Annotated in this window: 58 protein-coding genes, 1 tRNA gene and 1 pseudogene (1 of these 60 running past the window's edge); 28 read left to right on the top strand and 32 right to left on the bottom strand. The window is 64.1% G+C overall.

The features are described 5' to 3' along the window. On the top strand, nt 1–840 hold the 3' portion of the coding sequence (locus tag IE158_RS08475; protein WP_189643233.1) for a bifunctional folylpolyglutamate synthase/dihydrofolate synthase. It extends 399 nt beyond the left edge of the window; the window shows 840 of its 1,239 coding nt (coding positions 400–1,239); its start codon lies beyond the left edge, outside the window; it ends in the stop codon at nt 838–840. Nucleotides 841–988: 148 nt separating this feature from the next. Here the strand turns inward: IE158_RS08475 and IE158_RS08470 are convergent, their stop codons facing one another. Beyond that, nucleotides 989–1,234, bottom strand: a complete 246-nt coding sequence (locus IE158_RS08470; RefSeq protein WP_189643222.1) for a hypothetical protein — start codon at nt 1,232–1,234, stop codon at nt 989–991. 355 nt (nt 1,235–1,589) lie between these two features. Here IE158_RS08470 and IE158_RS08465 point away from each other — a divergent pair, with 355 nt between their 5' ends. Further along, nucleotides 1,590–1,979, top strand: a complete 390-nt coding sequence (locus tag IE158_RS08465; RefSeq protein WP_189643221.1) for a helix-turn-helix domain-containing protein — start codon at nt 1,590–1,592, stop codon at nt 1,977–1,979. Between the two features lie 119 nt (nt 1,980–2,098). On the opposite strand, the gene IE158_RS08460 is transcribed toward IE158_RS08465, so the two are convergent. The 11 genes from IE158_RS08460 to IE158_RS08410 all read right to left on the bottom strand — a co-directional run bounded on the left by IE158_RS08460 (nt 2,099) and on the right by IE158_RS08410 (nt 13,872). After that, nucleotides 2,099–3,715 (bottom strand): bactofilin family protein, encoded by a 1,617-nt coding sequence (locus IE158_RS08460; protein ID WP_189643220.1) that lies wholly within the window; start codon nt 3,713–3,715, stop codon nt 2,099–2,101. Between the two features lie 54 nt (nt 3,716–3,769). Beyond that, nucleotides 3,770–3,964 (bottom strand): hypothetical protein, encoded by a 195-nt coding sequence (locus IE158_RS08455; protein WP_189643219.1) that lies wholly within the window; start codon nt 3,962–3,964, stop codon nt 3,770–3,772. Between the two features lie 285 nt (nt 3,965–4,249). Continuing rightward, a complete protein-coding gene (locus IE158_RS08450) occupies nt 4,250–4,864 on the bottom strand; it encodes a cyclodeaminase/cyclohydrolase family protein (RefSeq protein ID WP_189643218.1) in 615 nt (204 codons plus the stop codon). Nucleotides 4,865–5,088: 224 nt separating this feature from the next. Beyond that, nucleotides 5,089–6,075 (bottom strand): malate dehydrogenase, encoded by a 987-nt coding sequence (locus IE158_RS08445; RefSeq protein WP_189643217.1) that lies wholly within the window; start codon nt 6,073–6,075, stop codon nt 5,089–5,091. A gap of 130 nt (nt 6,076–6,205) precedes the next feature. Then, nucleotides 6,206–8,512, bottom strand: coding sequence for a replication restart helicase PriA (gene priA, locus IE158_RS08440; RefSeq protein WP_189643216.1), 2,307 nt, complete (start codon nt 8,510–8,512; stop codon nt 6,206–6,208). A gap of 79 nt (nt 8,513–8,591) precedes the next feature. After that, nucleotides 8,592–9,530 (bottom strand): DUF808 domain-containing protein, encoded by a 939-nt coding sequence (locus IE158_RS08435; RefSeq protein ID WP_189643215.1) that lies wholly within the window; start codon nt 9,528–9,530, stop codon nt 8,592–8,594. A 208-nt stretch (nt 9,531–9,738) separates the two neighbouring features. Continuing rightward, on the bottom strand, nt 9,739–10,203 hold the full coding sequence (locus tag IE158_RS08430) for a DUF6691 family protein (RefSeq protein ID WP_189643214.1): 465 nt from the start codon (nt 10,201–10,203) through the stop codon (nt 9,739–9,741). Next, the gene (locus IE158_RS08425; protein ID WP_189643213.1) at nt 10,200–10,772 is read right to left on the bottom strand and encodes a YeeE/YedE family protein; all 573 of its coding nucleotides are present in this window, start codon (nt 10,770–10,772) and stop codon (nt 10,200–10,202) included. Before IE158_RS08425 ends, IE158_RS08430 begins: the two co-directional genes overlap by 4 nt. A gap of 252 nt (nt 10,773–11,024) precedes the next feature. Beyond that, complete coding sequence (locus IE158_RS08420; protein WP_189643212.1) at nt 11,025–11,786, bottom strand: sulfite exporter TauE/SafE family protein; 762 nt, start codon at nt 11,784–11,786, stop codon at nt 11,025–11,027. Next, nucleotides 11,783–12,460, bottom strand: a complete 678-nt coding sequence (locus IE158_RS08415; protein WP_229839011.1) for a class I SAM-dependent methyltransferase — start codon at nt 12,458–12,460, stop codon at nt 11,783–11,785. The genes IE158_RS08420 and IE158_RS08415 overlap by 4 nt, the downstream gene beginning before the upstream one ends. Continuing rightward, nucleotides 12,457–13,872 (bottom strand): MBL fold metallo-hydrolase, encoded by a 1,416-nt coding sequence (locus tag IE158_RS08410; RefSeq protein WP_189643211.1) that lies wholly within the window; start codon nt 13,870–13,872, stop codon nt 12,457–12,459. Before IE158_RS08410 ends, IE158_RS08415 begins: the two co-directional genes overlap by 4 nt. A 169-nt stretch (nt 13,873–14,041) precedes the next feature. Between IE158_RS08410 and IE158_RS08405 the strand changes: the two genes are divergently transcribed. From IE158_RS08405 to IE158_RS08385, 5 genes are read left to right on the top strand one after another with little or no spacing between them, the layout of a single operon-like run. Further along, nucleotides 14,042–14,443 (top strand): rhodanese-like domain-containing protein, encoded by a 402-nt coding sequence (locus IE158_RS08405; protein ID WP_189643210.1) that lies wholly within the window; start codon nt 14,042–14,044, stop codon nt 14,441–14,443. Between the two features lie 13 nt (nt 14,444–14,456). After that, nucleotides 14,457–14,774, top strand: a complete 318-nt coding sequence (locus IE158_RS08400; protein ID WP_189643209.1) for a metal-sensitive transcriptional regulator — start codon at nt 14,457–14,459, stop codon at nt 14,772–14,774. A 21-nt stretch (nt 14,775–14,795) separates the two neighbouring features. Continuing rightward, nucleotides 14,796–15,557 (top strand): class I SAM-dependent methyltransferase, encoded by a 762-nt coding sequence (locus IE158_RS08395; RefSeq protein WP_189643208.1) that lies wholly within the window; start codon nt 14,796–14,798, stop codon nt 15,555–15,557. Between the two features lie 9 nt (nt 15,558–15,566). Then, nucleotides 15,567–15,731 (top strand): hypothetical protein, encoded by a 165-nt coding sequence (locus IE158_RS08390; protein WP_189643207.1) that lies wholly within the window; start codon nt 15,567–15,569, stop codon nt 15,729–15,731. Between the two features lie 33 nt (nt 15,732–15,764). Next, nucleotides 15,765–15,926, top strand: a complete 162-nt coding sequence (locus tag IE158_RS08385) for a hypothetical protein (RefSeq protein ID WP_189643206.1) — start codon at nt 15,765–15,767, stop codon at nt 15,924–15,926. A gap of 7 nt (nt 15,927–15,933) precedes the next feature. Here IE158_RS08385 and IE158_RS08380 read toward each other — a convergent pair whose 3' ends face one another. After that, complete coding sequence (locus IE158_RS08380) at nt 15,934–16,905, bottom strand: metallophosphoesterase family protein (protein ID WP_189643205.1); 972 nt, start codon at nt 16,903–16,905, stop codon at nt 15,934–15,936. Nucleotides 16,906–17,085: 180 nt separating this feature from the next. Between IE158_RS08380 and IE158_RS08375 the strand changes: the two genes are divergently transcribed. Beyond that, nucleotides 17,086–17,358, top strand: coding sequence for a hypothetical protein (locus IE158_RS08375; protein WP_189643204.1), 273 nt, complete (start codon nt 17,086–17,088; stop codon nt 17,356–17,358). 47 nt (nt 17,359–17,405) lie between these two features. Here the strand turns inward: IE158_RS08375 and IE158_RS08370 are convergent. Together IE158_RS08370 and IE158_RS08365 are read right to left on the bottom strand one after the other, a co-directional pair. Beyond that, nucleotides 17,406–17,481, bottom strand: a tRNA-Lys gene (locus IE158_RS08370). Nucleotides 17,482–17,532: 51 nt separating this feature from the next. Further along, complete coding sequence (locus IE158_RS08365) at nt 17,533–18,780, bottom strand: glucose-1-phosphate adenylyltransferase family protein (protein ID WP_189643203.1); 1,248 nt, start codon at nt 18,778–18,780, stop codon at nt 17,533–17,535. Nucleotides 18,781–18,905: 125 nt separating this feature from the next. On the opposite strand from IE158_RS08365, the gene IE158_RS08360 reads away from it, so the two are divergent. From IE158_RS08360 to IE158_RS08325, 8 genes are all read left to right on the top strand, one after another. Continuing rightward, nucleotides 18,906–19,181 carry a hypothetical protein gene (locus IE158_RS08360; protein WP_229839010.1) on the top strand — a complete coding sequence of 92 codons (276 nt, stop codon included), beginning with the start codon at nt 18,906–18,908 and terminating at the stop codon, nt 19,179–19,181. 105 nt (nt 19,182–19,286) lie between these two features. Further along, complete coding sequence (locus tag IE158_RS08355) at nt 19,287–20,354, top strand: CobW family GTP-binding protein (RefSeq protein ID WP_189643202.1); 1,068 nt, start codon at nt 19,287–19,289, stop codon at nt 20,352–20,354. Nucleotides 20,355–20,403: 49 nt separating this feature from the next. After that, entirely contained in the window at nt 20,404–20,649 is a 246-nt protein-coding gene (rpmB, locus tag IE158_RS08350; RefSeq protein WP_189643201.1) for a 50S ribosomal protein L28, read from the top strand. Nucleotides 20,650–20,787: 138 nt separating this feature from the next. Beyond that, complete coding sequence (locus tag IE158_RS08345; RefSeq protein WP_189643200.1) at nt 20,788–21,828, top strand: metal ABC transporter solute-binding protein, Zn/Mn family; 1,041 nt, start codon at nt 20,788–20,790, stop codon at nt 21,826–21,828. A gap of 8 nt (nt 21,829–21,836) precedes the next feature. After that, entirely contained in the window at nt 21,837–22,601 is a 765-nt protein-coding gene (gene mntA / locus IE158_RS08340; RefSeq protein WP_189643199.1) for a manganese ABC transporter ATP-binding protein MntA, read from the top strand. Nucleotides 22,602–22,604: 3 nt separating this feature from the next. Beyond that, entirely contained in the window at nt 22,605–23,426 is an 822-nt protein-coding gene (mntB, locus tag IE158_RS08335) for a manganese ABC transporter permease MntB (protein ID WP_189643198.1), read from the top strand. Between the two features lie 73 nt (nt 23,427–23,499). Next, the gene (locus IE158_RS08330) at nt 23,500–24,192 is read left to right on the top strand and encodes a metal-dependent hydrolase (protein ID WP_189643197.1); all 693 of its coding nucleotides are present in this window, start codon (nt 23,500–23,502) and stop codon (nt 24,190–24,192) included. A 37-nt stretch (nt 24,193–24,229) separates the two neighbouring features. Next, the gene (locus IE158_RS08325; protein ID WP_189643196.1) at nt 24,230–25,090 is read left to right on the top strand and encodes a hypothetical protein; all 861 of its coding nucleotides are present in this window, start codon (nt 24,230–24,232) and stop codon (nt 25,088–25,090) included. Nucleotides 25,091–25,252: 162 nt separating this feature from the next. Here the strand turns inward: IE158_RS08325 and IE158_RS08320 are convergent, their stop codons facing one another. After that, nucleotides 25,253–25,885 carry a DinB family protein gene (locus tag IE158_RS08320; protein ID WP_189643195.1) on the bottom strand — a complete coding sequence of 211 codons (633 nt, stop codon included), beginning with the start codon at nt 25,883–25,885 and terminating at the stop codon, nt 25,253–25,255. Between the two features lie 111 nt (nt 25,886–25,996). Here IE158_RS08320 and IE158_RS08315 point away from each other — a divergent pair, with 111 nt between their 5' ends. The 5 genes from IE158_RS08315 (at nt 25,997) to IE158_RS08295 (ending at nt 31,750) form a co-directional block, all read left to right on the top strand. After that, complete coding sequence (locus IE158_RS08315; protein ID WP_189643194.1) at nt 25,997–28,198, top strand: hypothetical protein; 2,202 nt, start codon at nt 25,997–25,999, stop codon at nt 28,196–28,198. After that, nucleotides 28,195–28,671 carry a pilus assembly FimT family protein gene (locus IE158_RS08310; protein ID WP_189643193.1) on the top strand — a complete coding sequence of 159 codons (477 nt, stop codon included), beginning with the start codon at nt 28,195–28,197 and terminating at the stop codon, nt 28,669–28,671. Before IE158_RS08315 ends, IE158_RS08310 begins: the two co-directional genes overlap by 4 nt. Then, on the top strand, nt 28,668–29,156 hold the full coding sequence (locus IE158_RS08305; protein ID WP_189643192.1) for a PulJ/GspJ family protein: 489 nt from the start codon (nt 28,668–28,670) through the stop codon (nt 29,154–29,156). The genes IE158_RS08310 and IE158_RS08305 overlap by 4 nt, the downstream gene beginning before the upstream one ends. Before the next feature lie 17 nt (nt 29,157–29,173). Further along, complete coding sequence (locus tag IE158_RS08300; RefSeq protein ID WP_229839009.1) at nt 29,174–29,944, top strand: prepilin-type N-terminal cleavage/methylation domain-containing protein; 771 nt, start codon at nt 29,174–29,176, stop codon at nt 29,942–29,944. A 63-nt stretch (nt 29,945–30,007) separates the two neighbouring features. After that, on the top strand, nt 30,008–31,750 hold the full coding sequence (locus IE158_RS08295; RefSeq protein WP_189643230.1) for a dynamin family protein: 1,743 nt from the start codon (nt 30,008–30,010) through the stop codon (nt 31,748–31,750). A gap of 13 nt (nt 31,751–31,763) precedes the next feature. On the opposite strand, the gene IE158_RS08290 is transcribed toward IE158_RS08295, so the two are convergent. After that, nucleotides 31,764–32,474: an IclR family transcriptional regulator gene (locus tag IE158_RS08290; RefSeq protein WP_189643190.1), complete on the bottom strand. Its 711-nt coding sequence runs from the start codon at nt 32,472–32,474 to the stop codon at nt 31,764–31,766. Between the two features lie 46 nt (nt 32,475–32,520). Then, nucleotides 32,521–33,318: a carbonic anhydrase gene (locus IE158_RS08285; RefSeq protein WP_229839008.1), complete on the bottom strand. Its 798-nt coding sequence runs from the start codon at nt 33,316–33,318 to the stop codon at nt 32,521–32,523. Nucleotides 33,319–33,395: 77 nt separating this feature from the next. On the opposite strand from IE158_RS08285, the gene IE158_RS08280 reads away from it, so the two are divergent. After that, nucleotides 33,396–33,836: a hypothetical protein gene (locus IE158_RS08280; RefSeq protein WP_229839007.1), complete on the top strand. Its 441-nt coding sequence runs from the start codon at nt 33,396–33,398 to the stop codon at nt 33,834–33,836. An 88-nt stretch (nt 33,837–33,924) separates the two neighbouring features. On the opposite strand, the gene IE158_RS08275 is transcribed toward IE158_RS08280, so the two are convergent. From IE158_RS08275 to cdaA, 7 genes and pseudogenes are all read right to left on the bottom strand, one after another. Then, nucleotides 33,925–34,962 carry a sensor histidine kinase gene (locus IE158_RS08275; protein WP_229839006.1) on the bottom strand — a complete coding sequence of 346 codons (1,038 nt, stop codon included), beginning with the start codon at nt 34,960–34,962 and terminating at the stop codon, nt 33,925–33,927. 23 nt (nt 34,963–34,985) lie between these two features. Continuing rightward, nucleotides 34,986–35,675, bottom strand: a complete 690-nt coding sequence (locus IE158_RS08270; RefSeq protein ID WP_189643189.1) for a winged helix-turn-helix domain-containing protein — start codon at nt 35,673–35,675, stop codon at nt 34,986–34,988. Between the two features lie 128 nt (nt 35,676–35,803). Next, nucleotides 35,804–36,172 carry a ribosome silencing factor gene (rsfS, locus tag IE158_RS08265; protein ID WP_189643188.1) on the bottom strand — a complete coding sequence of 123 codons (369 nt, stop codon included), beginning with the start codon at nt 36,170–36,172 and terminating at the stop codon, nt 35,804–35,806. 155 nt (nt 36,173–36,327) lie between these two features. After that, complete coding sequence (locus IE158_RS08260) at nt 36,328–37,806, bottom strand: LCP family protein (protein ID WP_189643187.1); 1,479 nt, start codon at nt 37,804–37,806, stop codon at nt 36,328–36,330. After that, nucleotides 37,803–38,516 (bottom strand): bis(5'-nucleosyl)-tetraphosphatase (symmetrical) YqeK, encoded by a 714-nt coding sequence (gene yqeK, locus IE158_RS08255; protein ID WP_308430680.1) that lies wholly within the window; start codon nt 38,514–38,516, stop codon nt 37,803–37,805. Before yqeK ends, IE158_RS08260 begins: the two co-directional genes overlap by 4 nt. 180 nt (nt 38,517–38,696) lie before the next feature. Further along, nucleotides 38,697–39,698: a CdaR family protein gene (locus IE158_RS08250; RefSeq protein ID WP_189643186.1), complete on the bottom strand. Its 1,002-nt coding sequence runs from the start codon at nt 39,696–39,698 to the stop codon at nt 38,697–38,699. A 233-nt stretch (nt 39,699–39,931) separates the two neighbouring features. Beyond that, nucleotides 39,932–40,675 (bottom strand): annotated as a pseudogene (cdaA, locus tag IE158_RS08245) (diadenylate cyclase CdaA); the annotation flags it as partial. Between the two features lie 302 nt (nt 40,676–40,977). Between cdaA and IE158_RS08240 the strand changes: the two are divergent. Together IE158_RS08240 and IE158_RS08235 are read left to right on the top strand one after the other, a co-directional pair. Further along, complete coding sequence (locus IE158_RS08240; RefSeq protein ID WP_189643185.1) at nt 40,978–42,207, top strand: 2,3-bisphosphoglycerate-independent phosphoglycerate mutase; 1,230 nt, start codon at nt 40,978–40,980, stop codon at nt 42,205–42,207. A 103-nt stretch (nt 42,208–42,310) separates the two neighbouring features. Next, entirely contained in the window at nt 42,311–43,120 is an 810-nt protein-coding gene (locus IE158_RS08235) for a DUF4198 domain-containing protein (RefSeq protein WP_189643184.1), read from the top strand. 36 nt (nt 43,121–43,156) lie between these two features. Here IE158_RS08235 and IE158_RS13770 read toward each other — a convergent pair whose 3' ends face one another. From IE158_RS13770 to IE158_RS08210, 5 genes are all read right to left on the bottom strand, one after another. After that, entirely contained in the window at nt 43,157–43,465 is a 309-nt protein-coding gene (locus IE158_RS13770) for a DUF2511 domain-containing protein (RefSeq protein WP_373295834.1), read from the bottom strand. A gap of 107 nt (nt 43,466–43,572) precedes the next feature. Further along, the gene (trmH, locus tag IE158_RS08225) at nt 43,573–44,238 is read right to left on the bottom strand and encodes a tRNA (guanosine(18)-2'-O)-methyltransferase TrmH (RefSeq protein ID WP_189643182.1); all 666 of its coding nucleotides are present in this window, start codon (nt 44,236–44,238) and stop codon (nt 43,573–43,575) included. Between the two features lie 58 nt (nt 44,239–44,296). Next, a complete protein-coding gene (locus IE158_RS08220) occupies nt 44,297–45,121 on the bottom strand; it encodes a hypothetical protein (RefSeq protein WP_189643181.1) in 825 nt (274 codons plus the stop codon). A gap of 220 nt (nt 45,122–45,341) precedes the next feature. Next, nucleotides 45,342–46,010: a trimeric intracellular cation channel family protein gene (locus IE158_RS08215; RefSeq protein ID WP_229839005.1), complete on the bottom strand. Its 669-nt coding sequence runs from the start codon at nt 46,008–46,010 to the stop codon at nt 45,342–45,344. A 16-nt stretch (nt 46,011–46,026) separates the two neighbouring features. After that, complete coding sequence (locus tag IE158_RS08210) at nt 46,027–46,764, bottom strand: YebC/PmpR family DNA-binding transcriptional regulator (RefSeq protein ID WP_189643180.1); 738 nt, start codon at nt 46,762–46,764, stop codon at nt 46,027–46,029. Nucleotides 46,765–46,901: 137 nt separating this feature from the next. On the opposite strand from IE158_RS08210, the gene IE158_RS08205 reads away from it, so the two are divergent. Continuing rightward, nucleotides 46,902–47,744, top strand: a complete 843-nt coding sequence (locus IE158_RS08205) for an alpha/beta fold hydrolase (protein WP_189643179.1) — start codon at nt 46,902–46,904, stop codon at nt 47,742–47,744. 113 nt (nt 47,745–47,857) lie between these two features. Here the strand turns inward: IE158_RS08205 and IE158_RS08200 are convergent, their stop codons facing one another. Next, complete coding sequence (locus tag IE158_RS08200; RefSeq protein WP_189643235.1) at nt 47,858–48,109, bottom strand: hypothetical protein; 252 nt, start codon at nt 48,107–48,109, stop codon at nt 47,858–47,860. Between the two features lie 23 nt (nt 48,110–48,132). Further along, on the bottom strand, nt 48,133–49,080 hold the full coding sequence (locus tag IE158_RS08195; RefSeq protein ID WP_189643178.1) for an alpha/beta fold hydrolase: 948 nt from the start codon (nt 49,078–49,080) through the stop codon (nt 48,133–48,135). Nucleotides 49,081–49,290: 210 nt separating this feature from the next. Here IE158_RS08195 and IE158_RS08190 point away from each other — a divergent pair, with 210 nt between their 5' ends. The 3 genes from IE158_RS08190 (at nt 49,291) to IE158_RS08180 (ending at nt 53,804) form a co-directional block, all read left to right on the top strand. After that, nucleotides 49,291–49,959, top strand: coding sequence for a response regulator transcription factor (locus IE158_RS08190; RefSeq protein WP_189643177.1), 669 nt, complete (start codon nt 49,291–49,293; stop codon nt 49,957–49,959). A 73-nt stretch (nt 49,960–50,032) separates the two neighbouring features. Beyond that, on the top strand, nt 50,033–50,938 hold the full coding sequence (locus tag IE158_RS08185) for a P1 family peptidase (RefSeq protein ID WP_189643176.1): 906 nt from the start codon (nt 50,033–50,035) through the stop codon (nt 50,936–50,938). A 100-nt stretch (nt 50,939–51,038) separates the two neighbouring features. Continuing rightward, entirely contained in the window at nt 51,039–53,804 is a 2,766-nt protein-coding gene (locus IE158_RS08180) for a S8 family peptidase (protein WP_189643175.1), read from the top strand. Nucleotides 53,805–53,978 lie beyond the last annotated feature (174 nt).

Here is a 53,978-nt window from a genome sequence, read left to right as displayed (position 1 = left end):
GCTGAGCTGAGTGTGATCACGAATGTCGGCCTGGACCATACCGACGTCCTGGGGGACAGTGTCGAGGCCATCGCCGCTGAGAAGGCAGGTATCCTGCGTGCGGGTCGTCCTGCGGTGACTGCCTCCACCCCCGCGCTGTGGCCGCTGCTGGAGCAGTCAGAGGCTGACCTCTGGACGCTGGGGCGTGAGTTCTCGTTCAGGGTAAAGGAGCTGGGCTTGCAGGGCGCGGCACTGGAACTGTGCTGGCCTGGAGCCACTGAGCCCCTCCTACTCCGGACGCCGCTGCTGGGAACCCACGGTGCAGCCAACGCTGCTTTGGCTGCTGTAGCTGCGCTGCGGCTGGGGGTAGAGGCGCAGGCGGTGAGCCGGGGGCTGACCCAGACCCACTGGCCGGGCCGTTTGGAATTCCTGACGGTCCAGGGCCACAGCTGGCTGCTGGACGGTGCCCACAACCCAGACGGAGCCCAGGCGCTGGCCGATACCTTGGACCTGCTGGAATTGCCACCAGTGCGCCTGATCTTTGGGACGTCCGCCGATAAGGCGGTGGAAGAAATGGTGCAGGTGTTGGCTCCACGGGTGAGTGACGTGATACTCACGCAGGCGCAGTGGAGTCCCCGCGCCGCCGAGCCCAGTTTCCTGCGGCCACTTTGGGAAGCCCAAGGGATTCCGGTGCGCGAAGCGGCCTTGCCAGTACAGGCGCTGGCACTTGCTGCGCCGCCCAGCTGGTCCACAGCGCCAGCTGCCGCTCCTACCGTGGTCTGCGGCAGCTTGTATCTGGTGGGAGAGGTGCGCGGCTTACTGCTAGAACAAACTGCCGAAAAACGTGAGCGCTGGCAGTGAGCCAGGGTGTTTAGAGCAGCGCTCTGCTACGGTACTTGGCAAGTTCAAATGGAGTGCGATGAGGTGTTTATCCTCAGCGCACTCCATTTTGCGTCCTGCAGAACATGCTACTCGCATTGCTCGCTGCACAGTCATTTTGTCGAACGCTCTAGGCTGCGCCCTGCTGGTACTCCTGAAGGTAGAAGCGGGTGGCTTGCAGCCAGGCTTCGGCCAGCCGCGCGTGGGGATGGCCCCCCTCAGTCAGGGTCTGCTGGGCACCGCGCAATTGGCTCTCAAACTCGCGCAGGGCAGGGATGCCGCCAGCATTCTCCAGCTCAATCAGGGTGTTCAGGACGCGGGTGGGGTGGATGTAGCCAGCGCGCAGGCTGTCGGCCATGATGGTCAGTGCTTTCATGTGCGGTCTCCTTGAAGGGGGCGGTCTGAGCCCCAGCAGATGTCGCCGGGCGCCCTGCATGGTGATGTAAACGGCAAACGCTGAAGTGCTGTCTGATTGCTACTGGGGAACGTCTGGACCGAGGATTTATACGTCATGAACAATCTCGGCCTTCTTGCTTCTGATTCTAACAGACTGCATCGGGTCTGGCAAGAAGATGGGGTGGGCATTCTGTATTGACCGTACAGGATGGCGCTGTTACAATCCGATTGAGGGAATGTTTTTTCGCTCTCAGCTGAATGGCTTTTGTCATCCAGCCCAGCCGGAAAAATGGTCCCATGCCAAGCACGCTTTTTTTGCCTGAAGGAGGTGAGAGATGAAACTGCACGAACGTCTGCGCGAACTGCGTAGTGAACGCAAACTCCGTCTGAAGGATGTCTCAGAGGTCGCTGAAATCAGCGTTCCTTATTTGAGTGATCTGGAACGTGGCCGTACCAATCCCAGCCTGGATACCCTCCAGACCCTGGCCGCTGCCTACGGCATTTCGGTCCACGATCTGCTGGAAGGGGTCGAATTCTACGGTGAGTCGGGAGAAGGGGCCCTGCCCAAGGGCCTGGCCGATCTGATGGCTGATCCTGTCTTGGGAGCACAGCTGACGCCCGACTGGGTGCGGACCTTGTCGCGCATTGAGCTGCGCGGTAAGCGCCCCGAAGGCAAGCAGGATTGGTACGAAATCTACCTGCACCTCAAGCGTATTCTGGACTGAGTGCCTCTTTCAGTGCAGAACAAGCCCGCCAGTCTATGCTAGGCGGGCCTTTTCTATTGGCGCTATGATGCCCGACTTGTGGTCCCTCCCAGCCAGCAGATGAACAGTCAGGTCTGGTTTCAGGTCAGCTCTTCCTGGGGTTTCGCGGTGCGCCGGCTCCGGCGAATCAGCAGCAGGCTGCCACTGCCCCAGGCTCCACCAATCAGGATGACGGCCAGGGCCGCAGGGGGCCAGGCCAGGCACGCGCTCAGCAGGGCGAGCGCGATCACGACGCCGAGCGTGTCGGGCACCCTGGCATGCAGCCGGTCCGCCAGTTGCCGGCCTATATCAAAGGCGCTCACGCCCAGGCCCAGGCCCAGCAGTAAGGTTAGCAGCAAGCAGAGGCCCAGCGCCGGAACCAGCCAGCCAGCAAAGGTCAGCACGGTGGCGGGAACAAGCAAGGCGGCCAGGGCCAGCACGCCCAGAGCCAGGGTGCGCAGCGGTGCTTGACGCTGGCGGCGGGCCAGCCGTGACGCGGTCCCACTCACAAATAAGGTGAGGGTCAGCGTGCTGGTCAGCACCCAGAACAGGGCTCCCCAGGCCGCGCCGCCCAGCCAGCCCAGCAGTGGCCGGATGGCCGTGGCGCTGGCAAGTTGCAAGTCGCTGAGTGGCCCGGAGGACTGGTCGGGGGCATTCGGGCGGTGCCCCTCCGGGTCCTGGCCTAGCAGCGCCGTGACCTGGCCTCCGACCTGGGCTCCAGAGTCCTGATAGATATCACCCAGCAAAGTGAAGACTTCTCCAGTGACCACGCTGCCACTCCGCAGATGGATGTCACCGCCCAGAGCGATGACGGGGCCACGGTGCTGGCCTTCGATCACCAGGTCCTTTCCTACACTGATGCCCTGACTGTCCAGCGCGCCATATAAGGTAGGGAAGGTCAGCAGTGCGGCGACGGCAAAAGCTGCTCCGCTCCACAGTGGCTTACCGGTGAGGACAGGCCGCGCCTGGGTGGGGAACTCGGGTTGGCGGGCCACCAACAGGCTGGTGCCCAGCAGCAGGACAAGGCCCACGCCGAAAGTAGGGGGCAAACTGCCCAGCAGGCCGCGCAGCACACCAGCACCGGCACTGAGGCCGTCCCAACTGGAGGTAACGGTCAGGAGGAGTAGTCCAGTGATCAGGCTGCCGACCAGGGCCAGCGGGGCGGACCGGCTGTCCCGGCGCGCCGCTGGATGTGGGCTGTAGCGTCCAGCAGCGGGCACGGCTCTGGCCTGGGGCCTCTGACCGGCACTGTGGGCAATACGTGCAGCCAAAAAAGCTGCGCTGGAGCTGGGCAGCGGCGGTGGGGCAGCCTGAAGCTGAGCAGCCAAGGCAATCTCACCGGCCAGCGCGGCAGCCTGGGTATGGGGGAGCGGGCGGCCACGCTTCAGCTGAGCGCTCAGGGCAATATCGGCGGCCAGGTGGCTGGCCTGTGAGGGAACCGGCGGGGCCGCAGGCGCATGCTGTAACTGGGCTGACAGGGCCACCTCAGCGGCTACAGCAGCCGCCAGCGAATGCGGGAGCGCTGGAGCTGAGCAAGTACGCAGCGCCTCCACGTTGCCCCAGGCTGCCAAATAAGCCTGCTGGACCTCTGTGGGCACGGCTGACAGCTGGGCCAGTTCGGCGGGAGTCAGCGCTTCGCTGTCCTGGCCGGACTGAGCGTCCGCTGCGCGGTGCAGCAGATTCAGCACATCCTGGCTCAAGAGAAGCGGCTCACCCATAACACAGAGGTTACGGGGTGAGCCGCGCAGAAGTTCCCAGGTCAGCGGGAGAGCTTAATCGGCGAAGCGCTGATAGTCGGGCTGTCCGGCACGTAGGCGGTGCAGCCGCAGTTCGCGCTCGGTGACCAGGTGGGCATCGTGCGATAGCCGGTCATTGTGGGAGCGGTAGTTCTGGATGTGGCGGGCGGTGGCCAGACGGCGCCAGGCACCAGCCACCGTACGGATCATGGGGAGTCTGAACGCTTTCATGATTTTAGTATGCCCCACGAAAATAAGGCAAACGTCCCCTCAGTGTCATATAATCGTCAGCAGTTCTCTCCAATTCTGCCATCAATCTTTTTAAATAGGCCGGATTCTTTAAAAATCCACTGGTAAGTTTTGTTTTTTGCGGGCTGGATTTTGGTGGAAGTTGGTCTGAGACTCCGTTTTTTAGGTGGTGTGCCTGCCCGGTGGGGCAGTGTGCCGGGCCCCCCTGGGTGCATAAGTTTGAACGCCGACCCTGCCCATGAAGATGCTCTATGGCTGTCGTTGACCCTACCTCAGTTCGGCTTCGGCAGTCAGCCACTCCTGGGCCAGGCGCTGTTCCTGACAGAGCTGCTCCCACTGCTGGCGGAACTCCTCGCCCTGGCCTTCTTCCAGACTGGAAAAGTTGTGCGCCAAGGTAAACAGGCTGGCCTGCCCGGCTCCATGCAAGATGGCGGCCCCCGCCTGCACATCGCTCACCACGGACGTGTGAACCAGCGGGCGCAGTTGCTGGGCCAGTCTGAGCCCTTCTTGAAGTTCGCGGGCCAGTTGCAGCGGCACTTCGCGGGTTTGCTGGCGCAGGGCCTCCGTCTGCTCTGCGGCCACGTCTTGCTGGCGAGCCTCCTTCATAAAGGCGGCGAACAGCTCGGCATCTTCGTCGCCCAGGGCCTGGATGCGGCGCTGCAACAAGCGCAGGGTGTCGTGCAAAGTGGTCAACTCGGCGGGCGGGTCTTTTTTGGTCAGGGTCAGGTTGACGGCCAGCACCAGTAGCGAGACCCCAAACGCCCCGCTGACTGCAATAACCGAGCCACCCGTCGGCACGCTGCGGCGGGCACCGGCAGCGTCCAAGACCTGCTGCATGGTGTGGTCCCAGAGGCTGGGTGTGGCAGTCGCTTCGGCGTTCATGCTGGCAGCATAGAGCAGCCCTCTACGGCGCAGCTTGGCCAGTCCCAATGGAGGGATACGTGGCGTGCTGCACTCGCTTTGCTTGCGCGGAAGACGTGCCTTCTGTTGTCCGGTGCTCTGTGCTAGGCCCCAGCCCACAGAAAGCAGACAAGAGAAACCAGCCCGCCCGGAAGCTTCCTTCAGGGGCGGGCTGGTGGGTCACTTGACCGGATGAGTGGCCTGGATTACTTCACCAGGCCAAGCTTACGCACTTCGTCCCGCTCTTCTTCGAGCTCTTTTGCGGTGGCGTCCATCTTGCCCCGGCTGAAGTCGCTCACGTCCAGGCCCTGCACGATTTCGTATTTGCCGTCCTTGACCTTTACGGGGAAGCCGTAGATCAGGCCTTCGGGGATGCCGTAGGAGCCGTCAGAGGGAATGCCCATGCTGACCCATTCGCCCTCAGGGGTGCCCAGGGCCCAGTCGCGCATGTGGTCAATGGCCGCGCTGGCCGCCGAAGCCGCTGAGGACAGCCCCCGCGCTTCAATGATGGCTGCACCACGCTTGGCAACGGTGGGAATGTAGTCATTTTCGTACCAGCTCTGGTCCACCAGGTCCAGGGCTTTTTCGCCGCCTACCGTGGTCTGCGACAGGTCAGGGTACTGGGTGGAGGAGTGGTTGCCCCAGATGGTGACGTTTTTGATGTCAGTCACTGGCTTGCCGGTTTTTTCGGCCAGCTGGCTGAGGGCGCGGTTGTGGTCCAGGCGCACCATCGCGGTAAAGCACTTGGGGTCCAGATCCGGGGCGTTTTGCTGGGCGATCAGGGCGTTGGTGTTGGCGGGGTTGCCCACCACGAGCACCTTGACGTTGCGGCTGGCGACCTTGTTCAGCGCTTCGCCCTGCGGCTTGAAGATGCCGCCGTTGGCGCTCAGCAGGTCGCCGCGCTCCATGCCCTGTTTGCGCGGCATGGCCCCCACCAGCAGTGCGTAGTCAGCGTCCTTGAAGGCCACTTCGGGGTCGTCGCTGGTGATGACATCCGCCAGCAGGGGGAAAGCACCGTCACGCAGCTCCATGACCACGCCTTCGAGGGCCTTCAGTGCCGGGGTGATTTCCAGCAGTTGCAGAATCACGGGCTGATCCTTGCCCAGCATGTCGCCAGCGGCGATGCGGAACAGCAGGCTATAACCAATCTGGCCGGCGGCGCCGGTCACTGCTACACGTACGGGTTCTTTCATGTGTACCTCCAGAAAAATAAGGGTGTTGCGCCTCATCTTAGCGCCCGCTTTGCCTCGGCGGCTGTTCCTGTGGCGGGGGCAGTACGTTGTAGGCACCGTGCGTGACGGGCACGTTGGAGGGCGCCCCCGCTCAGGTGAGGTGACGTGGGCTGACATCCACCCGGACGCGGCCCCCAGCCCGCACGCTGCTCACCGCGTCCAGCAGCTCGCGCAGTCGCTCGGGCGAGCGGGCCCGCAGCAGCAGGTGATACGGGTACACCCCCCGCACACGGGCGATGGGTGCAGGCGCTGGCCCCAGCACTTCCTGCGCGGTGGCCCCGGCGCTATAGAGTGCCGCAGCCACTGCGTCAGCGGCGCTGTGGGCACGTTCCCGGTCACGGGCGGCCACTTCCACCTGGGCCAAGCAGGCGTGTGGCGGGTAGCCCAGGGCGCGGCGCAGTTCCCACTCCTGGCGCGGGTAGGCGCTCACGCTCTCCCCCGAGCGTAGGGCTTCCAGCGCGGGGTGGCTGCCCTGAAACGTCTGCACCAGCAGCAGCGGAGCTCGGGCCGGATGCCACTCGGCCAGCTCCCACAGCAGCGCGTGATAGCGCTCCGAGGCGCGGAAATCGGGCACGTTCAGCCAGGTGTCGGCCAGGGTGACCGCCACCAGTGCCAGCTCGGGCGGGGCGGGCTGCGCCAACATCAGCCCGGTGCCCACCACCACGCCGCTTTCGCCTGCATGCAGGGCGGTGAGGTCGTCCTGATGGTCCTTGTCCACGCGGTACACGGGGGTGCCGGGCAGCAGCTGAGAGACCTCCTGTGCCAGCCACTCGGTGCCGGGGCCTTTGGTCTGCCACATCGCCTCGCCGCAGTTGTCGCATGAGCGCGGCACCGGCTGGTGGTGGCCGCACTGGTGGCAGGTCAGCTGGTGGGTGCTTCTATGAAAGCGCAGGGGCACATCGCAGTTGGGGCACTGCGGGGCGTAGTCGCACTGCGGGCAGCGCAGCAGCGCCGAGTAGCCGCGCCGGGGAGCCAGCAGCGCCGCTTGCCGCCCGCGCTCCTGCACCTGCCGGAGCACGGCCCGCAGGTCATGGCTGAGCGGATAGCCCAAGCTGCTCTGGGCCTGGCCTGGCATAGAGAGCGGCCCCAGCTCGGGCTGCTGCGGCGGCGCGCCGTAGTCCACTGTATGCAGCCGCACGCGGGGCATGGACAGCTCCAAGGCTGGCCACTGCACTATTTCTACAGCGGGCACCACGCCAGCGGTGCCGAGTTCGGCGCGGTGTGCGGCGGCGATGGCCTGCGCCACGTCCGGCACCCAGGCCCGCGACCCACTTGGAAGCTTGTAGGCGTCGCTGCCTTCGTCCAGCACCAGCAGTAGTGCCAGGTCCCGCAGTGGAGCCGTGAGCGCCAGGTATGACCCCACCACCAGCCGCGCCGCGCCGCTGCGGAGCTGGCCCCAGCTGTGGGCGCGCGCTTCAGGTGACAGCAGGCCGCTCAGGAGAATAGCTTCTGTGCCGCACGGGGCCGCCAGGCCGCTGAGTTCGGCCCAGGCCCGGTCCAGGGTGGCGTGCTCAGGTGCCAGGACGAGCACGCTGCGCCCGGCCCGCAAGTGGGACTGAATGCGGGGGGCCAATGCCCGCGCCCGCGCTGAGAACTTGCCGCCATTGAGCCGCCAGCGCAGCCCCTCAGCTGGCAAGGCGTCCGGGGCTTCAGAGGTCCAGGAGGCCGCCCCCGGCGTGAGCGCGGGTGGGGGGGCCGGTTCTTCGCGCAGCTCGGCGTGGCCCTTGCCCAGCACCGCCGCCACCACGCTGCCGCTGACGCCCGCGCCGCGTGCCCAGCTGCTCAGCGACGCTTGCCCCGGATACTCGGTCAGCCACTCGGCAGCCTCGCGCTGCTTGGGCGTGAGCTGTCCCTGGCCCAGCTCAGAAGCAAAGACGCGTGACACGGTGGGCTGCACGGGCGTAAAGTCTTCATCCAGCAGGCCCTGTTCGCGCACGGCGTCCAGCAGGGCGGGCAGGTAGCTGCTTCCGTCCGACCACTCCGGCCCCGGCACGGCAGCCGGGGCCGCGTTGGCGGCAAAGGCTCTCAGGTCCGCGCCGGCCACTGCCCTGACCCGGTGCGAGAGCGCTGGCGTCCAGCCGACGCCCAGCAGGTCGTCCCACACCAGGCCCAGCGGCAGCGCTGCCGAGGCGGCCCACTCGCCCAGCGCCTGCACGGTGGCGGGCGCTACCCAGGGCATGTCTGGGTCGTCCAACAACTGCAACGCTTCGCGCAGGCGGTGGCTCTGGCGTTCGTTTCCCGTGCCCACCACCACGCCCACCAGCGGCTCGCCGCGCCACGGCACCAGAACCCGGCAGCCCAGTGGCAGCGGCCCAGTGTAGCCGTGCGGCGGAGCAAAGTCGTAGGCAGGAATGGGGCGCGGCACAGCGACGAGCCAGGAAGGGGCGGACACGGGCATCAGGTCAGGGTAGCGCGGAGGACGGGGCAACAAAGGTGCGGGAAGTGGGGGGCCCACTTCAGGTGGATGCTGCGCCGTTTCAGGCGGGTGCAGGGCTGCGGCGCGGCAGCAGATGTAGCAGCCCTGCGATCAGGAGGCCAATCAAGAGGCCGATCAGCGCGGCAACCACAGTTTCGGCCAGCCAGCCAGCGGCCCCGGCTGCAAAGGGCGCGGCGGCGGCGGCCCAGTGCGCGGCTTGCTCGGCCAGGTGTTCGGGCGCGGTGACGCCGTACTCTGCCAGCCGGGTCAGGATGATGTGTCCACCCACCCAGAGCATGGCCGCCGTGCCGACCACCGACAGCACTGACATCACGGCAGGCATGGCGCGCACCAACGTTCGGCCCAGGGCGCGGGTGGTGCCCAGGTGGCGGTGCGAGAGCCTCAGGCCGATGTCGTCCATTTTGACGATGAGGGCCACCACCCCGTACACCAGAGCTGTGATGACCAGCGCCACCACGATCAGTGACAGGGCGCGGGTCAGCAGTGGCTGCGACGCCACCTCGGCCAGCGAGATCACCATGATTTCGGCAGAGAGAATAAAGTCGGTGCGAATGGCCCCGGCCACCATCTGCGCTTCTTGCTCGGCACCGGACAAGTTCGGGTCTCCCTGTACATCATCTGCGCCGCCCCGCAGCGCCCCAAGGACTTTCTCGGCTCCCTCGAACGACAGATAAGCTCCGCCCAGCATCAGCAGCGGTGAGAGCGCCTGCGGCAAGACCTGGCTGAGCAGCAGCACCGCTGGCAAGATAAACACAATCTTGTTGCGCAGCGACCCTTTGGCAATTTTCCAGATCACCGGCAGCTCGCGGTCTGGGGTAAAGCCAGTCACGTAGCGCGGGGTCACGGCGGTGTCGTCTACCACTACGCCTACCGCTTTGGCACTGGCCCGCGAGGCGGCCACGCCCACGTCGTCCAGCGTGGCGGCGGCCGCTTTGGCAATGGCCGCCACGTCATCCAGCAGGGCGATCAAGCCGCTCACGGGCGGACTCCAGGCAAGAGGTAGGCCGGGCAGATATCAAGCATGGGCAGGAACTCCTTGGGAAAACAGGCTGGGCAAACGGAATGACCAAAGAACGCTCCCCGGTGGGGAGGGCTGAATTTCCCATGTTAGCCCGCTACTCCTTCCCGGAATGCGGGCTGTGCCCCTGGTGGCCTTCCAGTCAGGTTGCCCGTTTCAGCCGCCCCACTCAGTGCGGCAGCTTGTCCCGCAGCACTCCGTACAGGTAAGTGCCCAGCAGCGCGAACGCCAGCACCACCAGCATGCCCCACACCCCGCTACCCAGCAGTGCGAACACCGGCCCCGGGCATACGCCCGCCAGGCCCCAGCCCACGCCAAAGGTGCCGCCGCCCAGCACGTAGCGCTTCCAACCGGGTTCCTTGTCGGTCACATGCACCGCTTCGCCATCCCGCGTGCGGCCAAAGCGCCGCAGCAGTGTGGTGGTGACCAGGCCGGTCAGGACCGCCGAGCCGATGAGGCCGAACATATGAATGTCCTGAAAGCGGAACATCTCCTGAATGCGGTACCAGCTGGCCGCTTCGGACTTGACCAGCACCGTGCCGAAGTACAGGCCCACCAGCAGGTAGGTGAGCAGTCCAGTAGCTTGCCGCGCTGCACTGGCCTGGGCAGGACGGGATGAAGCCGCAGCCGTCATACGAACCTCATCAGCAGGGGCAGCAGCAGGTTGGCGCTCAGAATCCCACCTGCGAAGAAGGCTGCGGTGGCGATCAGGCTGGGCTTTTGCAGGGTGCTCAGGCCGGTAATCGCGTGCCCGGAGGTGCAGCCGCCGCCGTAGCGGGTGCCAAAGCCGACCAGCAGGCCACTCAGAGCCAGAATCAGCCACACGCCGGGTCGGCTCAGGTCTTGCAACTCTGCGGGCACCAGGCCGGGGCGCAGCTCTACGCCCAGGCTCTGCACCGCCCTCAGGCCGCCTTCGCTGAGCGCGCTCGGCTCCGGGTTGGCAAAGACGCCGCCCGCCAGCAGCCCGCCCAGCACCAGGCCAGCGGCGAACATCAGGTTCCACTTTTCCTTACGCCAGTCGTACCGAAAGAAGCTGGGCTTGGCCTGTTCGGGCAGCAAGATGGCGCAGCCGTGGCGCAGGTTGGAGGAAATGCCAAAGGATTTGTTGCCCAGCCACAGCAGGAGCGGCACGGTCAGGCCGATCAGTGGTCCGCCGACCCACCAGGGCCAGGGCGATTGAAGCAGGTGAAGCAGATCATTCATAACGGTGTCCTTTCGGAAACAGTGGAGCAAGCCGCACAGCGGCCAAGTGGAGGGTGGGGAGCCAGAGCGTCGCCGCTGAGAGTACAGGGGCGCAGCTTGCCACTCTCTGCCAGAAGCGCAGAGATGAAGGCGTGAGATGGAGGCAGGTGCGGAGCTGCGGACCAGGGCCGCTCGGGAGACGTGAATGGCCTTTTTGCAGGCGGCGTCACCATCGTCATTCCGACGGGCAAGCCAGCGCAGCAGCGCCCAGCTCTAGAGCACTTTGGGCAAGTTGGTGCCCAGCACGTAGAGGCCCATCAGGACCAGGAAACCAGCAAAGCCCCGGCGCAGCGCCCCATTTGAGACGTTCTTGCCGATGATGCTGCCCAGGAAACTGCCCGCCACGCCGATGGCAGTGAACAGGGCAATCAGCGACCAGTCCATGTTCTCCAGGCCCAGCAGATGGGCGTATTTGTAAAAGCCCGCAAAACTCTTGGCCGCAATAATCAGCAGGCTGGTGCCCACTGCCAGGCTCATGGGCAGGCCGCCCAGCAGCACCAGCGCGGGAATAATCAGAAAGCCGCCGCCCACGCCCACCAGGCCGGTCAAGAGGCCCACACCCAGACCCTCGGCTCCGATCTTCAGCGGGGAGCGGTGGTGCGTTTCGGCGCTCTCTGCTTCGGGCTTGGGCCGGAACATCATCACGGCAGCCAGAATCATCACGGCGGCGAACAGCATCAATTGCACTGCGCCGCTCAGGGAGCTGCTCAGGGCGGCTCCGGCGTAGGTGCCTATCACCCCGGGAATGCCGAACAGCACCACGCTGCGCCAGTCCACCTGCCGGGAGCGGATATACGGAATGGCTCCAAAGAGGCTGATGCCGCCCACGATGGCGAGGCTCTGGGCAATCGCCAGCTTCTCTTCGACACCGGCCAGATACACCAGCACCGGCACGGTCAGAATCGAGCCGCCCGAGCCGAGCAGGCCCAGGCTCAGGCCGATCAGCAGGGCGCCCATCCACGCGAGGAGGTTCATGCGGGACCTGCGGTGCGCTGCAAGGTGACAAAGGTAAACGCCTGCACGCTGCCGCCCGGCGTGATGTGCTCATGGCGCTGGGCACTGACCAGCTGAAAAGCGGGCGCAAACATTTCGGCCAGGGCTTCGGCGCTGTAGCGCCTGACGCTCAGGCCGCTGCACCGCTCCGGGCCGTCCGGCGCAAAGGTGCCGATGATGGCGTAGCCGCCGGGGGCCACGGCGCGGGCCGCTGCTTCCACGTACTGAAGGCGCTCGTCGCCGTGCAAAAAGTGAAACACAGCGCGGTCATGCCAAATTTCTACACTGCCCGGCGCGAGGTGTTCTGCCAGCTGCTCGGCGTCAAGAATGTCGGCAGCCACCCACTGCACCTGCTGCGCCGCTTCACCCAGGCGGGCCTGAGCATAGGCCAGGGCTGCAGGCGCGATGTCCAGCACCGTAATGTCCAGTCCCTGTACCAGCAGTGCTCCGGCCAGCGCACTGGTGCCGCCGCCGATGTCCACCATTTGGGCGTGGGCGCTGAGGTCTAGCCCCTGAATCAGTTCCAGCGAGGGCGTCGGCGCAGCCTGAAACCAACTGACGGCAGTGGGGTCTTTGGTGGTATAGACCCCCTGCCAGTGCACCTGCCGCTCAGAAGGCGCTGTGGGGAGAGGGGGCTGCATTTGAATGCCGTTCATTCCTGTTGTTCCCGGGCGATCTGCTGAGGCTTGGCTTTTTCCCAGTGCTCGAAACCGCCTTCAATTTCCAGAACGTCGTAGCCCAGGCTGCCCAGGAAGCTGGCGGCGGCGGCGCTGCGGGCACCCGACTGGCAGTGCACCACCAGGGTCGCGTCTTTGGGGAGTTCGTCCAACTTCCAGGCCAGGCGGCCTGCGTGCAGTTGCCGCGCACCGGGGATGTGGCCCCCGGCGTACTCGGTCTTGTTGCGCACGTCCAGAATGGGCGCTCCTTCTTGCTGGGCGGCTTCATCGGGCGAGATGGGCGGTACGGCTTTGGTATCCAGGCCTTCGACGCTGGTCACGTAGCCGACCACGTTGTCCAGACCCACCATCCACAGGCCCCGGCGCAGTTCCTCGGCGTGTGCGGCGTCACGGGCGAGCAGCATATAGTCGCGGTCTTCGGGGCGCAGCAGCCAGCCGGCCCAGGTTTCGAACTTCTTGGGGCTGGGCAGGTTGACCGAGCACTGCGGCGCTGCCCGGTGATACTCCTCTTTGGCGCGGGGGTCAATCAGCATGACGCCTCCGTCCATCTTGGCGTTGGCTTCGGGAGCGCTCAGCTCGGGAAGCGGTGCCACTTGACCCAGCACGGCCATGCCGCCACGGTTCTGGGCTTTCATACGCCCGTAGTAGAGCGGGGCGTCGGGCTGGCCGCTGAGCAGCTCGTCCATAAAGCCTTGTTCGTTGTCCTGCTTCACATACCTGGCCCACCATGACAGGTCGGATTCGTAGCCCACCGTGGTGCTGGGCACGGCCCCCAGCGATTTGCCGCAGGCGCTGCCCGAACCGTGCGCGGGCCATACCTGCACATACCCCGGCAGGGTCAGGAATTGCTCTTTCAGGCTGCGGAACATGTCCTTGGCCCCCTGAAAGCGGGTGTCCTGGCCGCCAGCCGCCTCATCAAGCAGGTCGGGGCGGCCAATATCGCCCACAAAGACAAAGTCGCCGGTAAAGACCATCACAGGCTCATTGCCCCGGGGGGTGTCGGTCACCACAAAGCTAAGACTTTCGGGGGTATGGCCGGGCGTGTGGCGCACGTCCACCCGCACGTTGCCCACCATGAAGCTATCGCCGTGACGCAGCTTTTTCATATTGGGGGTGCTGTAGGTGTACTGCCAGCCTTCGCCGCCCTCGTCCGACACCAGGAACTGGGCGTCCGGTGCGGCCAGGGCCAGTTCGCGCCCGCCGCTGAGGTAGTCGGCGTGAATGTGGGTTTCGGTGATGTGGGTCAGGCGCAGGCCCTGGGCCTGGGCTTCGCCCTGATAGATGGCGATGTCGCGGACAGGGTCAATCACCAGGCATTCACCGGTTTTCTGGCAGCCCACCATATAGCTGGCTTGGGCGAGGTCTTCGTCATAAAAGCGTTTAAAGAACATGGAATCTCCTTTGGGACTGAGGTGTGTGGGATTGGGGGCTCTTGCCTGCTTGTCAAAGTAAACCCCCTGGGGGTATAGCGTCAAGTACCCTATGGGGGTATAAATGCTATTGGTTTTGGGCATATCTGCTCGCGCCCCCGTGTCTTCTCTGTCCGAAAGGAATCTGTCTATGAATTTCACTGTGAATCTCACCCCAACCATCAAGGCGGCCCTGCTCGGCGTGCTGGGCCTGGGGGCCTGTGCCCCGGCTCCGGCGGCTGCCGACTACCAGACTGTGGATATTGCGGCGCTGCGCAGCGCCCATGCTCAGGGGGCGTACGTGCTGGACGTGCGGACACCTGCCGAATACGCGGGCGGGCACATTGACGGTGCCGTGCTGATTCCACTGGCGGAACTGAGCGGACGCGTGAATGAAGTGCCGCGGGACCGCGACGTGTATGTCATCTGCCGCAGTGGAAGCCGCAGCGCTCAGGCCAGCAGCTTGCTGGCTGGGGCCGGGCACGGACGCATCATCAACGTGTCGGGCGGCATGAACGCCTGGCAGAGCGCCGGCTATCCGGTAAGCCGGTGAAGGGGGCAGGGGTATGACCAAATCCGTTCGGGGCTCTCAAGCTGGCGCAGAGGCCGAAGCTGCCGCGCCGACCATTCCGCTGTCCGATACCGACCGCAAGATTCTGGCCCGCCTGCGGCGCATTGAGGGACAGGTGCGCGGGCTACAGCGCATGATTGAAGAAGGCCGCGACTGCCATGATGTCCTGACCCAGCTTTCGGGGGTCCGCAGCGCTCTGGACGCCGCCGGCGACGTGGTACTCGAACAGTACGCCAGCGGCTGCCGCGCCCGCCCCGGCGAGGCTGTGACTCCGGCAGATGTGGTGCGGGCGGTCAAGCTGCTGCGTGGCTGAGAGACTGCTTATAGTGCGGTCATGACCGTGCACAATCCATTTGATGGCAGGGCCGAAGCTCAGCGGTACGCGGCAGGCCGCCCCTATTTTCATCCGGCCGTGCTGGAACGGTTGCGGCCTTTGCTGAACGGCCACACCCTGGGCGCAGACGTGGCCTGTGGCACGGGACTCTCCAGCCTGGCGCTGGCAGAGCTGGTGAATGAAGTGCGGGCCTTCGACAGTTCGGAAGCGATGCTGACACAGGCTCCGGCGCATACGCGCATTGCTTTTGCTCAGGCACCGGCGGAATCGTTGCCACTCCCGGACCATTGCCTGGATGTGCTGACCGTCTCGCAGGCGTTTCACTGGTTTGACCGCGCCGCTTTTCTGGCCGAAGTCCAGCGCACCCTGAAGCCTACAGGGGTGCTGTTTCTCTACGACTGCTATTTCGTGGGAGAAATGCCGCAGGAGCCGGACTTTGGCAGATTTGCGGAGGCTTATTTCGGGCGGTATCCTGCGCCCCCACGCCACCGGGAGCCGTTCGGGAGCCGCGAGGCAGCCCAGGCAGGGTTCAGCTTCGAGGAAAACCACTTCCTGCTGGACTTGCCCTTCTCGCTGCCGGGACTGGTGGCTTATCTGCTGACCCATTCCAATACCCTGGCTGCCACCGCACGCGGCGAGCCGGAGGCCGAAATTCGTGCCTGGCTGACAGAGCGGCTCTCACCCTTTTTCGTGTCGCCCGGAGCTGAAAGGGCCGTGCGGTTCCGCGCATGGTACGCAGCGCTCGGGCCGCTTCGGGGCTAGGGTAGGGCCATGACCTTTGACTACGGCGCGGCCATCCGTGAACGTATAGCGGCTGAAGTGGCTGAACACGGCGAAATGCCTCCCCTCTGGGCGGCCTTTCCGGACTTTGGCCCTCACAGCATGGGCTGGCGCATGGGCGACGGCGAAGTGTACAGCGCGGCCTGGAGCACCTAGGCAGATTCACTGGACTGGGACGAGGCGCAGCGGGTGGGCTACCTGCGCCGCTATCCCGCTGCCCCAGAGTGGTGGGAAAGTGCTGCCCGGTTTCTGTACCGCTTCAGCCTGTTTGCCGACGAGGCCGAAGTGCGTGGTTACATCGAGCGGTGGGCTGCGCTGGGCCTGCGGCCACCCGCAGGCCCTGAAGTCTGAGGGCTACTCAGGGCCATATCAGGCTTCGGACCAGCGGCCCGCCCAGGCCCTCAATGTGGGCGGGCAGGGTGGCTGGCGGCACCGGCTGACCTGTGCTCACGTCCACGATTTCGGCGCGGGCGTGGCCACTTTGCAGGTCCACCCACAGGCGCATCCAGGTGCTGCGGGCACTGCCTGGCTGCCCGATGTAGTCGCGCCCACCGATGCCGCCCGTTGCCAGTGCGCCGGTACCGTTCCAGCGGGCTGGGTAGGCGGCGGCGTGGTGCCCACTGACATAAGCCAGCGTCCTAGTACTTTCGATAATGCGGGCCAGGGCCTGGGCGTCCGCTGGCTGAAGCACTTCACCCACTTTGTTCTTGCCGCTGCTCACGGCTGCCAGGGGCAAGTGACCCAGGACCAGCCGTGCCCCTGCTGCCTGTGCCGCTGCCGAAGCCAATTGGGACTCTAGCCAGCTCAGGGTTGAGTCGCTCAGGTCGGCCTGCGGTGCGTCAATCGCCGCCACAAACAATGTTTTGCCCGACGCCGAGTGCAGGGTAAAGCTGTGGTTGAAAGGCTGCTGAGCCGTATCTGCCCCATTGAGGAGTGGGCGCTGACTGCGCCAGTAGCTGGCCGCCTCGTGCCGGTCACGGGCCTGAGCAGCGTCATGGTTGCCGAGGGCGAAGCCGAAGGGCAGACCTGCCTGCGCCAACGGTGTTTGCACCTCGCGCCCGAACGCAGCCCACATCGCCCGAACTTGCGCGTCACTCAGGCTGGCTTTTTGCCCCGCTATCAGGTCACCTGCGGACAGCACGGCGTCCGGCTGCCAGGCAAGAATCTGCGCCAGGGCGCGGTGAACCTCAGGCGAGTAGCCCGCAGTGCCATAAGGACCATTGATATCGCTGAGCAGCGCCAGCCGCAGCGTATCTTGCGGTCCAGCCAGCGCGGTGCTCCAACTCCATATGGTACATAGGGCGACAACGAAGGCGGCAAAAGCAGGCATAGCGTCAGTGGACCATAACGAGTTCATCAGGAGTTCAGGGAGCGGCCAAGCCTGTTGCGCCTATGCGGAAGCCGCACAGCTCTCTTTTGGGTGAGGACACGGGTCAGCAGGGCGGAGAGTAAAGCCCTGCGCTGTACCCAGATTACCTGCCGCTGACATCCCCAGCGCATGCTCGGGGGTATGACCCAGAATGACGATTCCATCTCGGTGGTGCCGGAAATCAGTCCCGCTGGCAACGAGCTGCCTCATCAGTCTCAAGCGGGCGACCCTGCTATGCCGCAGGCCGAGCAGGGGCCAGCTCCGGTGGTCATGCAGGATTCGGCGTGGTCCACGCCTGACGGCGAAGCCCTGAGCAGTGCCGAAGTGGCCGCCATGACCGGCGGTGAAGCCAGCGCCGAGGCCAACCAGGCGCTGGACCGGGCCGAGGGTCACGAGGACCCCAGCCAGAGCTAAAGCAGACAGCATAAAAAAAGCCCCACTTGTGAAGGTGGGGGCTGGCTTGGTGGGTCGTGTAGGAATCGAACCTACAACCCGCTGATTAAGAGTCAGCTGCTCTGCCAATTGAGCTAACGACCCGTTAGCCCAAGTAAGATAGCTCCCGTCAGGAGAGGTGTCAAGGCAAAATATTCAGTGTTCGCCGCTGAGCTCTTCGGCCACCTTCTCCTCGTTTCCTGCGCGCAAGTGAGCACCGGGAGGCACTTGCAGGTTGGGACGGAGCGTGGCTTCAGCCTCCACCCTGGCGGCGGCCCCCACGACGCAAAGCCGGGCGTTGGCTGACCGTCCGCCCACCACTGCTTTTGCACCAATGATGGCGTCGCGGTCCACGATGGCCCGGCCTACCTGCGCCCCAGCCTGGATCACGGCCCCCGCCAGCACGATAGAGTCGCGGACTTCGGCTCCCTGTTCCACCACTGCGCCGGGACCGATAAGGCTGCGCACCACCGTGCCTGCAATCTCCGCTCCGCCGCAGACGAACGATTCGTTGATGGTGCCTTCGGGGCGAATGCGGGTGGGTGGCCGGGTGATGGACGACGTGATGAAGGGCCATTTGGGGTCGTCTAGGGCCAGACCGATGCCATCCAGAAAATCACGGTGTGCTTGGTGATAGGCGCTCAGGGTGCCCACGTCCAGCCAGTAGCCTTCCAGCGGATAGGTGTAGGCGTCGCCGCGCTCCACCAGCCGGGGGAGCAGGTGCTCACCGTAGTCGCCCAGCTGGCCTTCCTGTTCCAGCTGACTGAGGGTAGACAGCAGCAGTTCGGTGCCGTACACGAAGACTTCGCAGGCCACGGTGCGGCCCAGCGGCTCCTCCGGTTTGTAGGCAAACTCAGTGACCTTGCCTTGCCCATCGGCCCGGACATTGCTAAAGCGGGTGGCCTCGCTCTCGTCGCGGATCTCTGTGGTCACCATGGTGACGCTGGCTCCGGTCTTCAGGTGCTGCTCGATCACGGGTGCGTAGTCCAGCTTGTAAATGTGGTCGGCGCTCAGCACCAGCACCACCTCGGCCCCCGAGTCGCGGATCAGCTCAGTATGCAGCGCCAGGGCGTGGGCATTGCCTTCTGCGAAGCCGCCGTCACCGTCCTGCGGGCCAGAAAAGGGCGGCATCACTTCCAGGCCGCCGCGTGTGCGGTCCAGGTCCCAGGGACGGCCCCCAGCCAGGTGGGTATTGAGGCTGTGCGGCAGGTACTGCTCGATAATCCACACGTCCTGCAGCCCGCTATGAACCACGTTGGACAGCGAAAAGTCAATCAGCCGGTAGGTGCCCAAAAAGGGGACAGCTGGCTTGGCGACCTGATCGGTCAAGGGGGCCAAGCGGCTGCCTTTGCCGCCGGCCAGGATGATGGTCAGAACTTTCTTGCCGGCGATGCGGGTGTTCATGGCCTGCCATTGTGCCGGTTGTGGCCCGCTGGCCGGTGAAGTGGGATTTACAGGGGGTTGATATTGGCCTCGCCCGGCCAAGCGGCACACTACCCCCAGAGAATGAAGAGCGGATCATGCAGCCTATGACCCAACTCATGGCCCGCTATTATGCTGTGAACATGAACGAGATGCGCCATTTCAGCGATACGCGGACGGAGGTGGGCCGCGTGAGATTCCTACTGGCTGACCGCTGTGTGCAGCTGGTGGCCGAGGGGCCTGGGTGGCAGCATTGCAGCCAGCATGGCAGCTTGCAGGAAGCCACGCAGCTTCTCGCGTTCTTGCCGCAGGTGCCCCAGCAGCTCTATGAAGAAAGCCTGGACGACTTGCAGCGCCGTTTGGCTGTCGAGCAGGCGGCTTAGCGGTCTGCGCTCGGCAGTCGCACTGCCACCAGCCCTGGGCTGCCTTGCTTCTCAGCCAGACTGATTACTCGACACAGATCTGATAATTGATTATCTTCTATCACTATGAAGATAGCTTCCTCTACTTCGGTTCCAGTAACAGTGCTGTGCGGCTTTCTGGGAGCGGGCAAAACCACCCTGCTCAATCACCTGCTCACGCAGTCCGGGGGCCGCAAAGTGGCCGTGATTGTTAATGAATTTGGCGCGGTCAACATAGACGCTTCGCTGGTCGTCAAGACCGACGAAAAAACCATTGAGCTGAGCAACGGCTGCATCTGCTGTACCCTGCGCGGCGACCTGCTGGAAGCGGTGGACAGTCTGCTGCGTGAGCGCGAACTGGACCATATCCTGATTGAGTCCACTGGCATCGGTGAGCCGCTGCCTATCGCGCAGGGCTTTTGCCTGACGCCTGACGACCTGGCACTGGAGCCGGGGGTTCCTGACCTGACTGGCCGGGTGCACGTGGACGCCATGATAACCGTGGTGGACTGCGCGCAGTTTTTTGACCTCTGGAACAGCGAGGCTGAGATAGAGGGCGATGGGGAGAGCGCAGATGAAGTGGGGCGTAGCTTGAGTGAGCTGCTGGCCGAACAGCTTGAGTTTGCGGACATTGCAGTCCTGAACAAAGTGGACCTGGCCGCCGAGGCGGACGTTGAGCGCCTGCGTGAGCTGCTGGCCGTCACCAATCCACGGGCACGGGTGCTGACAGCAGTGCGTGGACAGGTGCCACTCAGCGAGGTGCTGGACACGGGTTTATTTGACCTGGAAGCCAGCATGAACCTGGCGAACTGGGCCGAGGAGCTCGAAAAGGAGCATGTGCCCGAAAGTGAGGAGTTCGGCCTGGAGACTTTGGTGTACCGGCGCTCCCGCCCCTTTGACCGGCAGCGTCTGATAAACTTGCTGGAGCGCGGCTTGCCCCGCTCGATTCTTCGGTCCAAAGGTTGGGCCGATTTCGGGGGCGGCGAAGCGACCCTCTGGAACCATACGGGCCGGACCATGGCCCTGGAGCAGCTTGGCCCCTGGCTTGAGCCGGAGTTGGCAAGCACAGAGCTGGTGTTTATCGGTCAGCAGATTGACCGCGCGGCGCTGGAGCAGATGCTGGACAGCGCGTTGGCGGAGCAGTCCCCGACTTAGGGGCTGAGCCACAGTTTTTTTTGGATTCTCGTGATAAGGATAGAAGGCTATGTCTAGAGTGTGCTATTTGACCGGTAAGAAAAATATGGTGGTGAACTCGGTGGTTCGCCGTGGTAAGGCCCGTGCAGCTGGCGGTGTAGGTCGTAAGACCACCGGCATCACCAAGCGTGTGCAGAAGCCCAACCTGCAAAAGAAAACCATTCTCGAAGGCGGCGAAACCCGTCAGGTGTGGCTGAGCGCCAAGGCCATCCGCATGCTGAACCGTGGCCCTGTGAACGGTATCGAACTCGTCTGAGGTGGGCCTGTGTGGCCTGCCCCGCAGCCCTGCTGAATCCTAGGCCGTGACGGGAGAACCCTCCTGAAACGGCCTCAACCTTACTCCCTATTTGATATGCGATAATCAATTACTATGATGCGACCTTTTACTCTGTCTATGCTGGTCCTGTTGGGTGTTGGCCTGGTGGCCTGCGCGCCTGAGGCTCCGGCCACCACTGCTTCTCAAGCTTCGGCTGTTCCTCCAACCTCCAGCCCAGTTACAGCTGAGGGCAAGCTGTCGGTGGTGGCGACGACCTCAGTGATGGGGGAATTCGTGCGGGCAGTGGGCGGTGAGCGCGTCACGGTGCAGGAGCTGGTGCCCGCAGGCGGTGACGCACACACGTTTGCGCCCAGTCCGGAAAGTATTCGCACCCTGGCACGCAGCGCCGTCCTGTTCGCCAACGGGGCCGGGCTGGAAGGCTGGCTGGAGCAGGCCACTGCCGCCGCGCCCGAGGTGCGGGTGGTTCGCCTGGCTGACGCGCTCCCTCTGCACTCTGCGGGCGAAGACGGCCACCACCATGAGGAGCATGGAGCCGAACAGACCCAGGCCTCTGGCCCCAGTGCGGCAGCCCCCGCCGATGAACATGCGGACCACGACCATGCTGCCCATGAACACGGCGACCTGGACCCCCACGCCTGGTGGGACGCTGACCTGGTCAGCGGCTATCTGGACGGCATTGCGGCGGCCCTAAGCGAGCTGGACCCGGCGGGCGCGGCAGTCTACCGCCAGAATGCCCAGGCTTATGCGGCCCAGGTGCGCGAAGTGGACGCTTACGGCCAGGCGCAGTTCGCGGCCATTCCCACAGGGCAGCGCCGGGTGGTCACGTCACACGACAGCCTGAATTATTTTGCTGAGCGCTACGGCATAGAAGCGGTAGGGGCGGTGATTCCGGGTCTGAGCACCGAGCGTGAACCCAGCGCACAGGAGCTGGCAGCGCTGGCGGCGCAGATGCGTGAGCAGAATGTGCGGGTCATTCTGACTGAAAACGTGGTCAGTGACCGCCTGGCCCAGGCACTGGCCACAGAAACCGGCGCAGTGGTGGCTCCGCCCGTTTACACTGACGCCCTCGGCCCCGCGGGCAGTCCGGGCGCGACGTATCTGGGAGCCTTCCGGCATAACATAGACACCGTCGCCGCCGCCCTGCGCGGAGTGGAGTAAGAACAGTCATGACCCACCTTTCCTGCGAACCGCACTGCTACCAGCCTGAAGCCCTGCATGCCCGGGACCTCAGCGTGCGCTATGAGCACCACACGGCGCTGCATGGGGCCAGCGCTTCATTTCGCCTGGGGGAGTTCAGTGCGGTGATTGGGCCGAATGGAGCGGGCAAAAGTACCCTGCTCAAAGCGATGCTCGGGCTGGTGCCGCTGAGCGGTGGAGAGGTGGACTATGGCGGCAGCGCGGACTTGCAACCCCACGCTGCTTATGTGCCGCAGGGTCAGACGCTGGACTGGGCTTTTCCGGTCACTGTCTGGGATGTGGCCATGATGGGCCGCACCGGGCGGCTGGGGTGGTGGCACCGCCCAGGCCCCGCTGACCGCGCCCGCGCCGAGCAGGCCCTGCGGCAGACTGAACTGTGGGAGCTGCGCGGACGCCACATTGCCGAGCTGAGCGGAGGCCAGCGCCAACGTGCGCTGCTGGCCCGAATGCTGGTGCGTGACGCTGCCGTGCTGCTGCTCGACGAGCCGCTGACGGGGGTAGACACCACCACCTCACAGAGTGTGCTGGCGCTGCTGCGGGCCCAGGCTGACGCGGGCCGCGCTGTGGTGATGGTCACCCACGACCTGGAACAAGCCGCTCACTGGTGTGATCAGCTGGTGTTGGTCAACCGGCAAGTGGTGGCCTCTGGCACGCCGGAGCAGGTCTACACGCCCGCCAATATCGAAGCGACCTTTAGCGTGAGTCACCTGGGCAGTGCCCACGGGAAGGCCTGAGCCATGACCGAGTGGCTAACGGACCCGCTCGCTTTCGGGTTTTTCGTGCGTGCTCTGGCTGCGCTGACCCTGGTCAGTGTGCTGTGCGCGGTGGTGGGCAGCTGGGTGGTCCTGCGGGGCCTGAGCTATGTGGGCGACGCCATGAGCCACGCAGTCCTGCCCGGCATCGTGGCGGCGTTCCTGGCGGGGGGCAATGTTCTGCTGGGAGCGGCGCTTGCGGCGGTGCTGTCGGCGCTGGGGATGAATGTGTTGCAGGCGCGCTCTGGCCTCAAGCAGGACAGCGCCACCTACATCGTCTTTGTGGGCATGTTCGCGCTGGGTATCGTGCTGCTTTCGCGCACCCCCACTTTTACCAGTGACCTCAGCCACTTCCTGATCGGCAATCCGCTGGGGGTCACGTCCACCGACCTGTGGGTCACGGCAGGGGCTGTGCTGGGGGTAGGCGGGTTGCTGTTGGGCCTGCAAAAAGAACTGCTGCTGGCGTCCTTTGACCCCACCGAAGCGCGGGCCATTGGGCTGCCAGTGCGGCGGTTGGAGCAGCTCCTGCTGGTGCTGATCGGGCTGGTGGTGGTGCTGGTCACCGCCTTGGTGGGGACCACCCTGAGTGTCAGTCTGCTGATTACAGGGGCGGCGGCGGCGCGGCTCTATGCCCGCAGCCTGGGGCAGATGATGCTGTTTGCGGCGCTATTTGGTGTCCTGGGCGGCGCAGTGGGGCTGTACGCCAGCTATTACCTGGGCACCGCTGCCGGGGCGACGGTGGTGCTGGTCAACACGGTGATGTTCGTGCTGCTGCTCTTGGCGCGCGGGCGTCTGGCCCGCAGTTGAGCCAGGGGGCAGGGGACGTGCCGCTGGGCAGACCCGTTAGACTGAGGCCACATCCCCACCCTGGAGGTCCTCCATGCACATCACATTCCTCGGCCACAGTACCTTCCTTCTTGCCACACAGCGGCACCGCGTCCTGATAGACCCGTTCTTGGAAGGGCCGACTTGCCCTGTGTCCCTGGCAGAAGCCCTGGAGTGGCCACTGGACGCTGTGCTGATCAGCCACGCACATGGCGACCACTGGGGAAATGCACTGGAGTTTGGACGCCAGGGCGTGCCAGTGATAGGAACTGCGGAAGTGGGCGACTACGCGCAGGCCCACGGTGCCAAGCAGGGCATTGGGGCCAATATTGGCGGTACGGTGCACGGTGAATGGGGCAGCGTGACTTTTACCCCGGCTTTTCACTCCAGCTCTTTTCCGGACGGCACTTATGGCGGCATGCCCTGCGGCTTGGTCGTAGAGATGGAGGGCGTGACCGTGTATCACGCGGGTGACACCTGCGCCTTTTCGGATATGGCGCTGATTGGCGAGCGCGGCCTGGACGCAGCGCTGTTGCCGGTGGGCGGGCACTTCACCATGGGACCGGCGGAGGCGGCCCGCTGCCTGGATTGGCTCAGGCCACGGGTGGCTGTGCCGATGCACTACGGCACCTTCCCGCCGCTGACCGGCGACCCGCAGGAATTTGCCCGCCTGGGCCGTGAGAAGGGCATAGATGTGCAGGTGCTGGACCCTGGTGCCGTGCTGGACATCAGTGCGGTGACCCGCTGAGCTCTGGAGTGCCAGTGATGCGTGGGGGCTGGGGCACATGAGCAATTTGAGCGTGGCCTGCCCGCACTGTGCCCAGAGCTTGCCGGTGGAGTACGCTGACCGCCTGATTTACGACCTGATTTGTCCGCACTGCATGCAGCCCTTTTGCCTGTTTGTACGCCGGCAAAAGTTCGAGGTGCTGTTCGAGCTGGGCACCGAAGCGCTGCTGGCTGGATACGCCCGTGAAGCGGTGTCCAGTTTTGCGGCGGCGTTGGAGCGCTGCTTCGAGTTCTATGTGCGGGCCTACGCGCTGGAGCAGGCCGCTGGCCAGGGCCTGAGCCTGGAAGAAGCCCAGGCCCATCTGGACGCAACCTGGCGGCTGGTGGACCGTCAGAGTGAGCGGCAGACCGGCATGCTGGCGCTGGCTTATCTGCTGCGTGAGGGCCGTCCGCCGGAGTTCCTGAGGCCGCAGGCGCTGGGCAGCGAGTTCCGCAACGCCGTGATTCACCGGGGGGCTTTGCCACGCCGTGATGAGGTCGAAGACTATGCCGCGCAGGTCTTTGGGATCATTGACCGGCTGCTCAGCGAGTTGGGGTCGGCCACGCTGCAAGTGCAGGCGCTCGATGAACTGGAGTTCAGCCGCCATTTTGCTGCGCTTCCGCCCGGGACGCCCGCCGTGACTCAGGAACATCCGGGCCTTTTTCGGGCGCGGATGCACGGACGCTTTCAGACAGAAAATGATGGGACGCCAGAATTTCTGCACGGCCCGCTTCCCGCAACAAAGGTCTCTGGCACTGCGGCGCAGGACGCGGCCCGCGCCGCTTTTGAGGCTCCACTGAACCGCACTCCCGCCGAGATTTTCCGGGCCGCGCTCAGTGATTACCGGGCTGTCCACACCGAGCCTGACTCAGACCTTTGATGGGTCTACTGGCTCCACTGGTCTGAACCGGGCCAATGACTCTGCGGCGCCGCTTTGCACAATGGCGTGAGGCAAGGTATTCTCCCTGCTTCACGCCATCTGTCGTCCCGTGAGGCGTTGTGCACTTGCTTCGTTGGCAAGCTATTCAACGTTGCCCAACGCTTAGAGCATCTTGCGGCTTTCCATTTCGGCGTGGAGCTGGAGGTAACGCAGCCAGCCCCGGACGCTGAGCGGGCCAAATTCGTTGTGGACCACCTTGTCGTTGAGGCGCGGCGGAGACTCATGCAGGCTGTGGGCCAACGTCGCCGTGCGGCGGCGCTGCTCGGCCAGAATCTCGGCCAGCTCGGGCATGGACTTGTCCTTGGGGGGCTTGTAGTCCTGGTGGCTGTCCATTACCCAGGGGCGGTGCAGCACGGCGCTCTGTACGCGTGCGCGGCCCCAGCGCTCAATGCCGATGATATGCCGCAGCAATTCACGGTTGCGCTCAGTGTCGCTGATATTGGCCGCCCGCGTTGCGACCCGCTCTCCGCTGCGCTGCAAGCTTTCTTCCAGACTCAGGAAGCTCTGGCCCTCGGCGGGCTGTTCGATCAGGCGGCGTACGGCCAGATTCCTGAGTTCTTCTTTGCGGTGGCGTACCAGCCACGCGGCTCCAGCCACAGCCGCACCGGTCAGCAGCAGAGGGAACCAGGGCAAGCTGCGGTCCTCTTCCAGGCCAGCAGCCACCTCATCAGCGTACTCCGCGGCGTCATCCATCCAATCACTCAGGGCGTAGGGCAGGTCTTGGGTCCAGGACATGGAGAAATTCTAGAGCAAGACCTTTGACGTAAGCGTCACAAGACAGGAGCCGTGTGAGATGCCCCCAGCCGGGTGTAGTTCTGTGATAGGGCTCTGGGAATAATGAGCAGCATGTTGAAATCCAGAGCCACTGCTGGAGCTGCTGCGATCTTGGTCGTACTCTTTACCTTGATCTTGCTGGCAGCCATTTTGGTGGTCAGTAGTCGGCTATCCATAAGCAGCTTGCAGACCAATGCCGATCAGGCCTCCACACTAGAAGCACAGTATGTTGCCGAGAGCAATATGAACTACGCCCGCAGCGTGTTGGGTGACTTGCAGGCCATCATGGACAAACGTCCGGGAGGTTCTGCATATATCAAGGTGCCTCCAAACATATCGTTGGTGACTGTACGGCAGGATGCTGCCAATTACTGCGACAACGGTGCATTTTCAACCAGTCTTCCGTCTTATGTGCAACAAGAACTGCCTCCAGGCTTAATCACAACGCCAACTTGGTGCACATTGCAACCCACCACCACGGGTACTGGTGCCGCTGGCGTGCTGGCCAAGTATGTCACTCCAGAGGCCTATACGGACAACCTGACTTCCTCAGAGGCCGCGTCAGCACAAGCTGATCCTGCAGCCTTCTGGAGAGATATATTTACCAACCCTCAGAACCGACTGGCCAGGGCCAATGCCGCCTCTTTCCGCCTTCAGCCGTTGGGCGTGCTGAACATGGGCAATCGCTACCGCTTCTATGTCGGCGTGGGAGACATGGCCTCCAAGGGTGAGGCAGCGGGCGCAACCCGTGTGCTGACAGCCAGGAACAATGTGGCTCAGGGCGTGTGGTGGTTTGAACTTGGTACGGGCAATCTTCTCAATAGTGTGCTTCATACCGACCATCACCGGGCGAAATCTGGCGCGACAAACTCTGTTCCGCAGATTAACTTTGTAAATCAGCGATTCTATGGTTCGGTTCACACCAATGAAAGCTTTCTCTTTCAATCGGGAGCACGGACACAATTTATTGGCAGTGGCAAGCGGGACCGCAATGGCAACCCCATTGAATACAAGGTGACGAGTGCTGGCTGTGACAACTTGCCTGGGTTGGGCGTGACTGCTCCTGACAACTTTGAATGTACCAAGTCGCCCAAGTACTACGCAAATGTGGGGGGGTACCCTACGATTCGCAGAGGCACGAATACTCAACTAAGAACCAGATTGGACGGCGAAACTGATTTGCAATTCGATCTTAATGGTGACGGCGTATTAGAGGCCAACGCCATTGATTTCAGTGCAAATTATATCGCCCTACCGACCAACTCCGCCAACCAAAGGGCTGCAGCTGAAGGTAGAGGCGTGGACAATAATCCTCTTCCGGACGGCAGTAGAGGTCTGAATCTAACTGCGGCTGTTAATAATTTGGCTCTCTATGCTGGGGACGCTGCGGGAAATCCACTGGCTACATTCTCCGGCGGTAAATGGAATGAGCCTTCGCCTACTTTTCAGTATATAAATGTAGAATCCTGTACAAGTGGAGGTTGGAGAGAAGTAAGCCGTGAGGAATATAATTCTACGCCCTCCGAATATAGAACGACTACAAGTACTTGGAGTGGTACACGTTATTTCTCTAGTTTGACTTGCGCCACCACTCAGTACCGCGTTGATAAAGATGGAAGTATGGCCGTCAAGCAAAACGGCTCTTGGATTCCCAATGGGAAGTTTAACGGAGTCATTTATGGCAACCAAATCAACAGTGTGCAGGGTCCTCAGCGCAGACACAATCCGACTTTAGGTAGAGAGGACCTTGCTGCGGCCCCACCTGCGCTGGCTTCCTTTTCTGGCATCACTATTGCTGCCGAGAGGGATATTAACGTCCTGAACGACCTAACCATGTCTGATCCTCCTTGCCGCATGGAAGTTTCGACATGCAGCAATGCGGGTAAGGGGAAAAATATGTTGGGTATCTATTCCCAACAGGGCGATATCAAGATTTCATCCACGGCACCCACTGATTTGATGATTCACTCTGCACTGATGACCAGTCTTGGAGAAGTAGGAGTGACCAATTATAATCAGGGCAATCCAAAGGGTGATGTTCACCTGCGTGGCGCACTGGTCGAGAGCTGGTATGGCGCCTTCGGTACCGTCAATGGCAATACACCAATGACTGGGTATGGACGTGACTTTACTTATGACGAGCGTTACCGGGACGGCATCAAACCTCCCTTCTGGCCTGAATCGCCCAAGTGGGAGACTGAGACGCCCAATAAGGGCACACGTGGACTTGCCAATCTAGTGATTACCAATCAGGAAGCGGCTAAGTTCAGATGATCCAGTCCTTGGAAAATCACCGTCAAGCAGGGTTTTCGCTTATTGAAGTCTTGGTCGTTATGGCCATCCTGGGCATTCTATTGAGCATGGGCATAGTGAATTACATTCGCAATGTTCAAGCAGCTGAAGTACGTGACGCTGCAGCGCTTATTACTTCTCAGCTGCGTCAAGCACGCGCCCAAGCCCAGAAGGATAGTGTAGATATGAAAATGAGTTGGAATGCTGCGGGGCAGTATGGGCTTGGTCCAGCCTCCGCTAGCTCCACCATGCAGGCCCTCCCCAAAGGAGTCCAGCTTCGGTGCAAGACCAGTTGTGAAGGGTCTTCTGTAACGTTTGGAGCACCGTTCGGTGAGCTGAGAAGTGCAACGGGGACAGTATTTGAATTGGTGAGTCCCTATGAAGGCATACGTTCCTACGAAGTTCGCCTTGTCGGCGTAACTGGCAAAGCCATGATGGTGCCGGTGACCCCATGATGAAAGCAAATGCATATCGTACGTCTTTTGTGACTCAGGCGGGATTTACCCTTGTAGAGATTCTCGTTGCTATAGCTTTGTTCGCCATTCTGATGGCTGTGCTTTCTTCTACACTTCTGGGAACTCTTAATATTAATGGAAAGAGCCAACAGCGCTTGGCTTCAACCACCAAAGTGCAGCAGGTGGTCGAAAATGTCAAAGCGAGCTGGACATCTTCAGCCAAGGCATTGGCCAACTATGGCAACGTTTGTGTGGAAATGGAAGGCGCGGTCCCGGCTGGAACCACGGTACAGGTGCAGGGCCTAGATAAGCGTGGGGGAAATGCTGGGAGTGCGGTCAACGCGGTGTTTAAGCAGCCCGGCGCTTGCTCAGCCACAGTACCAACCAGCATGCCAGATATGCGCCGCGTTACTGTCAAGTCTACGGATGCTGATGGCAAGGCCGTCACCATTGTGTTGGACATTGTCAATCCGGGGAGACTGTGATGAATACTGCGAGAAGTGTGCATGCTGCTGGTCTGACACTGGTTGAACTGCTGGTGGCTCTGGCCATCTTAAGCTTGTTGGTCCTGTTGGTCAGTCAGTTCTTCACCCAGGGCAGCAGTGTCTCTATGTCCTCTTCCAGCCGCGCCGAGTTGCAGCAGGAAGTGCTCAATGCGCAGCAGCTCATGGCCTCCAATCTCAAGGATGCCTGGTTCGTCTATCCCAGTGGATCAAGCATTACGATGACAACCACTTCCCTCACGCAAAAGCCGACTGGGGGCAATACCTGGGTGGTCGGTACCGATCCGATTGCCGCCATGTTCCTGTTGCCAGAGAATCCGGGCGTATCTTGTGCCACCAACTCAGCGGGCTGCTTCCGCTTCCGAGCCTACTACCCTGTTCGTCGCTCGGTTTGGGTACAGGGGACAGCCGATTCCAGCTGGCGCAATCCAGGAGCCAACCCCCTGAATGATAACCGGACCTGGGTCTTGGCTGAGTACCGCGCCAATGTGGAACTGAACGCTGCAACGGTAGCCGCAGCGAATGCAGGCACAGCACCAGGGGTGCCTACTGGGGCAACAGCCAATTTGCTGGCTGACTACATTGCACCTACCAACGTGAGCGGAGCCACATACACCATGTTCGACTACGCTGACGACGGACGGTCACTGACCATAAGCTTGGCCGTCACCCAGCAGGTTGGTTCACAGGTACTCAGGCTGCCAGACAAGACGGGCACCTACGACATTACTGCCTCATTCAATAATATTGGCAAGCTGCTCAGGCCCTGAGGCGAGCGCTGTTCTTCGCCTATGCCCTGTGCTTCCCATACCGCTACACTGTGACCCATGTCCATGTTGGTCTCTGACCGGGTGCAGCAACTGCTGACACAGGAGCGCACCCTCCTGGCTGATGTTCAGGCCCTCCTATCCCGCTGCGGCGCACCTGAAGAGGTGCAGGGCCATGCCCGTCAGGCCCTCTCGGCGCTGGACGAGACCTTTTTGCTGGTGGTGGTGGGTGAGTTCAATGCTGGCAAAAGCAGTTTCGTGAATGCGCTGCTGGGGACAGCCGCGTTGCCTGAAGGCGTGACCCCGACCACTGACCGCATCTATGTGCTCGTCAACGGTGAGCGAGCCGGTGAGATGCAGCCGACTGCTGACCCCTTTGTCAGCCGGCTGACCCATCCGCTGCCGGGGCTGGAAGGGGTGGCGCTGGTGGATACCCCGGGGACCAATGCCATCATTCGCCAGCATCAGGCACTGACCGAAGGCTTTTTGCCCCGCGCTGACCTGGTGCTGTTTCTGACCAGTGCGGACCGGCCCTTTACTGAGTCCGAGCGGCAATTTCTGGAATTGGCCGCCAAGTGGGGCCGCAGCGTGGTGATGGTGGTCAACAAGGCCGACCTGCTGGAAACTGCCGAGCAGCGTGAGCAGGTGCGCGAGCATGTGGAAAAAGGCGCACGCGGCGTGCTGGGCCTGAATCCGCCGGTATTTCTGGTGAGTGCGCGGGGTGAGCAGCGCGGGGGCGACGCCGGGTTCGCTGCGCTGCGGGATGCCCTGAGCCGCCGCCTCTCGGAAACGGAGCGCACCCGGCTGAAGCTGCAAGGGCCGCTGAACACCGCCGCTGAGCTGCTGGACGGCGAAGTGCGCCGCACCCATGCCGCCCGCGAAACGCTAAGCGCTGACCTGGAGATTCTGCGTGACCTGGAAGCCCAGCGCGTACGCCACGGCGAGAGCATGCTGGGTGAGCTGGACGGCCAACTGAACCGCGTGGGCCGCCTGCTGGGCGAGTTCGAGATGCGGGCTGACCGGTTCATAGACCAGAAGCTGCGCTTTTCTAACGTGCGCGGTCTGATGAATGGCCGCGAGCTGGAAGAACAGTTCCGCGCCGAGGCGGTGGCTGAATTGCCGGACGCCATTGACCGGCAGTTTTCGCACATGATTGACCGCTTCGTGGAGGCCAACTTGCACTTCTGGGAGGACGTGCAGGCGTTTCTGATTCGCCGCCAGCCCTCGCAGGATGTGGCCCGCACGCGCTTTTCCTATGACCGCGCCGCGCTGCTGGAGGGCATTGCTGGCAGCGCCCGCGAACACCTGGAAACCACCACCGAGCAGGGCCTGGCCCGCGAACTGTCGCGTGATGCCGAGGACTCCATGAAAGGCATGATCGGTGGCCTGGCTGGTGGGATGGGTCTAGGCGTGGGCATCGGGGCGCTGGTGGGCGCTTCGGCGCTGGACTTTACCGGCGGCATTTTGGCTGGGCTGACGCTGGGCAGCCTGGGCCTGTTTGTGCTGCCCAACAAGCGCCTGGCTGCGCACCGGCAGCTGCGGGCGCGGGTCGAAGAACTGCGTGAAGCCCTGGAACGCATTGTGCGGCGCGAGTACGAGCGCGAGCAGGAGCGGGCCGACGCCCGGCTACGCGACGCGATCAGTCCTTACACCCGCTTTACAGCCCAGGAGGAGGAGCGCCTGGCCGCTGCTGAAGCTTCACTGGGCGAGTTGCAGGCGCGGTTGCAGGCGCTACGGACGCAGGTGGCAGAGCTGCAAGGGGAGCCGGAGCCGGCTGTGACCCCTGCCCCGGCACAGCCCATCTCCTGAGCCCCTGCCAGGGTCAAGGCTGCGCCGAGACGCCATGCTCTTTCAGTATGCGCATGACTTCTTCGCGCAGTACCCTTTCTTCGCGCAGGTAGCGCTCGGCGGTCATCTGCACGCCCACAGCGGCCACCACTTGCCCCCCGTACCAGTAGGGCAGCGCCAGGGTGCATTGACCTGGCACCCACTCCTCAATGGAGTAGGCGTAGCCCCGGCGGCGGACCCGCGCCAGTTCGGTGGCCCACTCGTCAGCAGTCGAGATAGAAGACGGCGTGCAGATGGAAAACTCTGGCGGCTCCATGTCCAAGTAGGCGTAGAGCACCTTGCCGCTGGCCGTGGCTGTACTGGGCAGATAGGTGTCGAGCGGCATATCAATGTCGGCGGCGGGGTGGCGCTCCCGGATGGCGCAGACCACTTCGGTGTCTTCGAGCAGGCACAAAAAAGCCACCGTCTGGATGTCCAGCGCGAGGTGCGTAAGCAGTTGCCGGGCCGCCATAAACCAGGGCAGTGAGATGTTGAGCTGTGCGCCCATTTCGGCCAGCCGCCACGACAGCCGGTAGCGCCCGGCTGGCGTGCGCCGCAGCAGGCCCGCTTCAGTCAAGCCCGCCAGGTAGGCATGGACCGTGGCGCGGGGCATCTGCAACTGGGTGGCCAGCGCCCGCACGCCCCACTCCGGCTGCGCGGCATCGAAGGCCCCCAGAATCCGGGCTGCTTTCTGTAAGGAATGCACGCGTCCAAGATACTAGGACGTGCATAGCCTGGCTAGCCCAGGCGGATTAATCCACCTGCAACTCTTCGGGCTCGGTCAGCAGATCCACTGCGCCCGAACCAATCTCGTAGTACCCGCCGATCACCCGAATGCGTCCGCTGGCCTCGGCTTCGCGGATGACAGACTGCTGCCGCAGGCGGTGGACCTGAAGCCGCACATTGCTGATTACAGCTTCGCGCATCCGGGCTTTTTTGTCGCGGATGGTGGGCAGGTTCTCCACACTGGGCTGAATCTGCCCAATCAAGTGGCGCAGATGCTCTGGCTCTTGGTCAATTTCGTCCTGAGGAAGCATGGCGGCGGCCACCGCTCCGCAGCCCTCGTGTCCCAGCACCAGCACCAACTGCACTTGCAGGTGCCGAATGGCGTATTCCAGCGTGCCCAGCCCGGCTTCACCGACCACGTTACCGGCCACCCGCACCACGAACAGGTCGCCCAGGCCCTGGTCAAACACCAGCTCAACGGGCACCCGGCTGTCACTGCACGCCAGCACGGCGGCAAAAGGCGTCTGCCCGATGATCTGGGCGCGGCGCTCGTTGGCGCTGATCTCAGGGCGGCGGGCCTGCCCAGAAAAGAAGCGGGTGTTGCCGTCTTCCAGGGCCTGAATCGCTTCTTCGGGAGTTGAGACACGGTTGGGCCGCAGTTCAGCGATGTCTTCCATAGATGCGCCGCGCCGGATGGCCTTGAGCAGCCGCCGCTCCAGCGCAGCGCCGAGCAGCTCGTCGGGCAAATCGGTTGCGGCCTCAGCGGCGGCTGCATTCTGGTCAAGCTCTGGACGCGGGCTAGGCTGTTCTGAACTCTGGGACATGCTGCCCAGTATTCCACCCGTGCCTGTGCCCTGACTACGGTTGCTCCCCGGACTCCTGTGCCCGCTAAGCTAAGGCCATGACCCAAGACTGGACCCCCGAAGGTGGACTGCCCGCTGAGTTTTCCGGCGAAGTTGGCGGCGAACCGGATGACCTGTCCCCTGAGACCATGACCCTGCCGCAGCTGCTGGAGCGCTACGCCATGCTGCGCGATACCGTGCAGGGCCTGGAGGCCGAAAAAGAAGAGTTGGGTGCCCTGATCAAGCAGGCGCTGGCGGCGGGAGAGAGTGCTGAAACCGACCTCTACCGCGCCGAGCTGAAAGTGTCGCGCCGCATCGAGTACCCGCTGGACCGCTTCCGAGAGGTGTTCGGTGACGCGGCGGCCCTGGAAGCGGCGAGTATTGACCGCCGCAAAGCCGAAGCCCTGGCCCGCGCGGGCGACCTGGACGGTGAGCGCCTCAAGAATCTGGCGGTCAGCAAAGAGATTCAGGTGCTGAGGCTGGTGCCCAAGACGTACTGAGCCGCGGCGGTGGGCACGGCCAGAGGAGGGAGGCAAGATGGCAAGTTGTGCCCCCGACGCTCTCTAGGCCTCCGGAGTGCTTGGCAGTTCAGCCCACGCCCGGCACAGTAAAGCAAAAAGCGTTGCGCTCGCCCCGGCGCTCAGCCCAGGCTTGCCCACCCCAGCCCTGCACGATGGAGCGCACGATATAGAGCCCCATGCCGCTGCCCTGCCCGCTGACATGGCGGCCACGGGTGTGGGCGCGGAACAGCCCCTCAGTGTCAGAGATGGGGCTGCCCCGGTCTAGCACCGCCACCTCGACCCAGGGCCCGTTGGGCTGAGTCTGCACTTCAATCTGGCCACCTTCGGGGCCGTACTTCAGGGCATTCTCAATCAGGTTCAGCAGCACTTGCAGCAGTTTGTCGGGGTCAGCGCGGACAAGGTGGTCTTCACCAAAGCTCACCTGTCCAGCTTTGCGCGGGGCCGTGCGGCTGCGCCGGGGCACGCTGCCCGCCTGCGTGTTCAGGTCGTATTCGGCGGCCAGCAGGCGCTCTACACGCTCGAAGGCTTCGGAAAGCGTCAGGGTGCGGGCACGGGTGGGCCGGAAGCCCACCGCCAGGTCCTCGACCAGCCGGGCCAGCCGCTCGGTTTCCTGCAACCCCTGCGCCACGAAGCTTTGCTGCAACTCGGCGGGCATGTCGTATTCCAGCGCTTCGAGAATGCCGCGAATGGCCGTGACAGGTGTACGGAATTCGTGCGAGAGCACGGCGGTGGCCTCGCGCAGCTCCGCTTCCCGGCGGCGATATTCGCTGATGTCTTCCAGAATCAGTGCGCCGCCCTGCCCCTCAGGCCGGGCCTGGCAGCGCAGCGTCTTGCCGCTGACTTCCAGCTCCAGCTCGCCTCCGCGCTCGGCCAGTGTTTCCAGGGTATGGCGGCGCACCACTTCGAGCAGTGGACGGCCCAGGGCGCGGTGTTCCGGGACACCCCACAGTTCGCTGGCAGCGCGGTTCAGCCCGCTGACGGTCAGGCCCTCGCCCAGCTCCGTGTGCTCGCGGCGGTACAGGAGCACCGCCTGCGGCAAAGCGTCCAGCCAGTTCGGGGCCAGGCCAGTCGCTTCTGCTCCTGGCTGTCCTGGCCCTGCGGGCACAGCGTGATTGTATTCTCCCCCCACTATTCTTCTCCTTCCCACGCCCGCATGCGGTAGCCACGGCCACGCACCGTCTCCAGAAAAGTCGGTGCTCCCGGTGCGTCGCCCAGGTGCGAGCGCAGCTGCGTGATGTGCTGATCCACCGTGCGCTCGCCGCCCAGGAAATCTGCTCCCCAGACGCGGTCCAGCAGCTCGGTGCGCGAGTAAACCCGGCCTGCATTCTGGGTCAGGAAGGTCAGGAGATCGAACTCGCGGCGGGTCAGGCTCAGGCGTTGGCCGTTCAGGCGGGCGTCGGCAGCGGCCAGGTCAATGTGCAGCGGGCCGTTGCTCAGTTGCTGCGGTAGCTCCGGCTGGGTGCGGCGCAGCAGGGCGCGCACACGCGCCACCAGCTCAGCGGCCCCGAACGGTTTGGTCAGGTAGTCGTCCGCGCCGGTTTCCAGGCCCTCGACCCGCTCGGCTTCGGCAGCGCGGGCGGTCAGCATCAGCACGGGAAGTCGCCGCAGCTCGGGGTGCGAGCGCAGCCGCCGTAGCAGGCCCAGCCCGCTCTCCCCGGGCAGCATCCAGTCCAGCACCAGGGCGTCCGCACCCGCCAGGGCATCTTCTGCCTCAGACACCGTAGCGTAGGCATTGACCGTGAGACCGGCCCGCTCCAGGTGAAAGCGCAGCACTTCCCGGACCGTGGCCTCGTCTTCGATTACGACGACATGGTTCATCGCCTGACATTGTGCCCCAGCGGCGGGCTGTTTTCGTCAGCGCTCTGTCAGATGCGGTGCAGCCGCAAAAAAGAACCGCCCACCCGGCTATGGGGTGGGCGACTTGGGCGGCGGATGCTGGGCCAGCCTCAGCTGGTCACCACTTCGGGAAAGTCGAGGTCCTGGGCGTCGCTCCACAGACCTTCGAGGTCGTAATACTCGCGGGCTTCTTTGGTCATAATGTGGACCGTGATGGCCCCAAAGGACAGCAGCAGCCAGCGTTCACTGGGGCCTTCTACGCTGGGGGCAGGCAGGCCGACTTCTTCGGCGCGGTCACGGATGCTCTGCTGGACGGCGTTCAGCTGCAAGCCTGCGGTGGCGGTGCAGATGATGAAGTAATCAAGAGAAGTGCTGACGCCGGTCAGGTCCAGCACGCGCACATTCTCAGCCCGGCGCTCGCGGGCTGCTTCGACCAGCGCTTGCAGCTGGCTGAGGTCTTGGGTCTTTTGTTTGGTCATGGTTTCTCCTTGAGGGGCGAAAGCTGAGTGGATACGGAAAATAAGCTGGGTTGGGGCGCAGGCACGCCGGGGCGGCAGTGCCGGGGCCGCATGGGAGTGCCCTGACCATAGCAGAGGCCCAGCATGCCTGGGTCCCCGCCTGGTTGAGCGTTCGCTTAGGGCGTGCGGGGGTCTGCCAACGGTGTGGCTTGCAGCAGGGCGGCTGCGTCTTCCCGCGTCAGGCCAAGTTGGCGGCCATCGGTGGGGCGGCGCAGCGGTTTGAGGGCCGCCAACTGTGTCTGTGCGTCGGTGCCCAACCACACGGCCACCTCACCGTTTTGGAGCTCAAAGCGCTCGCCCTGAAGCCTGGGCAGGCTGAGCAACTGTGCCAGGGCACTGGCTTCAGCCGGAGCGTCCAGGGTCAGCACCTGACTGCTCATGGGATCAGGTGGCTCCAGCAGCACCCGGACATTGCCGTAGCCCACACGCTCCAGGCTGCGGGCCAGGGCCGGCCCCAGCAGAGCGCCGGAGCCGTCGTGAATCACCACTGGCAGCTCGGTCAGGTCGGCAGGGCCGTCAGCAGCGAGGTCACCTCTTTCGTCATTCAGCCCATCCACTGTTTCCTCGGCTGTCTCCCCAGTTTGGTCCGTCCCCTCAGCCCGGGCCTGTTCTAGCTGCTCTTGTCGCTCGGCCTCCTGGCGCTCGGCTTCCAGGCCAGGGTTGGTCCACACCCGGCTCAGGGCGGCGCGGTCCACCGCCAGATTAAAGCTGTCTGGAATAGAAGTGGTGGGCAGCGTGGCGAAAGTCAGGTTCAGCTGCGAGAGGTAGGGAAGCATGCCCGTCAGCCGCTCAGGGCTGAGGTCGGTTTCGATGTTCTCCCCAAAGCCGGAGATGAGGGTGGGAATCACGCGCAGGCCCTGCGGTGAGCGCAACTTACCGATCAGCTGGGTGAGCGCCTGCTTCTGGTGGTCAATGCGGCCCCAGTCGTCGCCCACGCCTTTGCGGACCCGCAGATACAGCGCAGCCGTGCGGCCATCAAGGTGCTGTTCGCCGGGCGGCAGGTCCAGGTGAATACCTGCGGCGTTGTCCTCCCACTGAATGCCGCCTTCGGGCACAGTGACGGTGAGGCCGCCCAGCGCGTCAATCAGCTCGGCCACATAGTCTTCGTTCAGGACCACATAAGCGTCCACCGGACTGCCAGTGATGGTTTCAACGCCGCGTTTTAGGGCGTAGGGGCCATCCGCCCAGTACTGGTGGTTGATCTTCTGCTCGGTGGCGGTCTTATCCGGGTCGTATTCGCCCACGTTGGTGTCACGGGGAATATTGAGCACTTCGACCCTGGGGCCAGTCACCTTGATCAGCATCAGAGTGTCGGTATTGATTTCCTGAAACAGCCCCTCGCGCTGCGTCTGGTCCTCACAGCGCAGGTGATAGCCGCAGTAGGCCACATCGCGCCCGGCCAGCAAAAAAGTAAATTCGGGGCGCTGCTCGGTCTGATAGCCAGCGGTCTTGCCAGCCCCAAAAGTCAGCCAGGCAGCTCCCCCCCAGCACAGTGCCCCCAGCGTCAGCCCACCGAGTTGCAGGCCGCGCAGCCAGGCCCGGCGGCGCTCCGCTGGCGTGCGCCCGCTGCCCGGCAGCACGGGCGGGCGCTTCATGCCGGGGTTTCTCCGGCCCACGTGACCGGGCGCTCACGTTCCAGCCAGCGGTACAGCGCCAGCGTGCGTGGGTGCACTTCGGTGCCCCGGCTGCTGAGGTAGCGCACTTTGGAGCTGATGGCCTGCGCCAGTGCGGCGTCCAGGTCACGCAGGGCCAGCGTACGGATATCGTCATTGACGCCGCGTCCGGGTTCGGACACGTCCGCGATATACACGCAGGCGGCGATGGCGTGACCGGGGCGCGGGCCAGTCACGTGGTCTTCGACAGCGTCAAGCACCACGGTGTCGCCAAAGCCCAGGGTTTCCAGGGCGCTGCGGGCCGCGCGGCCATGCACCGCCAGCGGCCAGCGGGCGTCCAGCTCACATTCGGGTGGGGCCAGCCGCAACAGTTCCTCGCCGCTCAGGTCGCGGGCCAGGTCGTGCAGGATGCCCGCTGCGTAGGCCCGGCGGGTGTCCAGACCAGCGGCGTAGGCAATCTGGGCCGCCAGTAGGGCCACCCGCTGCACATGCTTCCAGCGGTCCGGGGTGACGCGACTCTGCACTTCTGCGGTCCAGCGCGGCCACTCGGCTGTCATCCAGGCGGGCAGGTCAGCCTGAGCCGCGGCGGGCGGCAGCGGCAACTCGCTCAGGTCAAGGCACAGCGCTGTGGCCGGAGCGGGGTGGGGCTGCATGACCAGCCGTGCCAGCTCTGTTAGCAGGCGCGGTCCCATCAGCGGCAGAGTGCGGCACTCGGGCCAGTGGGGAAGAGGGGCGTGGCAGAGCACAAATGGGGGGCAGGTGCTAAGCGCAACATGGCAGCCACTATACCGCTGCGGCCCGGCCCGCTTTCTGCGTCCATGCCTTCTGCATTCAGCCGGAATACAGGTTGGCCCATGCCGCCCAGCGTGCGCTCAGGGCAGGGCCGGGGCGGCTTCTGGCGCAGTCGCTGGGGCGGTGTCTGTCTGGGTGCGTACCTGAAGCCGGACGCTGACCCGGTCCAGCAACTGCACCCCCTCCGGTGGTTGGAATTGGACTTCGGTCCGGTAGGTGCCGGGACGGTACTCAGCAGTCCCGACCAGCTCGGTCAGGCCATTGACGGCTCCAGCCGGGCCAATCACCCGCACCTGCTCCGGCGACAGCTGCGAAGAAATGAGCTCCAGGCCAGCGGGTGGGGGTGACAGACGGACCGGCAGTGTGCGGCCCGGCTGTCCATCCGAAGAAGCCCGTGTCAGCTGAACAGCGGCGGGCGTAAGGGTCAGGTCTTCCACCGGCTGGCCTTCGCCGTCCACCGGGAGCAGCGTCACCGAGCGACTTTCGCCTGGTTCCAGCTCAGCAGGCGCATAGATGACCTGGGCCACCTCATTCACCGCCCGGCTGGGGCCGCTGACCGTCACCTCTGCGGGCTGCACCTGGTAGCTGGGCATCAGCGCACTGCCGGGTGCATAGACCGTCACAGTCACGGGCAGGCTGCGCTTCTGCACTGTGTCCACCACGCCCTGCACGCGGTCAGGAGTGGCCCGCACCACTTCGGTGCCGCTCGGCGCAGTCACAGTCACCGGCTGATTGAACGACCCTTCGGCGATGTCAGTCACGTTGACCACCGCTTCGACCATTTCGCCGCGCAGCTCGCGCAGCCGCTCAGGCCGCCCGCTCAGTGTCACTTTGACTGTGCCGGGGGATAGGCCCGTCACAGCCCGTGTCTCGGCGACATTCTCGCCCGTGTTGTCGCGTACGTTGACGGGCACGTCATAGGTCTGCTCGATGATGGCCCGGCGGTCCTCGGAAGCGATAAACCAAAGGACGCAGGCGGCCACGAGCGCCAGCAACTTGGCGGCCCAGTCGTCGGTCAGGCCCCGGCGCAGCTGCTCCCGGGCCTGCTGGCGCTGCGGGGGGCTGGGCATGGGCGGCGTCATGGCCGCTCCTGAGAAGGCGTGGGCTGAGCGGGTGAAGGCTGCGCTGGGGCCGCTGCGGTGATCACCTGGGCCGACGGTTTTTGGGAAGGGCTGGTGCTTTGAGAAGGAGTGGAGCTTTGGGCAGAGCTGGGGTCGGCGGTCCCGGTTCCTGGCGGTGTGGCTGCTGGAGCGGCTCCTTCGCCCTGAACTTCCGGCTCGGCAGCGTCACCAAAGTGGCTCAGCGACTGCACCTCGCGGTCGTAGACCAGCACGCGCAGCTGCTCGCGCAACTCGGTGATGTTCAGGTCCGGCCCCAGGCGGCCCGAGAGCGCGATGCGCATGGACCCGCGCTCTTCGCTGACGACCAGGACCACCGCGTCGGTCACTTCCGATAGGCCGATGGCGGCCCGGTGCCGTGTGCCGTAGCGCCGGTAGGTGCCGTCGCTGGCCTGCAAGGGGAAGAGGCAGCCAGCCGCCACCACCCGGCTGCCCTGAATCACCACGCCACCGTCATGTAGTGGGGCGTTGCGGGCAAACAGGGCTTCCAGAAACGGCACGCTGACCTTGGCGTCCAGGGCCACGCCGCTGGCGGCAATCTCGCCCAGTGGGGTGCCACGCTCAATGGCAATCAGGGCCCCGATTTTGCGCTCGGCGAGGCGTTCCATCGCCCGTGAGATGTCTTGCAAGGTGGCCCCGCCGCCGTCGTCCTCGCGGAGCCTGGGGCGGCCAATGCGCTCCAGCGCGGCCCGCAGCTCAGGCTGAAACAGCACCACCAGCGCAAAGATCCCGATGGTGCCCACCTGTCCCAGCAGGGTGCTGAGGGCCACCATGCCCAGCAGCTGAGCCACGAACCACACCACCAGAAAAACGGCGATGCCGCGCACCAGATTGACCGCCCGCGTGCCCGAAACGAGCTGATATCCCTGATACAGCACGAACGCCACCAGGGCGATATCTACCAGGTCCAGCAGGCCCAGAGAGACAGGAAGCAGGCTCAGTTGTGGCAGAACATTCAAGGTGCGGTGCAGGGTCCTTTCTGCGGCGTACGGCGTGGCGTCAGGCGGTGGGGGCGCGTACCGCCCAAGCTGGGCCGGGGGAAGCAGGCTGGGGCGGGAGCTTTGGGTCACTATACCGGGCAACCATGAGCAAGAGTCATACAGACCAGGCCGCCAGGGGCATGCGGGCTGCCCTGACTCCTGTCTCCGGCTGTTGTTGCTTTTGCCCGCGCTGGCTTCTTGCGCTGGTTGTTTGCTTGCGCCCCGCCACTGTGGCCTGACCGTACGGCGCTACAGTGGGGAGCATGACAGACCTGATTCCGGTCATCAGCGGCCTCTCGAAAAAGACGGACAGCAAAATCGTCCTGGTTGTGCTGGACGGTGTGGGCGGCCTGCCCATGACGCCAGGCGGCCCCACCGAACTGGAGGCGGCCAAGACTCCTTTTCTGGACGCGCTGGCCGCGCAGAGCCAGCTCGGGCAGTTGGAGCTGGTTGGCCCCGGCATCACGCCCGGCAGCGGTCCCGGCCACCTGAGCCTGTTTGGGTATGACCCGCTGATCTACACCGTCGGGCGCGGCGCACTGAGCGCCGTGGGCATCGGCGTGAAGCTGAACGCCGGAGACGTGGCGGTGCGCGGCAACTTTGCCACCCTGGGTGGGGACCGCACGGTGTTGGACCGCCGCGCCGGGCGTCCTAGCACCGAGAAGAACGAAGAAATTGTGGCAAAGCTGCGCGCCGCCATCTCCGAGATTGACAGCACTCCGGTGGAGATCTATACCGAGTCCGAGCACCGCTTCGTGGTGGTGTTCCGCGCCGGGACCGAGCCGCTGGGAGCCCACATCAGCGATGTGGACCCGCAGGTGACGGGCGTGCCGCCGCGTGACGCTCAGGCGGGCGACGAGGCCAGCCAGAAGACCGCCAACCTGGTCAACGAATTCGTCAAGCGCGCCGAAGCGGCCCTGAGCGCCGAGCCGCAGGTCAACGGCGTGCTGTTCCGGGGCTATTCGGACGTGCCGCATTTCCCGCAGTTCAGTGACGTGTACCGGCTCACTTCGGCCTGCATTGCGGGCTACCCGATGTACAAGGGCCTCGCCAGCCTGGTGGGCATGAACGTGCTGGACGTGGACAGCGTCGAAGACGCGCCAGAAGGCAAGCTGGACGCCCTGAAGCGCGAGTGGGACAACTACGATTTCTTTTTCTTCCACGTCAAAAAGACCGATTCCACCGGCGAGGACGGCAACTTTGACGCCAAGGTGGCGAAAATTGAGCTGTTTGACTCTATTCTCCCCGAACTTCTGGCGCTGAACCCGGATGTGCTGGCGATTGTGGGCGACCACTCCACCCCGTCCAAACTGGCGAGCCATTCCTGGCACCCGGTGCCGGTGCTGATTCACAGCGAGTATGGCCGCAGCGACGCTGCCGAGCGCTTCACCGAGAAAGAAGCGGTCAAGGGCAGCCTGGGCCTGCGCCACGGCACCGCGCTGATGCCGCTCCTGATGGCAAACGCGCTGAAGCTGGAGAAGTACGGAGCCTGAGCTGGCTGGCAGGACGGAGGGGCAGGCCACCGAGCCCGCCCCTTTCCTTACATCCTAAATGATAATGCTTTACCAAAATCAAAAATTCAGTTAGGCTGTGGTGGTGAACAAAAAAACTGTTTTCCTGACGCTGGCCGTGGCTCTTGCTCCTATTTCCAGGGCACATGAACTGTGGGTACACACTGGGCATACCCACGGCGGTGAACTCCTGAAGGCTGACTTGGGCTATGGACATAACTTCACCCCGGCAGCGATTCCAGCCGAGCGACTGCACTTTTTTAGGGCAGGTATGACCCTGACCGGCCCGGAGGGCACCCAGCCGCTGGTGCAGCGTGGCCCGCACAACTACAGCTACCAGAGTGCCGCGCCGCTGAAAGAAGGCAGCTATCTGGTGGCGGCCACCTACCAGCCGACGTTCTGGTCCAAAAATGCGGCGGGCGACTGGGCGCAGCACAACCTGCGCGAGATGCCCGGCGCGGTGTACTGCGAGCAGACCCAGATGTTCGGCAAGAATGTCCTGAATGTGGGCCATGACAGCGCTGCCCGTGAGGTGGTAGCCCGCCCGCTGGGTCACACCCTGGAAATCGTGCCGCTGGACAATCCTTCCGCGCACCGCGTGGGCGAGGCCATCCCCATGCAAATCCTGTTCGGCGGTGAGCCGCTGGTCGGTGCCACCGTCACGGCCAGCTTTGCCGGCTTCGACACCTCCTACAAGGAAGTGGGCCACGCCGCCGAAGCCCAGGCCTTTTCCAAGCTGACCGATGCCGAGGGCAAAGTGGATATCCTGCCGCTGCGTCAGGGATTTTGGAAAGTCAAGGTGGTTCACAAGACTGCCTATCCCGATGTCAGCGAGTGCCAGAATCTGGCCGCCTATGCCACGTTGACCTTTGAGCTGGGCGCTGGGGCGCACTGATTGGGCTGAGACTAGAGGTTGGACGGCGAGTTGCTGTCAGCACTGAGGGCGAAAGTCGAGCATGGAACAGGTGCAAAGTGACACTGCCTGTTCCTGAATCAGTCGCAAGCCCTGTTCGGGCGCGGGCGTAGACGCAGACGGCAACAAGCTCTCCTCCACGGATCTCCAGCTCTTATTCGGGGCCATCAAGAGAGTGTGCCAATTGAGAGCATAGGTCACCTTCGCTTTCGTGTCGGTCACTATCAGCAGCTTTGGCTTGAGGCAAGATAGGGTGCCTTTGTCGAAAGTGAAGGGCCAGGCTTCTCCGACACTCTCCCGACTGATATGTAGGCGTTTCGCTCCCATGTAGGGGGCAAGGTAAAACGTTGCCGGCAGCAGCAGAATGAGGAGGAAAGGCAGCGAAGCTTTGACTTTATTGAGTAAAACCTGACCCATTGGGAGGCCTCCTCCATTCAGCCGATGATTTGCCCCTGCTCGTCCAGCTCCGGGTAGGCTTCGCCGCGCTCATCATAAGTGTCGGCCAGGTCGGGATAAGCCCAGCGGAAAGCGAACCGCCGCAATTCCTCGTCGCTCAGCTGTGGCTGGGCGTACATTCCGGCTTCCAGCCGCTGGCGCTGCGCCTCAAACAGAATCGTGGCGGCGGCCACCGACACGTTCAGGCTCTGCACCATGCCCATCATGGGGATGATGATGTTGGCGTCGGCGGCCTCGGCGGCTTCGTCGCTCACGCCGAATTTCTCGGCACCCAGCAGCACGCAGGTGGGACGGGTGTAGTCGGGCTGGCGGTAGTCCACGCTGCGCTGCGAAAGATGGGTCGCCAGCACCTGCACCCCCTGGCCCTGCAATTCGCGGATGGCGTCCAATGCCGAAGCGTGCTGCTGAACATTCACCCACTTGTGGGCACTGCCGGAGCTGGCCTCGAACATGCGCGAACGGAACGAGCCCAGGCTCATGCTTGCTGGCGGCACGGCGTGAGCGGTCATCGCGCCTACCGCGTCGCAGGTCCGCAGAATCGCGCTTAGGTTGTGGGGCTTGTTCACCTCGTCCATCAGGACGCTGAGGGTGGGCTGGCGCAGGCGCAGGACGCGCAGGATTTTGGCGTAACGTTCGGGCGTCATCGCCTAGTAGCATACGGGGCTGGGAGGCGCATGACCCGTTTGCCCGCGCTTCAGCTCGTTATTTCCAGCTTGGGACTTTCTCTATGGTGATGTCCATGTAAGCAATGCCGTCCCGGTCAATGCGGTCGCCCATTTGCAGCGTCTGTCCTTTGGCTACGTAAGCATTCACGTCAATTTGCGTTCCTGAAAAGGCGGGCAGGAAGTACCGCAGGAAGTGCCGGTCACAGAGTGTGCACTTGCGTAAGTTCTGCGCGGCAAACACCCGGTCCAGCTGGCCCACGGTCGCCGCCGTAGTGGGGGAGATGCGGTAGCCGCCGCTGACTTTCTGATAGCTCAGCCCGGATGCCCGCAGGCCCCGCTCAATGATGCCCTGGGCAGCGGGGGCGTCGCCCCGCCCGACCAGGTTTCGCAGCAGGGCATAGTGCCGCTGATCGGTGACTGCCACAGTTCTCAGGCCACCGCCGATAAAGCTGTGCATGACGGCTCCTCGGACCAGATAGTTGCCCTGTATGGGGATGCTGACTTCGCCCAGTGCTGTTTTGAGCATAGGTGGCGCGCCTATACCAGTAAACAGCTTGGCGAGCCGATTGAGGGCACCAAATTTCGGATTGAGGGTGTCAAAATTGTCTCCTTCCTGCCACCCCAGCATCGCCAGTCGTCCGTCCACATACATCCCAAAGGCGCTGCCGCCCAGCTCCGGGGTCAGTTCCTGACGCTCACCGGCCACGTACTTGATCCGGGGCGTGACTTGCACGGTCTTCAGGTTCTTGCAGCCGAACACCTCGCAGATGCCAGTCTGTGGCAGGGAAAGTGCTTGGCCCATCACCTGAGCCGAAGCACTGGACAGCAGCAAGGCGGACCCAAAAGCAGCAATTTTTCGCATGGCCACAGTCTAGGCGGCGGGCTGCGGCTCAGGCTGACCGCACCTTCACCTCATCTCATCTTGGTCCAGTGGCGGAGCTTACTCTGACCCTCTGACCGGGTGAGTGATTTATCTGGCAGTACCAGGCGCAGCAGAGGCCAAGCGCGGGCCAACTTCAGGAGGAATCCGGGCAGGCCCGCCACTTTGCATGAAGGTTGCGGGTATGCTGTCTCCCCAGCATCTACTCGCCCGGCAGCCGCCGCACCGGCAGCTGCACCCAGCCCTGGCGCGAGATGATCCGCAGCAGCAGCACGGCAGCAATTCCGGCCAGTTGCCCGCCCAGCACGCCCAGGTACGGCACGCTCAGATAGACAGTGGCGGCCCCCAACGCGGCGGCGGTGGCGTACAGCTGGTCGCGGCGGTACATGACTTCGGGCACCTCGTTGGCAATCAGGTCGCGGATAATGCCGCCGCCCACGCCGCTCAGCATGCCCGCAAAGGTCACACCCAGCGGCCCCAGCCCCAGCGCCAGGGCGCCTAGCGCTCCCGAGGACGCAAAGACGGCCAGCCCAATCGAGTCGAACACCTGAATGGCACGCTCGAAGCGGGCCAGCCGCTCCCCAAAGGCGAATGCGAGCAGGCCGCCGCCCAACGCCAACCAGGCGTACAGTTCGTCGCGCAGAAACAGTGGCGGGGTCTGGCCGGTCAAGGTGTCGCGCACCGCGCCGCCGCCCACCGCCGTCACTGCGCCCAGTACCAGCACGCCGAAGATGTCGAAGCGTTTGCGCACGGCCAGCAGCGCCCCCGACATCGCAAAGGCCAGGGTGCCCAGCAGGTCAAAAGCCCGCAGGCCCGACTTCACCCCGTTCAGGGAGTCGCCAGGCAAGCTCAGCAGATCAGGCAGAGGCAAGGCCAGCCACCGGCACTCAGGTCAGGTCCAGGTCGTCGGGCCACTCGGCGTTGGTGAACACGTTCTGCACGTCGTCCAGTTCTTCCAGCGCGTCTACGATTTTTAGCAGTTTGCTGGCGTCCTCTGTGTTGACCGACACCGTGTTGCTGGGAATGCGGCTCAGCGAGGCGTTGTCGGTGGTAAAGCCCGCCGAAGCCAGGCCGTCTTGCACCGCGTAGAGCTCGGTGGGGTCGGTGGTGATTTCCAGGCCGTCCTCGGAGACTTGAAGGTCTTCTGCGCCGTGCTCAATGGCCGCTTCCTGCGCGGCTTCACTGGCGTCGGGCAGCAGAATCACGCCTTTTTTCTCGAACTGCCACGCCACACTGCCGGAGTTGCCCAAAGAACCGCCGCGCTTGTTGAACACGGCCCGCACATCGGCCACGGTACGGTTCACGTTGTCGGTCAGCGCCTCAATAAAGATGGCGGTGCCGCCGGGGCCGTAGCCTTCGTAGGTCACTTCCTTGAAATCCTGCCCGGAGTCGGTGCCGCCCGCGGCCCGCTTGATGGCGTTGTTGATGTTGTCCACCGGCACGGTGTCGGACTTGGCCGCTGCGATGGCGTTTTTGAGCGCCAGGTTGCCGCTGGGGTCGTCACTGCCCCCAGAGCGCACCGCCGCTGTAATCGCCCGCAGGTGCTTGGAGATGATGGCGCTGCGCTTCTTGTCGTTGGCACCTTTTTTCCGCTTGATTTGAGACCATTTGTTGTGACCAGCCATTGTTCAGTTTGCTCCTTGTTGCGCTGCTTCGCATGGCGCAGCCTTGCCGCCACCTGCGGGACGCGGCCTATTGTAACGCGGCGGGCGCTGGTCACAGGTCGCTGTTGCCTCGGCGCGGCGCAGCGCACAATAGACCCATGCCTCTGCACACTCCGCCCTGGACCGACTGCCTGCGCTCCGTGAACGGCATCCGGCTGCACTGCCTGGAAGCTGGACCGGAACATGGCCCGCTCGCCCTGTTGCTGCACGGCTTTCCCGAAGACAGCCGCGCCTGGAAACGGCAGATCGGCCCGCTGGCCCGCGCTGGGTTCCGGGTGGTGGCCCCCGACCTGCGCGGCTACGGGCTGAGTGACCGGCCCACTGGCGTTGAGGCCTACCGGATAGACAAGTTGCTGGACGACATGGTGGCCCTGATTCATGGCCTGGGCCGGGACCGTGCCCACGTGGTGGGCCACGACTGGGGCGGCGTGATTGCCTGGGCGCTGGCCATTCGCAGTCCCGAAGTGGTGGACCGACTTGCCGTGCTCAATGCCCCGCACCCGGCGGCCTTTCGCCGCGAGTTGCGCCATGCCGAGCAAAAGCGCCGCTCGTGGTACGTGGCCTTTTTTCAGCTGCCCTGGTTGCCAGAACAGCTGCTGCCCCGGCTGGGGCGCGCAGCGCTGCGGGGGCGGCCCGGCAGTTTCAGCGCGGCGGACCTGGCTGGGTATCAGGCGGCCTGGTCCCAGCCCGGCGCGGCCACGGCCATGATCAACTATTACCGCGCTCTACTCCGCTTCGGCAATGTGGCTGGTACGCAGGTGCGGGCTCCCACGCTGCTGCTGTGGGGCATGCAGGACATGGCCCTGGTCCCCGAGCTGAGCGAGGGCTTGGAGGAATGGGTGCCGGACCTGCGGGTGGTGCGTTTCCCCGACGCCACCCACTGGCTGATGGACGATGAGCCACTGCGGGTGACCAACTTGCTGGCCGACTTCCTGGGCTAGCGCTCCGGCCAGCTGCTCCAAAAAGGGCCGGCGCTCCCTCTATAGGCGAGCGCCGACTTGCTTTTGACCCATAGCGGGCCTTGTCATTTGGACGGCTCAGGCGTCCACGAGGTTCAGTCGCCCCGGTCAGCCAGCGCGTCTGGGTCACGCTCCTCGCCGCGCAGGCTCAGACGGGCACGTTCCTCGGTGGGGGTCCGGCTCTCGCGTTCCTCACGGTCAGGGCCAGTGTTCACACCGCTGATCAGCAGTTCGCCGCTCGCCAGCTCCTGAACCGGGCCCTGTCCTGTAGCCTCAGTGCGCCCAGGGGTGTGTTCGTTGGGAAGCCCGCCCTGCTCGGTAGGAAGTTCGGCGTCGCGTTGGGTCATGCGGTTTAGCATAGCCCGGCGGCTTAGCGGGTAAGGGCTTCCTCCAACGCTCCCGCAAAGGCGTCCTCATCATCCAGCCAGGGGTAATGGCCGGTGTCCAGCACGGTGAGATCTGCGCCGCCCAGGTCCTGAAGCCAGTCGGTCTGCTCCGGGTAGGCGCTGCGGTCATGCACACCAGCAATCACGAAAATGGGCCGCGTGATCTCCTGCAAAAAGGCGGGGTATTCGAACTCCCACAGGCCCTGATATACCAGCGCTTCGCCCACCTCGGCGCGGCCAGTGAGCTGGCCCTCGGCGTCCACAAATTCCAGCTGCATCCGCGCCGCTGGGTCTGGGAAGTGCAGCGCGTTGAGCAGGTCGCGGGCGTTGAGCAGGTCAAAGGCTGCCTGCACGCGGGCCGCGCCTATGGCGGGGTACTCACCTTCGGGGGTCTGGGCGCGCAGTTCCCCGGCTGGGTCGTTCAGCGGCTGACCCTTGAGCGCACTGGCTTCGGCCAGCAGGGTCAGGGCCAGCTGCGGAAAGTGAACCCAGGGGTTAACGGCCACCACCCGCGCAGTGTGCTGTGGGTAGCGCCGCGCATATTCCAGCGCAATCAGCGCACCGAAACCGTGGCCTAGTGGCACGATACGGTCCAGTTGCAGGTGGGCGCGTAGGGCTTCTACGTCCTCAACCAGCGTGTCAAGGTCCAGCGTGTCCTCGCCCTGCTCTGTCTCGGCCAGTGGGGCGCTGCGGCCACAGCCCCGCTGGTCCAAATACACCGCTGGCCAGCCCGCTGCTTGCAGCCGCTCCCCGAACAGCTCCTGAAAGGAAAAGCTGTTGTAGCCGGGGCCGCCGTGCAAAAAGACCAGCGTAGGCCGCTGCCCGCCTGCGGCGCTGTGCGGGCCTGCGGAGCTATGCGAGAAGTAGAGTTCGGCCCCATTCAGCAGGGCGGTGTCGCCTTCCAGGGCTGGGTCAGTGGACAGGTCGGTCATGCGGGCAGTCTAGAGCAGGGTGGGTGCTGCCCTGGACCACCTGCGCTTTTGGCCGATGCAGCCGCGCTTTTGATGCAACAATTTGCAGCATGAAGAGAAAATAAAAGAGGTGGTTGTTGGTTCTGACAGAAGCTGGTTAGACTTGTTTCACATTTTCATGAACAAAGCTGACGGCCAGATGAGCGCGGCTGGAAAGGTAAGGAGCAGGCAATGGAGCAGCGGATTTTGGTCATCGAGGATAATCCGGATATCAGCCGGGTGGTGCAGTATGAGCTGGAGCAAGCGGGGTTTGAGGCGTTGACCGCCTCCGATGGAATCAGTGGTCTGACCCTGGCCCGCGAAGAGCACCCCGATCTGGTGATTCTGGACTTAGGCCTGCCCGATCTGGACGGAGCCGAGGTGACCCGCCGCCTGCGCAAGAACAGCTCGATGCCTATCATTATCCTGACAGCGATGGACGCGCTGGACCGCAAGGTAGCCCTGCTTGAAGCCGGTGCCGACGACTACATGACCAAGCCTTTTTATCCCGAAGAACTGGTGGCCCGCGTCAAGGTGCAGCTGCGCCACCAGCAGCACGGCGACGTGATCCGGGTGGGTGACCTCGAAATTCATCCCCAGAAGCGGCTGTGTTACTTCAAGGGCCAGGAAGTGCGGCTTTCGCCCCGTGAATTCGACCTGCTCACCTTCTTGGCACGGCAGCCGGGCCGGGTCTATTCCCGCGCCGAAATCGAGCGCGAGGTCTGGAGCGGCGACCTGCCCAGCAACTCCAACGTGGTAGATGTTCACATGGCCAACATGCGCTCCAAATTGCGTGACCTGGACGGCTACGGCCTGATTCGTACCGTGCGCGGCATCGGCTACGCGCTCAAGACGCCCTAAGAAGCTCCATTGCGCTCTCGCTCTGGTTCTCTCCGCGCTGTGGGAGCCCCACCGCGCCGACTAGACTGCGGCCATGACTTCTGAAGCGGCCAACACCACCCTGACGGCCCTCCCCAGCTTTCAGGTCGGCCACTGGACAGATGCCGCGGGGCGCACTGGCTGCACAGTGATCCTCTGCCTGCCGGAAGGGGCAGTGGCTTCGGCCAGCTTTCTGGGGCCCAGCCCCGGCACCCGCGAAGGCGTCCTGCTGGCTCCCGAAAAGGCAGTCGAGCGGGTCCATGCTTTGCTGCTGACCGGGGGCAGTGCCTTTGGCCTGGCCGCTGCTGATGGGGTCATGCATGAACTGGAAGCTCAGGGCCGGGGCGTGGACACAGGCTTGGCGCGGGTCCCCATTGTGCCTGCAGCGGTGATCTACGACCTGGGCAGCGGCGACCCCCAGGCGCGGCCCACCGCCGAGTCGGGCCGTCAGGCGCTGCGGGCGGCCAGCAGCGCTCCGGTGCCCTGTGGCGCGGTGGGCGCGGGCACCGGAGCCACGGTCAGCAAGTGGCGCGGACCAGCGGGCATACGGCCAGGCGGCCTGGGCAGCGTGTTTCTGGCAGAGGGAGGCGTCAGCGTGGGAGCCTTGGCAGTGGTCAACCCCGTGGGCGACGTGCTGGATGAAGATGGGCAGCCACTGGGCCAGCCGACGGGCGTTCCAGGAGAGCCCCATACTCCTGGAACGCCGGTGCAGAACACCACCTTGCTGGCTGTCGCCACCGAACATGCGCTGACCAAAGCCGAATGCCGCCGTCTGGCCGATGCGGCCTGCGCTTCTCTGGCGCGGGTGATTGCGCCCAGTCACACCGGCTGGGACGGCGACGCCGCTTTCGTCCTGAGCAGTGGTCGCCTGCCCGCCGCCGACCCCCTGCGCCTGACCGACCTGACAGCGCGGGCCGTGTGCGCAGCTGTACGTCAGGCGGTGCTTTTGGCGCAGCCTTAGCGCGCATCTGCGCTGCCGACTGACGCCCGCCTGACCGACTCTGAAGAATTCCTCACCGGAACGTCAGGGGCAAGACAGTTCCGGCCCGTAGGCTGAGGCCATGACACATTCCCGTTTGACCGCTCTGGGCTTGGCGCTGAGTGCCAGCCTGACGCTGGGCCTGGGCACGCACGCCGAAGCGCAGACCTTCAAGCTGTCGCCTGGCCTCCAGAAAAAGCTTCAGGCCGGTGAGCAGCAGCCAGTGGGCGTGATCGTGCGCTTCGAGTTCTCCGATACCGTCCGTGGCCGCCAGAACCTGGGCCAATTGCGCTCCGAGCTGGCCCGCAACCTGGGCGGCCTGGGGCCCTCAGCCCGCATTCTGAATGAGGCGCTCCGCAGTGGCCGTGGCACCGAGCTGTGGCTGGATCAGAGCGTGTATTTGCCGCTGACCCCCAAGCAGGCCCTCGCCCTGGCTGCGCTGCCCAACGTCAAAGAAGTCTTTGAGAACTTCCAGGTACAGGTGCCCCGCGCTGTGGCCCTGAGCACTGCTGCGGCCCCGGCGGGCACTCCGGCCCACCTTCAGCAGATTGGTGCACCGCAGGCCTGGGCCGCTGGGTTCAAGGGTTCAGGCATCCGCATCGGGCACCTGGACAGCGGTATTGACGCCTCGCACCCCGAGTTGAGCGGTAAGGTCGCCGCTTTTGCCGAGTTCGATGCTGAGGGCAACCGCGTCAGCGGCGCTGCGACCCGCGACACCACCAACCACGGCACCCACACCGCAGGCTTGCTGGTCGGCAACACGGTCGGTGTGGCTCCCGACGCCAAAGTGATCAGTGCCCTGGTGCTGCCCAACAATGCCGGGACGTTCGCGCAGGTGATTGCGGGCATGCAATACGTGATTGACCCCGACGGCAACCCTGCCACCAACGACGGCGCCCAGGTGGTCAACATGAGCCTAGGCATTCCCGGCAGCTGGAACGAATTCCGGCAGCCCGTGACCAACATGCTGAACGCTGGGATCGTGCCGGTCTTTGCCATTGGCAACTATGGTCCCACTGCTGGCAGTACCGGCAGCCCCGGCAACCTGCCCGAAGCGATTGGCGTAGGCGCGGTAGATGCCAGCGGTCAGGTGGCCAGCTTCAGCAGCCGTGGTCCCGCCATCTGGAACATTGGTGGGCAAAATGTGCAGGTCACCAAGCCGGATATCGCCGCGCCCGGCGTGACGATCACGAGTGCGTTTCCCGGCGGCGGTTACGGTGCAATGAGCGGTTCCTCGCAGGCCAGCCCCATTGCAGCGGGCGCTGTGGCCCTAATGCTTCAGGCCAAGCCCGGCAGCACTGTAGATGCGGTCAAAACTGCCCTGTATACGAGTGCCAGCAACGCCGGGGCCAAGAACAACAACGTGGGCTTTGGGCAGATCAGCGTGCCGGGCGCGCTGGGCAAGCTGGGCGTGAATCTCAGCCAGCCTGCGCCCGTCCCCACTCCGGCCCCTACGCCAGCTCCCACTCCCGTGCCTACCCCGACTCCTGCCCCTGCCCCAACGCCGACACCCGCCCCGGCACCTGAGCTGGTCTTTAGCGCAACGCCCGGCGAGTTTATGCTGGCCCGTGGTCAGTCGCGCCCGGTGCAGTTATGGACCAGCCTTCCGTCCAACTTTGCTGTCGCTGCTCCAGCAGGATTCCAGACCAGCCTGAGTGGAAACGTCCTCACGGTCATCAATGCTTCGGCCCCAGACGGCCTGTATTCCATTGCTTTGACCGCCACCAGTGTAGACGCGCCGACCCGGACCCGCACCGTGAACCTGGCGGTGACGTCGGTGGGTGCCCCGGCTCCAGCGCCCGCCCCTGTTCCTACTCCGGCCCCTACGCCTGTGCCCACCCCAGTTCCTACCCCTACACCGACTCCGGCTCCCACTGGACCGGCTGGCTTTACCCTGTGTGCGCTAGAAGGCTCCAAGTGTGACTTTAGCGGGGTGCGGGAAGCCTTCTTTGGGACGGCAGGCCGGTATCTGAACGGCGTCGGCACCGACGGATTCATGTGTACGGTCCAGGAATGGGGGGCTGATCCGGCCCCCGGCCAGGCCAAAGGCTGCTTTATCAAGGCCTTGCCGGGTACGCCAACCCCCGCACCAGTTCCAGCCCCTGCGCCTGCCCCCGCTCCTACGCCACCCGCCACCGGTGCCAAGCCCCGCGTGCTGCTGGTAGATGACGACATGGGCAGCCGCAACGACGTGACCGCTTTTCTGCGCGACGCGGTCAAGGCCAATGCGGCCAGTGGCGGCGCGCTGCTGTGGGATACCCGTCAGGGCCCCGTGCCCCTTTCGCAGATGCAGCGGGCCGACATCGTGGTCTGGGCCACGGGCGACAGCTACACCAACACCCTGAGTACCCAGGACCAGCAGAATCTGGCGCGTTACCTTCAGGGCGGTGGCCGTCTGCTGCTGACCGGCCAGGATGTCGGGTATGACATCGGACGCACGGCTTTTTACGATCAGTTTCTGGGCAGCGCCTTTGTGAGTGACGCGAGCGGCGCAGCAGCTCTCAACACCGCTGGCCCCCTGAACGCCGCCGCCTACCGCCTGAACGTGGCGGGCAGTGCTGGCAACCAGATTTATCCAGATGTGCTGGCTCCTACCCGAGGTGCAACCGTAGCGGGCACCTGGAATGCGCAGGTCAGTGCCCAGAGCCTGCCCCGTGACACAGATCGCCGCCGCGCTCAAGCCAAGGCCCGCCCTGCGGTGAGTGCCCAATCAGCAGGCAATGGAGCCATCGTGCTGTTCAATCCTGGCACCTTTAAGACCGCCAACCTGGGCTTTGGCCTTGAGGGGCTTTCAGCTCAGGACCGCAATGCCCTGACGGCGGGGTTGTTCCGCTGGCTGATGCAGTAGGCAGGTTTCTGACTCGCCTTACGGGCGCTGAAGTGGAGTTCTGCCTCATCTTCAGCCCCTCATTGGGGCCCCATTTGACCGGCACCTTGACCTTCATTGATAGACGACTCAGTACCCGACAACTTTACTTTTTCTCTGTCCAGAACAGCATAGTGGCTCCACAACCACCGTTAA

Source organism: Deinococcus piscis, from assembly GCF_014653275.1.
Taxonomy (GTDB): Bacteria; Deinococcota; Deinococci; order Deinococcales; family Deinococcaceae; genus Deinococcus; species Deinococcus piscis.
Note: the sequence above shows the minus strand (reverse complement) of the source record. Positions and strands in the feature narration are given on the sequence as shown.

Bases quoted from the DNA above. Each gene is read 5' to 3' on its own strand.
- IE158_RS08470 (WP_189643222.1), bottom strand. From the start codon at position 1,234: ATGAAAGCACTGACCATCATGGCCGACAGCCTGCGCGCTGGCTACATC.
- IE158_RS08465 (WP_189643221.1), top strand. From the start codon at position 1,590: ATGAAACTGCACGAACGTCTGCGCGAACTGCGTAGTGAACGCAAACTC.
- IE158_RS08460 (WP_189643220.1), bottom strand. From the start codon at position 3,715: ATGGGTGAGCCGCTTCTCTTGAGCCAGGATGTGCTGAATCTGCTGCAC.
- IE158_RS08455 (WP_189643219.1), bottom strand. From the start codon at position 3,964: ATGAAAGCGTTCAGACTCCCCATGATCCGTACGGTGGCTGGTGCCTGG.
- IE158_RS08450 (WP_189643218.1), bottom strand. From the start codon at position 4,864: ATGAACGCCGAAGCGACTGCCACACCCAGCCTCTGGGACCACACCATG.
- IE158_RS08445 (WP_189643217.1), bottom strand. From the start codon at position 6,075: ATGAAAGAACCCGTACGTGTAGCAGTGACCGGCGCCGCCGGCCAGATT.
- priA (WP_189643216.1), bottom strand. From the start codon at position 8,512: ATGCCCGTGTCCGCCCCTTCCTGGCTCGTCGCTGTGCCGCGCCCCATT.
- IE158_RS08430 (WP_189643214.1), bottom strand. From the start codon at position 10,203: ATGACGGCTGCGGCTTCATCCCGTCCTGCCCAGGCCAGTGCAGCGCGG.
- IE158_RS08425 (WP_189643213.1), bottom strand. From the start codon at position 10,772: ATGAATGATCTGCTTCACCTGCTTCAATCGCCCTGGCCCTGGTGGGTC.
- IE158_RS08420 (WP_189643212.1), bottom strand. From the start codon at position 11,786: ATGAACCTCCTCGCGTGGATGGGCGCCCTGCTGATCGGCCTGAGCCTG.
- IE158_RS08415 (WP_229839011.1), bottom strand. From the start codon at position 12,460: ATGAACGGCATTCAAATGCAGCCCCCTCTCCCCACAGCGCCTTCTGAG.
- IE158_RS08410 (WP_189643211.1), bottom strand. From the start codon at position 13,872: ATGTTCTTTAAACGCTTTTATGACGAAGACCTCGCCCAAGCCAGCTAT.
- IE158_RS08405 (WP_189643210.1), top strand. From the start codon at position 14,042: ATGAATTTCACTGTGAATCTCACCCCAACCATCAAGGCGGCCCTGCTC.
- IE158_RS08400 (WP_189643209.1), top strand. From the start codon at position 14,457: ATGACCAAATCCGTTCGGGGCTCTCAAGCTGGCGCAGAGGCCGAAGCT.
- IE158_RS08395 (WP_189643208.1), top strand. From the start codon at position 14,796: ATGACCGTGCACAATCCATTTGATGGCAGGGCCGAAGCTCAGCGGTAC.
- IE158_RS08390 (WP_189643207.1), top strand. From the start codon at position 15,567: ATGACCTTTGACTACGGCGCGGCCATCCGTGAACGTATAGCGGCTGAA.
- IE158_RS08380 (WP_189643205.1), bottom strand. From the start codon at position 16,905: ATGCCTGCTTTTGCCGCCTTCGTTGTCGCCCTATGTACCATATGGAGT.
- IE158_RS08375 (WP_189643204.1), top strand. From the start codon at position 17,086: ATGACCCAGAATGACGATTCCATCTCGGTGGTGCCGGAAATCAGTCCC.
- IE158_RS08365 (WP_189643203.1), bottom strand. From the start codon at position 18,780: ATGAACACCCGCATCGCCGGCAAGAAAGTTCTGACCATCATCCTGGCC.
- IE158_RS08360 (WP_229839010.1), top strand. From the start codon at position 18,906: ATGACCCAACTCATGGCCCGCTATTATGCTGTGAACATGAACGAGATG.
- IE158_RS08355 (WP_189643202.1), top strand. From the start codon at position 19,287: ATGAAGATAGCTTCCTCTACTTCGGTTCCAGTAACAGTGCTGTGCGGC.
- rpmB (WP_189643201.1), top strand. From the start codon at position 20,404: ATGTCTAGAGTGTGCTATTTGACCGGTAAGAAAAATATGGTGGTGAAC.
- IE158_RS08345 (WP_189643200.1), top strand. From the start codon at position 20,788: ATGCTGGTCCTGTTGGGTGTTGGCCTGGTGGCCTGCGCGCCTGAGGCT.
- mntA (WP_189643199.1), top strand. From the start codon at position 21,837: ATGACCCACCTTTCCTGCGAACCGCACTGCTACCAGCCTGAAGCCCTG.
- mntB (WP_189643198.1), top strand. From the start codon at position 22,605: ATGACCGAGTGGCTAACGGACCCGCTCGCTTTCGGGTTTTTCGTGCGT.
- IE158_RS08330 (WP_189643197.1), top strand. From the start codon at position 23,500: ATGCACATCACATTCCTCGGCCACAGTACCTTCCTTCTTGCCACACAG.
- IE158_RS08325 (WP_189643196.1), top strand. From the start codon at position 24,230: ATGAGCAATTTGAGCGTGGCCTGCCCGCACTGTGCCCAGAGCTTGCCG.
- IE158_RS08320 (WP_189643195.1), bottom strand. From the start codon at position 25,885: ATGTCCTGGACCCAAGACCTGCCCTACGCCCTGAGTGATTGGATGGAT.
- IE158_RS08315 (WP_189643194.1), top strand. From the start codon at position 25,997: ATGTTGAAATCCAGAGCCACTGCTGGAGCTGCTGCGATCTTGGTCGTA.
- IE158_RS08310 (WP_189643193.1), top strand. From the start codon at position 28,195: ATGATCCAGTCCTTGGAAAATCACCGTCAAGCAGGGTTTTCGCTTATT.
- IE158_RS08305 (WP_189643192.1), top strand. From the start codon at position 28,668: ATGATGAAAGCAAATGCATATCGTACGTCTTTTGTGACTCAGGCGGGA.
- IE158_RS08295 (WP_189643230.1), top strand. From the start codon at position 30,008: ATGTTGGTCTCTGACCGGGTGCAGCAACTGCTGACACAGGAGCGCACC.
- IE158_RS08285 (WP_229839008.1), bottom strand. From the start codon at position 33,318: ATGTCCCAGAGTTCAGAACAGCCTAGCCCGCGTCCAGAGCTTGACCAG.
- IE158_RS08280 (WP_229839007.1), top strand. From the start codon at position 33,396: ATGACCCAAGACTGGACCCCCGAAGGTGGACTGCCCGCTGAGTTTTCC.
- IE158_RS08270 (WP_189643189.1), bottom strand. From the start codon at position 35,675: ATGAACCATGTCGTCGTAATCGAAGACGAGGCCACGGTCCGGGAAGTG.
- rsfS (WP_189643188.1), bottom strand. From the start codon at position 36,172: ATGACCAAACAAAAGACCCAAGACCTCAGCCAGCTGCAAGCGCTGGTC.
- IE158_RS08260 (WP_189643187.1), bottom strand. From the start codon at position 37,806: ATGAAGCGCCCGCCCGTGCTGCCGGGCAGCGGGCGCACGCCAGCGGAG.
- yqeK (WP_308430680.1), bottom strand. From the start codon at position 38,516: ATGGGACCGCGCCTGCTAACAGAGCTGGCACGGCTGGTCATGCAGCCC.
- IE158_RS08250 (WP_189643186.1), bottom strand. From the start codon at position 39,698: ATGACGCCGCCCATGCCCAGCCCCCCGCAGCGCCAGCAGGCCCGGGAG.
- IE158_RS08240 (WP_189643185.1), top strand. From the start codon at position 40,978: ATGACAGACCTGATTCCGGTCATCAGCGGCCTCTCGAAAAAGACGGAC.
- IE158_RS13770 (WP_373295834.1), bottom strand. From the start codon at position 43,465: ATGGGAGCGAAACGCCTACATATCAGTCGGGAGAGTGTCGGAGAAGCC.
- trmH (WP_189643182.1), bottom strand. From the start codon at position 44,238: ATGACGCCCGAACGTTACGCCAAAATCCTGCGCGTCCTGCGCCTGCGC.
- IE158_RS08220 (WP_189643181.1), bottom strand. From the start codon at position 45,121: ATGCGAAAAATTGCTGCTTTTGGGTCCGCCTTGCTGCTGTCCAGTGCT.
- IE158_RS08210 (WP_189643180.1), bottom strand. From the start codon at position 46,764: ATGGCTGGTCACAACAAATGGTCTCAAATCAAGCGGAAAAAAGGTGCC.
- IE158_RS08205 (WP_189643179.1), top strand. From the start codon at position 46,902: ATGCCTCTGCACACTCCGCCCTGGACCGACTGCCTGCGCTCCGTGAAC.
- IE158_RS08200 (WP_189643235.1), bottom strand. From the start codon at position 48,109: ATGACCCAACGCGACGCCGAACTTCCTACCGAGCAGGGCGGGCTTCCC.
- IE158_RS08195 (WP_189643178.1), bottom strand. From the start codon at position 49,080: ATGACCGACCTGTCCACTGACCCAGCCCTGGAAGGCGACACCGCCCTG.
- IE158_RS08190 (WP_189643177.1), top strand. From the start codon at position 49,291: ATGGAGCAGCGGATTTTGGTCATCGAGGATAATCCGGATATCAGCCGG.
- IE158_RS08185 (WP_189643176.1), top strand. From the start codon at position 50,033: ATGACTTCTGAAGCGGCCAACACCACCCTGACGGCCCTCCCCAGCTTT.
- IE158_RS08180 (WP_189643175.1), top strand. From the start codon at position 51,039: ATGACACATTCCCGTTTGACCGCTCTGGGCTTGGCGCTGAGTGCCAGC.